Source organism: Vibrio sp. Vb1018 (genome assembly GCF_033338775.1).
Lineage (GTDB): Bacteria > Pseudomonadota > Gammaproteobacteria > Enterobacterales > Vibrionaceae > Vibrio > Vibrio alginolyticus.
This window is the reverse complement of sequence record NZ_JAWOTI010000019.1, coordinates 34370-92040: the sequence shown is the minus strand read 5'-3', so window position 1 is coordinate 92040 and position 57671 is coordinate 34370. Positions and strand designations below refer to the sequence as shown.

Genomic DNA, 57671 nt, shown 5'->3' with positions numbered 1-57671 from the left:
GACGGGTACTCATACGCATACTCCTGTCAACGTATTTGCTTGGGGACCTGCAGAAACTATCCTTCCAGTATCAAAAATCATGCACCACTCGCAACTAGGCGAGTACTTGAAGCAACAAATTAAATAATCAACTTGCACTTACTTCACAACTCGTGATGTTTCAACGCTCTCGCAAGGGAGCGTTTTTTTATGCATGAAAACAGTTGACGTTTTAAATCGTACACCACAATAATTATGGGTCTTTAATTATATGAATAAAGAAAATGTGCGAAATCTTTGCTAAGCAACCCCAAGACAACTATCAGTTCATCACCCGCTCTATCCGTATTGATGGTCACGCGACCAGTGTAAAACTTGAAGCGAGCTTTTGGACAATTCTTGAGGAAATCGCTAGTGCTCAAAACATGACGGTTCCTAAATTCATAAGCACTGTTTATCAAGAAGCACTCGAATACAATGGTGAAGTGAACAACTTTGCCTCCTTACTCAGATGCGCCTGCCTCACGTACGCTCGCCAACCTCAAGAGACCACTCGTCAAGCACTTGCGCAACTTAACAGTTAATAGCAACCAACCGACCAATAACCATCCTAAGCTATGTATCCGTATTATAACCCCTTGAGCATCTTCTAATTTGTCGTACTAGAGTACTACCCAGACTCCTTTTGAAATCGCTAACCTATGCGGACTATCAAGGAGTACCCATGACAAAAATGATTCACACCATGATCCGAGTAAGTGATCTGGACCGCTCTCTACAATTTTACTGTGACGTACTTGAACTAGAAGTCGCTGATCAATACATCTTTGATGGCTTTTCTCTAACCTATCTAGCCAACCAAGAAACAGGCTTTGAATTGGAACTGACGCACAATCACGACCAAAGTGAGCCCTACACTCACGGCTCAGGCTACGGCACCTTGCCGTCAGCGTGGAGGACATTGAACAAGCCCACAAACGCATTAAATCTCTCGGCATTGAAACTGGTGACATCAAAGCCTTTGACCATCAACAAAAGCATTTAGCAACGTTCTTTTTTGTAACCGACCCTGATGGTTACAAAATTGAGTTCCTGCAACGCCAAGGGCGTTACCTATAACAAAAAGAGTAAACATTATGATGCACTTGACGGCTACCTTTCATGCACAACCGGGAAAAGAACAAGAGTTGAAAGAGGTACTTACCCAAGCGCTTGAACCTACTCGCAATGAAGAAGGTTGCGTTCGTTATCAATTGTTCCAAGATAAAGACAATGCATGCCACTTCGTTTTTCAGGAGCAATTTAAAGACCAACAAGCATTTGAGCTTCATGGTAAAACAGAACACTTTGCTCTTTTGATTAGCCAGATCGACAACTTGTTAGAATGCGAGCCGAAACTGGTGTTCTTCGACGAACTGTAACAATAACGCTAACCGAAGATCAAAAAAGGCACTCTACCTAGAGTGCCTTTCACTTGTTAGGACCTGTGATTAAGCGTCTTGCTTCTCCACCATATGCAAATGCACATCTTGTTGTGGGAAAGGAATCGAAATACCTTCTCGGTCGAAGCGTAGTTTCACTTCTTTTGTCACATCCCAGTATACATCCCAGTAATCATCCGTTTTTACCCAAGGACGCACAATAAAATCTACAGAAGACGTATTTAATGTATGAACTTTGATCATTGGCTCTGGAGTGCGAAGTACCGAAGGGTGAGAGGTAATGATATCAGACAATACTGACTCCGCTTTTAAGAGGTCATCCGCATAGCCAATGCCAAACACCATATCCACGCGGCGAATGCGTTCATGCGTGACGTTCTTAATAACATCTCCCCAGATTTTGCTGTTAGGAACAATAATAATTTGGTTATCAAACGTACGGATTGTGGTGTTCACCAAACTCATATGGCTTACCTTGCCATCCACACCGCCAGCATACACAAAATCACCAACATCAAATGGGCGATAAATAAGCAGCATCATACCCGCCGCGAAGTTGGATAACGTGTCTTGCAACGCGAAACCAATAATCACACCAGCAATACCGAAACCGGTTAGGATTGGCGCTAGGTTCAAACCAAGCTGAGATAAGCCCACCATGATACCGATCACCCACACGAATTTGCCGGACATCGAGATAAAGAAGTCCTGCATCAAGTGGGAAAGTTTTAAGTTTTTCGATGCAACTGCTTTACGGACGACTTTGCGCGTTAACTTAGCCAGTCCGCGAGCGATCAATAAAATCAGCGCAAAAACAAACAACTGGAAGATATGCTGCGGTGCATTCTCGGCAAACCAATCCAGTGCCGAGTTGGACCAGTGACTCAATATTGACCACACAACTTTGGTATTTAGTAAATCATGGGTGATATTACCCGTCACTTCAAAAATTTGGCGTTTGTATTCAGACGTTTCTAAACCGACTTTATCACCAATTGAAATCAGGTTGCGTAAGCTTTCTGTCGCAATATTTAGCCTTTGTTTAGTAATGAGCTGACTAAGTTGCAACGACGCTTTTTCCGACTCTGGGCTAGACGAAAGTTGGGAGCCAATGATCTCACTTTGCTGACTCAAGTACTCAATAGAAGCAGACAGTAAGCGCATACGTTTATCAATTTTATCTTTTAGTTCCGCTTCTGCACGCTCGTTTTGGGCCCCTAGCTCCTTCAACCAAGCGAGATTTTGCCAGCTCGAATCGAAGCTAACATCAAGATAACGCTGTAGCTCTCGATAATCATTAACAAGAGCAAGCTTCTCTTCATCCTTAGCCTTATTTAAATCCTCGACGACTTTCTTTATTTTTTCCGATAGATAGTTCGTTGCGTCCTCAGAGTATTGTTCTTGTTTTTTAACTAGCAAGATCAGCTTGTCGCGAGAGATAGTTTCACGTTCAATCGCTGACGCTAACTGGCTTCTTAATTCTTCATTCTTTTGGAATAGTTGCAGTTGAAGGGCATCACGCTCGTCGCCACTCGCTTGCGAGAGGCTTTGGGATAAATCCACAATCTCTCGGTTCAAGTTGTCAATCGAGATTTCGGCTGCAGAAGGCTCTTGGATATCGTCAGTAGCAGTCGCATGAACAGCCATTGGGGAGAGCATAATGACGGCAAGTGCGAATAATGTCACCCAAGATGTCAGGCGCAGTTTCTGGGGGAAATGAAACGTCATGTTTACCTCATAGGAAACAATCCTGATCAAAACAATCAGGAATAGAAGTGTAAAGCGTTGAAATCATACTCCTAAGTTTACAACACTAAATAATAAACTGAGCAGCATTTCGTTAGCGAGATGTCAAAGTTGGGAGCCCCAATAGCAAACAAGCCTTTCATTTAATCAATGAAAGGCTTGTTTGTATTCGACTAAGGACGGTTGGGATGATTTAAAATATGGTCTTCCCAATCCACCACATCAATCTCGTAAACGACTTTGTTACGGACACTTTCCCCTGCCGCATGCATTGCGGACTTAGAGCCTGTAATCAGCGGATGCCATTCTGGTAAAGGCTGCTTTTCAGCCAACAGACGGTAAGCGCACGTGTGTGGCAGCCAAGTAAAATCGTCAATGTCTTCTCGGGTCAGCTTGGTGCACTCTTCACCCGAAGTGAAACGGTTTGGGTAATCCTTACACGAACACGTTTTACTGTTCAGCCAGCTACAAGCCACATTGGTATAGTAGATTTCATCGGTATCTTCATCCATAAGCTTATGCAAACAACATTTGCCACAACCATCACAGAGAGATTCCCATTCCTCTTCTGTCATCTGCTCTAACGATTTACTTTGCCAAAATGGAGTGCTCATACTTCAAGTCTCACCAAGGGAATTTAGGGGGCGATTTATACTCTTCTCAACGCAAAAGTTCAAGTTTTGAGAAGATCTTGCATCCTTCCCACATAACGGTGGAGATATTCAACTACTTTCGTTTTACTGTTCTATCCTTAAACAAGTTTCCATTACTCAATTTATCAAGAAGGCATTAAGGAGTTTTCATGGGTATTATTTCTTGGATTATTTTGGGCTTAATCGCCGGCGCACTTGCTAAATGGCTCATGCCAGGAAAAGATGGGGGCGGTTGGATTGCAACAATGTTACTTGGTATTGCAGGGGCATTTGTAGGTGGCTTCCTTGGCGGCATTCTCGGTTTCGGCGAAGCAACTGGCGTCAACATTGGTAGTATCATTACCGCAACACTAGGCGCATTTATTCTGTTGTTTGTTTATAACCGTTTCTTAAAATAATCACGATGATTTAAAAGCAAAAAACCAAAAAGGGAGCGTAATGTTAAGCGCACCCTTTTATTTTTTTCTTTCTTCACTCTTCCAATCCACGTCAAAATGACCATAATTGCCCCCTTAATTTTTAAGAGGTTTACATTATGGATTGTCGATTAGGATGTGGAGCGTGTTGTATTGCGCCAAGTATCTCTTCACCAATACCTGGAATGCCCAAGGGCAAACCTGCAGGTGTTCGTTGTGTGCAACTCAACGACGACAATTTGTGCAAGCTATTTGGTAAGCCTGAACGCCCCAAAGTCTGTCACGATTTTAAACCGTGTCCGATTGTATGCGGCAACACCAATCAAGAAGCACTCGACAACATCACTGAATTAGAACAATTGACGTAATGCGACTCTAGACCACACGTTTAAAGTTAGTACCTCGGTTGTTTCTCTCCGAGGCAGTAATCAAAGCAAACTCAAGATTTAGCACTTCCCCCCCCTCTGCTTTTTATCTCACCCTTGAGAACTCTTGCCACATAGCGTTCCATTTGCGGTTTTTGCGCGATCTCCCTCACAATTTATTGACAATTCTCGACTATGTTCAGCGGGTCATTTAATTAAAGATCAGGAAAGAACATGAATAAGTATTTGGCTGAGGCTTTTGGCACGTTCTGGCTAGTGTTGGGCGGCTGTGGTAGCGCGGTGTTGGCTGCGGGTTTCCCTGAAGTGGGTATTGGTCTGTTGGGCGTTTCTTTGGCATTCGGTTTAACCGTTCTGACGATGGCATTTGCTATCGGTCATATTTCAGGTTGTCACTTGAACCCTGCAGTGACAGTTGGCCTTTGGACTGGCGGTCGTTTTGAGACAAAAGACGTTGCTCCCTACATCATCTCACAGGTGATCGGCGGGCTTATCGCAGGTGGCGTGCTTTACGTTATTGCATCTGGACAAGCAGGATTCGATGTTGTGGGTTCTGGCTTTGCCGCCAATGGTTATGGGGAACACTCTCCAGGCCAATACTCGATGATCGCTGCACTTGTGACTGAAGTTGCCATGACGATGATGTTCCTGATTGTCATTATGGGTGCAACAGACAAACGTGCGCCACAAGGCTTTGCACCTATCGCAATTGGCCTGTGTTTGACTCTCATTCACCTGATCAGCATTCCTGTCACCAATACGTCAGTAAACCCTGCTCGTAGCACGGCAGTCGCAGTATATGTGGGTGACTGGGCGGTTTCTCAGCTATGGCTGTTCTGGGTTGCGCCTATTGTGGGTGGCGTGCTTGGTGCGGTTATCTACAAAAACCTTCTTGGTGAAGAATCGAACGATTAATCGTTCCCAACTCCCAAGATCAAAAAAGCCGCTGAGTTCAGCGGCTTTTTATTAAATTCTGTGTCGACCTAATAGCGAATGTGACAACGTCGTGCCATCAACAAGCTCTAGCTCCCCACCGACAGGCACACCATGCGCGATGCGGCTGGCATCAACTTGGTGCTCTTTACATAGCTCTGCGATGTAGTGGGCAGTGGCTTCACCTTCAACTGTTGGGTTTGTCGCCAAAATCACTTCGGTAATATCACCGCGACGTAAGCGGTAATCAAGGACATCCAATCCAATATCACTTGGACCAATACCATCTAATGGCGACAAATGCCCCATAAGAACAAAATACCGACCAGAATATTGGCCTGTTGCTTCAACGGCTGCGATGTCTGCCGGGCTTTCTACCACACAAATTTGACCATTTTCTTGGCGTTTTGGGTTGGTACAAATGTGACAGACTTCTTCTTCGGTGAAGGTTCGACACTCAGTACAATGACCTATTTCTGTCATTGCCTGACTAAGCGCATCTGCAAGCTGCAAACCGCCTTTTCTATCGCGCTGTAACAAATGAAAGGCCATACGCTGCGCTGACTTGGGGCCAACCCCAGGTAGACAACGTAAGGCCTCCATCAATTGTTCCAGCATATGACTGGTACGCATTAAAAGTCCGCTTAATTAAGTATCAGCAGATTAGAATGGCATTTTCATACCTGGTGGTAGTTGCATACCGCCAGTTACAGAAGCCATTTTCTCTTTTTGAGTTTCTTCAACACGACGGGCTGCATCATTGAACGCCGCAGCGATCAGATCTTCAAGCATTTCTTTGTCGTCTTCCATCAAACTTTCATCGATGTCAACACGACGTACGCTGTGGCTACCAGTGATAGTAACTTTAACTAGACCAGCACCAGACTCGCCAGTTACTTCCATATTCGCGATTTCTTCTTGAAGCTTTTGCATGCGATCTTGCATTTGCTGGGCTTGCTTCATTAGGTTGCCCATACCGCCTTTACCAAACATGTTTATCTCTCTGGTTTAATGAGGTGTTGCATCAATTAATGGGGTTATACCTTTGGGTTTTCAACCCCATTCCATTCGATTATTAGATAGGGCGCACACTATCTTTATCAAGCTCTGCAGCAAAACGACGTTCAATAAATTGAACATTTGGATCGTTTTCTAAACTGTTCAGCGCTTGCTGTAATTTCTCTTGGTAGAGCCTATCTCTCAGTTCAAGTGGTGTTTCTCCACTCTCCCCTATTTCGATGCTCATGTGGCACTCTTCACCTAACACGGTATTAAGTGCTTTGAGCAATTCGGCTTGAGCTCTATCAGTATTCAAATGAGCTTGGCTGCTTCTCAATAGTAACGAAACGGTTGTTCCTTCCTTACTATAATGAGAGTTTAGCGCAAGTTGCTCTACCAGCTTAGGGATCTCCATTAAGCTGATGAGCTTCGCCCATTCATTATGTTCTAATGACTCATCGATGAGCTTTTGTGCCATTTCAGGCGTTTTCTCATGCTCAAGTGCCTGCTTGAGCTGCGTAGGTGTCAGTTTTGTATTTACTTTTGTCTCAACAGGCTTGCTTGGACGCCAGCGATACGCTTCCTCAACTTGTGGCTCCGTCGACTTCGGAGCTGAGTTTGGCGACACCTGCGCGGAATTGCCATGCAATTGCGCTACTCGGTCGATAACCGATTCTGGTTGTGCAGATGCCGCTTTAGGCTTTTTTGAGCCACCATTTTGAGGAGTGTTCTGTTGTAGGCCTTGACGCTGAGAACGTAATTGGTGACGTAAACCGCTTAGACCACCGCGCGCCGGTATTGAAACGCTCTCTTGCACTTGTTGAGGTGGCGTTTCATGCTGCGGTGCAGGGTTTTCGCTCATCGGCGGCGCCATATCATACTGTGGCGGAACCGTCTCATATCCACTCGCGTGATATTCAGGTTGTGAATTGGATGAAGGTTGAGGCGCCACTTGTGGTGAGCTTTGTGCTGGACTCGGCTGCTGAGCTCGAGGAGCTGCTACTGTCCGAGCTGGCGCAGCCTTTGGTTGACTGGTACTTTGAGCCGGAGATGACGCTGGCTCGCAGTTACTAGAAACAACATTTGCCCCACTGTTATTTGATGGACGGAACGCCATCATACGCAGCACAATCATTTCCAAACCGACTCTCCCATTTGGCGAGAGGGTCAAATCTTCACGACCTTTCAATGCAATTTGATAGTAAAGCTGAACGTCTTGCGGGCTTAGAGCTTTACTCAACAGCTCAATTTTCTCTGCATCTGGTTGTGCTCGGTCTAACGACGCGGGCAACGCTTGATACATCGCAATTCGGTGTAACTGTGTTGCGACTTGCTGCAACAAACCATCCCACTCAACACCATTTGCCGCTAATTGTTGGATTTTATCCATAGCTTGTTGAGGTTTCTTGCTGCTGATTGACTCTAGTAAGTGAATCGCTTGGTCGGTATCAATCGTCCCCAACATGTGGCTGACAATATCGGCTTGCACCGCACCGTTACCTAAAGCAATTGCTTGATCAGTCAAGCTGAGAGCATCACGCATACTGCCATCTGCAGCATGTGAGATCATACCCAGTGCTTTTGGTTCTGCCGATACTTGCTCTTGACCCAAAATGTAGTCAAGTTGCTGGTGAATATCATCAACGCTGATTGGTTTCAGATGAAACTGAAGACAACGCGACAATATAGTGACAGGCAGCTTTTGTGGATCAGTTGTTGCGAGTAAGAACTTCACATACTCTGGCGGCTCTTCCAGGGTTTTCAACAACGCATTGAAAGAGTGACGCGATAGCATGTGCACCTCATCGATGAGGTACACTTTAAAACGTCCACGAGCAGGTTTGTATTGAACGTTGTCTAACAGTTCGCGAGTGTCTTCAACTTTAGTACGTGATGCCGCGTCGATTTCAAGAAGATCGACAAAGCGACCTTCATCAATTTCACGACAAGTATCACACTTACCACAAGGTGTCGCGGTAATGCCGGTTTCGCAGTTCAAGCCTTTGGCAAACAGCCTACCGATACTCGTTTTACCCACACCACGAGTCCCGCTGAACAGATAAGCATGGTGTAAACGGTTTTGCGCCAGTGCGTTTTCCAACGCCGTCAGGACATGTTTTTGTCCGACAACTTGGTCAAACTGATTAGGACGCCATTTTCGCGCTAAAGCTAAATAACTCATTGAATGTATTAATGTCCTTCAAAATCGCAGATGCTGTACACGTTTAGACCTAGTGCTTCTAAACGTTTATCGCCACCGATTTCTGGTAGGTTGATAACGAACGCAGCGTGCTCAACTTCACCACCCAGTTGGCGAATCAGCTTAGTCGTCGCTTCAATAGTACCGCCCGTTGCCAATAAATCGTCGACAACCAGTACTTTGTCGCCTTCAACGATGGCATCTGTATGGATTTCTAGTGTATCAACGCCGTATTCAAGCTCATAAGATTGAGCAACAGTAGGGCGTGGTAGCTTGCCTGGTTTACGCACTGGTACAAAACCAACACCTAGCTCAAGCGCTAAAGGCGCGCCAAATAGAAAGCCACGAGCTTCCGTACCCACAACCTTGGTAAAGCCCATATCTTTGTAACGTTCAACAAGTAAGTTGATCGTCGCTTGGTATGCTTTCGCGTCTTCAAGAAGGCTCGTCACATCACGAAATAGAATGCCTGGCTTTGGGTAGTCTTGGATGCTTTTGATGCTAGATTTGATCAGTGAAATTGTTTCTGTAGTCATAATACCGATTTACTTAGATTGGCTCATCGCCCTCTCTAATCGCAGTATCACGAGGGCAACGAACAATAGGTTTTCACCACTATGTGCTTATTTTCGTAAAAGTCACAGGCGCTGAAAATACAAACGCCCACTCGAAGAGCGGGCACACTATTCTCTACAATCTTAGTGATTTTCTTCTCGGTCAGCAACCAACTCAATCACAGGCAGACGCATAAACCAGCTGAGTAAAACGATTAGCATCACTAAAAGACCAATTTTTACCCAAACGAGGGGGACAACAACGATTGAAACCATGAAACTAAGCGCAATAAAAATCGCACCACGCTTTTTTACTTTTGAAGTAACAGCCCGATGCTTATGCCAATTGCCGAGAATGGGTCCAAACGTTTTGTGGTTATGTAACCATTGATGAAATGCGGGGCTTCCACGCATAAAACATGCGCTAGCAAGCAAAATAAAAGGTGTGGTGGGTAAAAGTGGAAGGGCTATGCCGGCTATGCCGAGCACAATACAGAGTCCACCAACAGTATTGAAAAAGTAACGCTTAATACGAATGGTGAACTCCGGTACAAAATAGCTAGATTAAAAGCCTGCGTAACCATTCATTACACGAAGCCAGGTTAGCGTTGCAGGAAGTGTTGGGATCAAAAGAACTGCAATAAAACCTAAAAAGTAAAAAATATTATAAGGCTCTTTAAAATCTTTGTCTGCCATGATGTGTCTTCTCACTAGTTGACTTTGCTTCTCCCAAGGCACAGCGTTAAATTATCGTTGCACAAATGGGTCATTATTGTTTTAAGCGCTGACTATACATTAAACAGCCAAATCTAAACACCAGTAAAAAGTAAGGTTATTAAACTAAACGTATGTTGTTTTGGTGGTTCTAAAAAGATAATAAGCAGCGTAAGGACGCTGCTTATTGGTTTGCAAGTCATAATTATACTAGTCGGGATTTCCGGGTAATACTTAAACTAAAACTTGAAGAACCTAAACACCCGATAGATAACTGTCCTGCAACACTAAGCGGTAAATCGCGGGTGATGAAGTTTTTCATACTTCCTCCCCCTAAACGGTTACCTGCTGCGATGTGTTGATTCGTATTTCCGTCAGACCAATGGCTATCTAAACCCGCAGGCAATATAGAGACCGAGGATGAAGCGAGGTCGGCGACACCAAACACAGCATTGACTGCACCCGCACACTCCGAACACTCAATTCCTTTTTCAATGATCCCTACCATGTCCTTGAGATCAGCACTGAAACTTTTCAAGTTACGGAGATAGTCGTCAAACAATGCCCTAACGAGCAATGTCGTCGCAACTCCATCATTAGCTTGGGAAGCAGAATCAACTAGATAAAACGCAAATTGACCATTCATTAACCAACGATAATCGAAAACCAAGGGCATCACATCCGTCGATTGCAATAAACGGTACGAGCAGCGCCAATCTCCCTGAGCAGCATCCTTTTCTGGCAATAGAGCTTGCAGTAAATCTCTTGCCGCACTCGGATTCTGTTGTAAATATTCCAGATGCCAATACAGCTCTTGTTCATCTGGGATTTCACCACCATCATCAACCCTGAACCACTGACTTGAAAAGTCACGTTGTTCTGAGAAGTGGCTATCGGTATCTTCTAGCGTATTCTCTATCGCCTGAGATAGGTGCTCATAATTACCTATCGGTTTAGGAAGAAAATCTTTAATACCAAATCGCAACGCTTTCGCGACATCGGACATTTCATCCGTGCCTGATACCACGATAAGCGGCATATATGGGTATTCGAGACTAACTTCTTCGACGAACTCGATACCATCTAAGACCGGCATCGATAAATCACATAAGATAAGATCGGGTTGGCATTCCCTGAGTTGTTGAAGCGCTTCTAGGCCGTTTTCTGCTTCTACTACTTTAAAACCCTGACTTTCTAAATAGGCATTGGTTACTTTACGAAATATTGGATCATCGTCCACCAACATTATTAGTTTTTGATTAATCACTTCCTGTGCCGAGACCATTGCCGTTTGACTGTGAGTCTTAAACATACCTTTATCCCTCACAAAGCTCAGTCAAAAAAACAGATTTATTATTAAGTCATTATTTTTGTTGTGTTTACTTCCAGCAAAACGTGTCACAGCAAGACCTGAGGCCGCTTTGCCTTGTTATAAAACTTAGCTCGGAAACTGCATTAATACAAATATTACGGCGTATAACAGTATTTACTCAAACAGGGTTGCTGTGTTCAAATGATGCAACATGTTGACTTAAAGCAAGCTTTGATCACAAAGTTAATTATAAATTAACCGTAATCGGTAATTTAATGTGTCTGGAAATATGAAATTAGATGACTTAAACCTGTTTCGACTGGTTGTCGAAAATGGGAGCTACACCGCAACTTCGCGAAAAACCATGATCCCGGTTGCGACCATCACCCGACGCATTCAAGCGCTAGAAGACTCTGTCAATCTTCGACTATTGAACCGTCATGCTCGCAAACTTTCGCTCACTGAAGCAGGGGAACGTTTTTACCATGAGTGCTCTCCTTTACTACAAAGGCTAACAACCGCAGCAGAGGAAATCACTGACGACTGCCGAGGAGCATCCGGCAAGATTAAGATCTCCGCGCCTTACAACTTAACTAAACGAATGATGATGCCGATGTTCAACAGCTTTATGAAGCAGTACCCGGACATCAACATTGAGCTAACGACAGAGAATAATGCGGACAAGCTTGACCCTACTGAATGGGATGTAATTTTTCGAGTGGGACCGCAACGCGACTCTAGCCTCATCGCGCGTAAGATTGGCGAAGTGAAGGATATTCTCGTTGCAAGCCCTGACTATCTAACCTCAAATCCTGCGCCACACCATGCAGAAGAGCTCTCTAACCATTCATTGCTAAAAGGGTACCCACTTATTAAGTGGACCTTGATTAATAGCAAAGGCGAGTCTGTGGTGAATGTTGATCGTGGTCGTTTTCAAGCAAACGCGCTCAATGTGGTGCGCAGTGCTTGTTCCGAAGGTTTAGGCATCACACTAATGCCAGATGTCATGATCAAAGAGTACATCGAGAGCGGCGATTTGGTACGCGTACTGCCAGATTGGAGTGCAAACCCGCGCGACATTTATATGCTTTACAACCACAAAGACCACCTGCCAGAGAAAGTTCGCCTCTTTATTGACTTTGTGATCGCTTATAACATTCACTAATTAGATAGCGAAAACAAAAAACCAGAGCCAAAGCTCTGGTTTTTTTACGACTTAAGAAAGCGCATCCTATGCGCCTTCGTTATGAAGCTCTAGGTTTGCTAAATCCTGTTGGATTTCAAGTTGTGTTTTCGCATCATCGTTACGAAGACCATCCAAAAAATCTAGGTATTGTTGGTCAATATCACCCGTTACGTATTCGCCGTTAAACACGGATGTATCGAACTGAGTAATATCTTGGTTTCCAAGACCTACAGCCTCTACCAAATCTTCTAGACGTTGATAAATAAGCGCATCGGCACCAATCTGCTTACAAATTGTATCGTTGTCACGGCCATGGGCAATAAGCTCTGTAGCACTTGGCATATCAATGCCGTATACGTTCGGGAAACGAACTTCAGGAGCCGCTGAGACCATGTACACTTTCTTGGCACCAGAATCACGAGCCATCTCAATAATCTGCTCTGACGTTGTACCTCGAACAATAGAGTCATCCACCAGCAACACATTCTTACCTTTGAATTCCGAACGAATAGCATTCAACTTGCGACGTACTGATTTCTTACGTTGTTGCTGGCCAGGCATGATAAACGTACGTCCAACATAACGGTTTTTCACGAAACCCTGGCGATAAGGGATATCGATCGCTTGAGCGATTTGCAGTGCAATGTCGCAAGACGTTTCAGGGATAGGAATGACAACATCGATATCAAGGTTTGCGTAATCTTCACGAATACGTTCGCCCAGCTTTTTACCCATTTCAACGCGAGCGCTGTATACCGAAATTTTATCGATGAACGAATCTGGACGAGCAAAGTACACGAACTCGAAAATACAAGGGTTCAGCTTAGGATTGTCTGCACACTGCTTCGTGTAAAGCTCACCGTCAAACGTTGCGTAAATCGCTTCACCAGGTGCAACATCACGGACGAAATCAAAACCGACCGCATCCAATGCCACCGATTCAGACGCAACCATGTACTCTGCTCTGCCGTTAACTTCACGCTTACCTAAACACAGCGGGCGAATACCGTGTGGGTCACGAAATGCAATCATACCATGACCAATGATCATGGCGGTCACAGCATAAGCACCGCGAATTGTGCGATGAACATTGGTGACTGCGCGGAATACGTCTTCGGTCGTGACATTTCCTTTTACTGAGTCAATTTCGTGCGCCAGTACATTTAGTAATACTTCAGAGTCTGAAGTGGTATTGATATGACGGCGATCTTTTTCAAACAGCTTCTGACGAACTTCGTTAGCGTTGGTCAAGTTACCGTTGTGGGCAAGTGTAATACCGAAAGGAGAGTTTACGTAGAAAGGTTGAGCTTCTGAAGCACTTGAACTGCCTGCTGTAGGGTAACGAACATGACCAATTCCGACCTCGCCTTGCAGGCGTTGCATGTGTCTTGCTTCAAACACATCCTTGACTAAACCGTTCGCCTTACGTAGACGAAAACGATTGCTTTCTATGGTACAAATACCAGCGGCATCTTGGCCACGATGCTGTAACACCGTTAACGCGTCATAAATAGACTGGTTTACAGGCGTTGTGCCCACGATTCCAACAATACCACACATGTCCTAATCCTCGATTTGCGACAGTAGCTGGCACTACTAGATAGTGCCAGACAGAAAACTTGATGTTGCTTGTAAATGCTCGAAGAATGGGGCGATGATACGGCTGAACTCAGGGATCAACTGTGAATCTTTCCACCAATCCGAGCTTGGGAATGCAGTAAACGCATCCATAAAAAACAGCACCGCAGAAACAATTAAGACTCCGCGTAGACCACCAAATACAATCCCGAGAATTCGGTCCGTACCTGATAGCCCTGTTTTTTGTACCAGTTGACCAATGACGTAATTCACCACTGCACCAACTACCAAGGTTGCGACAAATAACGCCGCAATCGCCGCTCCGTTACGAAACATATCATCTTCGATGTTGGTGAAGTACACCGCCAATTTGGCATAGTAATTACTGGAGATAAAAAACGCTCCGAACCAAATCACCAAAGACAAAGCTTCTTTAGCAAAACCGCGAACTAAACTGATCAGAGCTGAAAATCCGATCACACCTAAAATGATAAAATCTATCCAATTCATCTTTTCTTCATCTTAAGTTGGCGCGCATTTTAACAGAAAAAATGCTGACGCAAACGTTTTCTTATGGATTTAATGGCTTAAATTTAAGCAATTGACCTTTTGAACCTGTAATTTTTTGTAATTCTTGAACTTGTCGTTCAAGTTTACTTTTTGACACATCAGGGCCAACAATCACTCTCGTAAACTCGTTTTCTTTCTTTGTGTGAGCTTGATAACCACGCTTTTGCAAATCCGCGACAAGCGCGACAGCATTTTCGTGATTCTTAAGTGCCATCAACTGAATGATCCAAGCTGAATCTTCATATTGATTTTTCTCTTGAACAGGACGAGTGACGACCTCAACTTGCTCTGGTTGTTTGATGACCTCAGGTTTAGATGTTGGCACTGGCTCGGGCTCAGAAACGGCTACTTGAGCATCCTCACGTTCTTGCACTACAGCTTCAACCGGAGAATCCGGTAACGTAATGTCGTCTTCCACTGGCTCTAATATTTCGAAGTTTTCCACATCACTATCAAGTTCTGGTTTGATAGGAATACTGGCAAATTCTTCTTTGTAGTGCAGTTTCTTACCATCTAGCACATCGGGAAGAACAATGACTCCGACTGCGACTAGAATGATGGTGCCGACTAAACGACTTTGGAATTTACTTGCCATCAAAATACCTTTGCTTATTTATTATTTGATTGCCAATGTTCCAATACCTCTCCGACGGTATGGAATGAGCCAACCACCAGAATAACGTCTCCTGCCTTTGCGTGGCTTCTCGCACTCTCGAAGGCGTCAACAGGGTTTTCAAAATGAACTTGCCCATCAGGTAAGTATTGGCACAATTCATCAGCGGTCGCCGCTCTCGGTCCAGTAAGCGACGCTGGATACCATTGTGTTGCAACTGGAGTTAGCGCTTCAATGGTTGCTTTAATGTCCTTGTCATGCAGCATTGCAACCACAATATGGATATTCTTACCCAGATATTGTTGCTTCACTCTTTCTACCAAATACTCAGCAGAGTGCGGGTTATGAGCGACATCAAGGACTATTTCAGGTTCGTGATGCAGTACTTGCATACGCCCCGCCAAACGAGCATTATTCAAGCCATTGACAATATTTATGTCAGTGATTTGCAATTCCGAAGCCCCTAGTGCCATCAGTGCAGTGGCTGCATTTTGTAATGGTAGCGATGGGATTGGTAAATCCTCTAACTCAAATGCCCCACTGCTCCATTTCCAACCATTATCAGTTAGTTGGTAATCGTACTGAATACCTACTTGGAAGAACTCAGAACCAATATCGTCAGCATGAGCCGCCACGGTCGCTGGTGGCGTCGGTTGACCACAAATTGCTGGCTTCCCTGAACGGTAAATGCCCGCTTTTTCAAAACCAATAACATTGATGTCATCACCAAGCCAATCCACATGATCGATCGCTAAGCTCGTAATAACAGAAACATCATGGTCAACAACGTTAGTGGCGTCTAGACGGCCGCCAAGTCCTACTTCAAGTAAGACAACATCAACTTTCTCTACTTGGAAAATACGTAGCGCAGCAAGCGTACCGAATTCAAAGAGGCTAAGGCTAACATCACCACGCTGCTTTTCTACATAATCGAATGCTTCACAGTGCTTGGCATCTACAACGTCAACGCCATTAATGCGTACACGCTCGTTGTAACGAATCAGGTGCGGAGAACTATAAACACCGACTGAATAGCCAGCATCAAGTAAAATGGCTTCCATTAACGCACACGTTGAGCCTTTGCCATTGGTTCCGGCAACGGTGATTACGGTTGGAGCTGGTTTGGTAAGATTGGCTTTGTTTGCTACCGCTTGGACACGGTCTAAGCCTAGATCAATTGCTGAGGAATGAATATTTGCTAAATAATCAAGCCACATCTCTAATGAAGATGTGGCTTGAGGAATTGGGTTTTGGGTCATCTAACTTTAACCATTAAATTCTTTGGTTTTTATGTTAGTTGATACTTTACCCTTTTTCGTCCGCTTCTGGTACAGAATATGGCTCTTCATTTGGAGATTCGTTAACCGAAACCACCAAAGGAGACTTGTGGTTAGTCATCTTAGCGATAAGACCACCCACACGCTGACGCATTTCACGACGGTCAACGATCATATCAATAGCACCGTGATCAAGTAGGAACTCACTACGCTGGAAACCTTCAGGAAGATCTTCACGTACAGTTTGCTCGATTACACGACGACCAGCAAAGCCAATGAGGGCCTTAGGTTCACCGATGTTGATATCACCCAACATAGCCAAACTTGCTGATACACCACCCATTGTAGGGTCAGTTAGAACAGAAATAAACGGCAGACCTTTTTCTGATAAACGCTCAAGCGCAGCACTGGTTTTTGCCATTTGCATAAGAGACATTAAAGCCTCTTGCATACGAGCACCACCACTTGCTGAGAAACAAACAAGCGCACAGTTATTTTCAATGGCTGCATCCACTGCTTTCACAAAGCGAGCACCAACGACTGAACCCATTGAACCACCCATAAAGGAGAATTCAAACGCACACGCCACAAGCGGCAGACCAAGCAATTCACCCTGCATCACAACTAGCGCATCTTTCTCACCGCTATTTTTTTGTGCAGCAGAGATACGCTCTTTGTATCGCTTAGAATCTTTAAATTTCAGTTTATCCTGTGGCTCAAGTTCAGAACCTAATTCAACTCGATTACCTTCATCTAAAAATGTTTCCAAACGACGACGCGCTTTCATACGCATGTGATGGTTACACTTTGGACAAACTTCTAAGTTACGCTCTAGTTCAGCATGGTATAAAACCTGTTCACAAGAGGTACATTTAGTCCACACACCTTCTGGGATAGAAGCTTTGCGTGAACTTACTAGATTGCTTTTCTCTAAAATCTTTTCAAGCCAACTCATGGAAGACCTTTTCTCTCAACTCTTCCGCTTCATTGCGAAAGATATAAATTCGACATAATACCGACGGATTAAACCATATCTTGCAGCTACTGTAGATAAAAAACTGGTTGTACCTATTTTTGATATCGTAAATAGCGTATGTTTTCCGTTCACATTCAATGTAAACACTACCGATATTTTGAAATAAGTTTGTAAAATTAGTTCAAATTATCTGGTAAAAACAGTGGACCGATCGGCACTTCAGGTAACCCAAACTCTTCTGGGTAGTCTACATCTACCAGGTACAGACCTTCCGCTTTCGCTGTCGCACCCGCTAGTTTGCGATCTTTGGCTTCTAATAACCACTTGATCCATTCAGGACTCTCTTCGCCACGTCCAACTTTTATCAAGCTACCCGTGATATTACGAACCATATGATGCACGAACGCATTAGCTTTAATATCAATAACCACATAGTTCCCATGGCGCGTAACGTTCAGATGCATCAAGTTTCGAAATGGGCTGCGAGACTGACAATGCGCCGCGCGAAACGACGTAAAATCATTTTCGCCAAGTAGGAACTGCCCTGCTTCATGCATTTTTTTCTCGTCGAGCTCACCATGATAGTGACTAACCCCCGAGTTTAGGATGCCTGGACGTAAAGCATGATTGAAAATAATGTAACGATAACGGCGAGCTGTCGCTGAGAATCTTGCATGGAAATCATCTGAAACTTCCTTAGCCCAACGAACCGCTATATCGCTTGGCATGTTCGCGTTTGCGCCCATGGTCCAAGCTACCATTTTTCGAGTAACGTTGGTATCAAAGTGCACAACTTGTCCCGTGCCATGCACGCCTGCGTCTGTCCGACCAGCACACTGAACTTCAACTGGGTGATTAGCGACGACGGACAATGCTTTCTCTAGCTCTTCTTGGACACTTTTCACTTCTCTTTGGCGCTGCCAACCAAAGTAGTTTGTACCGTTGTACTCGATACCTAATGCGATTCTCATCTTAACCTTCGAACTCTAAAATGGGGCGGGAAGTATATACTCAAGTCACCTCAAGTTGCCAGTTTCACCAAGGGTGACATAAAGGTAGCATCCTACTAACGGGACACAAAAAGGGTAGCAAACGCTACCCTTTTGTTTCGGTTTATCGGCCATTAATGGCGTCAATCAGGCTTTTTGCTTCGCGGCGAATATCATCCTCACCGTAAACAATCGCCTCTTCTAGTAGTTTAATCGCCCCTTGAGAATCGTTCATCTCGAGATAGATTTTAGCCAAATCCAGTTTCCCAGCCGCTTCAGCATTGTTATCTACGTCAATATCGCCGATCTCGCCGATAACATCTGGAAACTCGTTCAATCCGACATCGAGCTTAAGGTCTTCTTCTTCGAACTCACCACCTTCTCTGTCGACCTGAGCCATCAATTCATCAATCGTCATAAATTGATTTTTCTTCGGGTCGAAGTCATCCAAGTCGCTTTGCTCTGCCCAGTTTTCTTGCGCGATCTCTGGCTGACTTAGTGCATCACTCGAATTCCAAACATCACGCTGGTCCTCAGGCACTTCTTCAGTAGAACTTACGTTATCAGCAGCGGGTTTAAAGCCATCCCAATCATCTCCAACATCAAGCATGGTTTCAAAATCCATACCTGCACTTGCGATGGTGTCACTGTCTAGTTTACCTTCAAATACTTCTGAGTTTGCGTCTTCCGCAAGAAGGTTAGCCATTGATGATTCATCATCCAAATTACTGAGCGGCTCACCCTCTGTCGCTGTTGGCTGCACTTCTGGGTCAGTATCAAAGCCGTTTTGCTGCGCAAATACTTCAAACAAAGCATCATGATCGTTATCGGCTTGAATAGCTGGTCTCGATGTCTCTGCTTCAACCTTAGGGCTCTCTGACGCACCCTCGTTCATTGACGCGAGAACATCTTCCTCATTGAACTCTGGAAGATCTTGGTCGTCAAAACTTAACTCTTCATCCTCACCGGAGATTGGTTCTATATCTGCAGTCTCAGAGCTCGGTAATTCTGGCTCTTCTTCCATCGACGCCAAGGCATCTTCTTCGCTGAACTCTGGCAAATCGAGCTCATCAAAATTGAACTCTTCTTCGGACTCAGTTGGCAAGTCGGCTTCAACTTGTTCTAGTTCAATGGACTCGGACGTTTCTAACTCCGGCTCATCCACCATAGACGCCAATGCGTCTTCTTCACTAAACTCAGGAAGATCCAGCTCATCAAAATTGAATTCATCTTCTGATTCAGCTGGCAAGTCGGCTTCAACCTGTTCTGGCTCAACGGACTCGGACGTTTTTAACTCCGGCTCATCCGCCATAGACGCCAATGCGTCTTCTTCACTAAACTCAGGAAGATCTAGCTCATCAAAATTGAATTCATCTTCTGATTCAGTTGGCAAGTCGGCTTCAACTTGTTCTGGTTCAACGGACTCGGACGTTTCTAACTCCGGCTCATCCGTCATAGACGCCAATGCGTCTTCTTCACTAAACTCAGGAAGATCCAGCTCATCAAAATTGAACTCTTCTTCGGACTCGGTTGGTAAGTCAGCTTCGACTTGCTCTGGTTTAACGGACTCGGACGTTTCTAACTCCGGCTCATCCGCCATAGACGCCAATGCGTCTTCTTCACTAAACTCAGGAAGATCCAGCTCGTCAAAATTGAATTCTTCTTCTGATTCAGTTGGTAAGCCTGCTTCAACTTGTTCTGACTCAACGGACTCGGACGTTTCTAACGCAGGTTCGCCAGCCATAGATGCTAGAGCATCTTCTTCGCTGAATTCTGGAAGATCTAGCTCGTCAAAATTGAATTCATCTTCTGAATCGTTGGTCGACTCAGTTTCCGGCTCCAATTCAGGTTCATCCAGTAGCCAATCTTCTTCTTGTGGAACACCGAATTCATTTTCTATTGTATTTGGTGTCGGCGTGAAGGCTGGAATGTCTTCCTCTTGCTCAACGTGAGGCTGTACCTCAGCATCGGACTCCACGGATGGTTCTTGTGTTGAATCAGTATCGGTAGCCTCTTGTTGTAGTGATGAAGCTTCCTCTATCTCCGTTTGTGTTTTTTCAACTTGCTGCGGTAAATCGTCTTCACTATCAAATAGAGCGTCAAGTTCAGCAGAAAAATCCGCTTTTTCTTGTTCTGTTGGCAGAAGTTCTTCACTGTCTGACTCAAATAGGTCGTCTAGCTCGCTCATTAAAGGATCATTCTCTGGTGAGAGGTCCTCTAAATCACCAAGAAATTCATCGCTGCTAAATGGCTCTGAGGCAGCCTCTGGCTCGGTTAATGGTTGATCTTCTACAGCTTGTTGCGTGTCTGGCTGGCTTTCACTTAATAAAGCGTCGATGTCCAACCCAGACTCAATGTCCTGATCTTCATGAGTTTGTTCTGACCCAACTACGGGAGATGGCTTTTCGTCGGCGTCTGGCTCACCAAAACCAAGTGATTTCAGTAACTCTTCCTCTTCCGATTTATTCTGCTCTGGGCTCTCGTCCTCTCGAATCAGATCATCAAACGGATCTAAATCAGCTTCAGTCTCTTCATCAAGTTCAGAGGTAACATCATCAATGAGTTCGTCCAGTAAGTCTGTGCTATCTGCGTCTAACTCTTCGATCGAGTCATCACCTTCAAAACCAGAGATTGCTTCTAGCTCGTTTAGTGGATCAAACTCGTCTGTGTCATCTTCATCAAAATCAATGAGTTCATCGAGTAGCTCTGTACTGTTTTCATCTAGAACAGGACCTTCATTGGCGTCAGCTTCTCGAACTTCCGATTCACTAGCCGGTTGTTCATACTGGGCCAATAGCTTATCGATATCGTCGTCAGATGCCTCTCCTACACTAAAGTCATCATCCGAAACGAGCTGTTTTAACTCAGGCTCATCAGTATCTAAATCGAAGTCATCGTTGCCAAGTTCAGCAAACAAGTCATCAAGCATATCCTGGTCGACAGTGTCACTTGGTAACTCTTCTGACGGCTCATCGGCTGCAAGTAACTCGGCAAATGCGTCGTCTGAAAGCGAGTCTGATTTCTCATTCGCATCATCCGAAAGATCGAAGCCAGACTCATCGTCATCGAGCACTTCTAGTTCTGGAGCAACCTCATCTAAGGCTCGCTCCATTTCTTCTAAACCAAGCGCCTTTTCTTCGCCGTTGACTTGGATACCATTGTTCGATGACTCAAACTCATCCAGACCAACATCTAGGTCACCGTCATCGCCAATATCTGCAAATGGGTCATCGTCCCCTTCCAGATTGAAATCAAGTTCTTCATCGTCGAGGTTAGCAAAGACGTCTTCTTCTAAATCTGACTTCTCTTCTTGTAAAGACTGTGCGTTGATATCTTCATCTGCAAACAATTCATCATCAAGCGTGAGCTCTTCATCCAGCTCATCCGCCGCCGCTAAACCGATTGGCGCCGCAAGAGGATCAACGTTTTGCTGTTCCTGCGCAGCCGCTTCTTCCTCTTTCGCTTTAGAGCGTCGGCCAAGAAGCATAACAACTAGCAACGCAATCAAAGCACCAGGAATTAATGCCGCAAGACCAACGAGCCAACCATTAGACAAAATTTTGTCCATGGTGCTTGGTTGCATGCGCTGTTGTTCAGCAAGGCGTTGGCGCTCTTCAGCAAGCAGCTTCTCGACTTCTGAGCGAATGCGTTCTTCGTCATTCAACTCGCTTTTCAAAGTTTCGACTTCGCTTTGCACTTCTGACAGCATCAATCGAAGACGATGGTTCTTCTCTTCTAATGACTCTAATTCACTTTGTGAGCCTTGAAGTTTGTCCTTTAGCGCACTGACCTGCTTTTCACCCTGCGGAGAGGTGGTTACTGGTGGCGCAGGGATGACCGGTATTGTTTTCGGAGTTGGTTTTGGCTCCGTTGCTGCCACTGTCTCTGGCTTAGTCGCAGACTTGGGTTCTACTTTAATTTGTGGCTTTGGTTGCTCGGTGACTCGTTGTGCTGGCGTCGCTCTATTTGTCGGCTTCGGCTGTTTTAACTTAGCTTCATGCGCCTTCATAATCGCAACAGCTTGCGCTGTGGTCGCGCTTTGCACTTGCTCTAAAGAAGGTACTCGTAGCCGACTCCCTGGGATCAATTCATGAATGTTTTGGTTCTCAAACGCTTGAGGGTTAATTCGGTAAATGGCAAGAAGCGTTTGTTGAACGGTAACACCGCGTGAAGGTCGTAATTCTGAAGCGATCGACCATAGTGTTTGATTTTCACCAGTCGGACCAAAGAAAAGTGACGGTTGAGTATTCGCAGGAGGAGCAGGTAATGCTCGCTCAATATCTTCAGCATAGCTCGGAGATGATTGCACTTCACCAGACGGTCCAACAAGACGAATTCCTTCGGCTTGAACCACTGATGATGTCTGAGTCGCGCTCATCAACACAAGGGCTGCTAACAAACGCTTATAATTTTGACGCATAGAAGGCTCAGTTTTGTGCTAAATACAATTTGAAATGGTGATCGGTTAAATATATCGGATATCGCATGCAAAACTATAGCGTTGAGAATAAAAAATGTGTGGCTCTCGCCATATTCGTACTAATCTCACACTATTTTGTTTCGTTCGTACAAAAAAGCCTCGCACTGTGCGAGGCTTTGAAATGAACTGTAAGCGACTTAGTAGTAATCGCGGATCAGAACTTCTGCGATTTGCACCGCGTTAGTTGCCGCGCCTTTACGCACGTTATCAGCAACAACCCACAGGTTTACGCCGCTATGATGGCTGATATCGTTACGGATACGGCCAACCATTACATGGTCTTTACCGCCCGCATCGCGAACTTGTGTAGGGAAGTCTTCACCGTGGAACACTTCGATACCGTCTGTTTGCTCAAGCAAGTTAACAACTTCTTGTGCATCGATAGGTGAACGAGTCTCAATGTGAAGTGCTTCTGCGTGACCGTAGAATACAGGAACACGTACACACGTTGGATTGACTGTGATTGATGGATCGTTAAAGATCTTCTGTGTTTCCCACACCATTTTCATTTCTTCTTTGGTGTAGCCGTTTTCCATCATCTGATCGATTTGTGGAATACAGTTAAACGCGATCTGTTGAGAGAATTGCTTCTTGTCTGCAGGCAGACCGTTTAGCAGCTTCGCCGTTTGACCTGCTAGCTCATCAATACCCGCTTTGCCTGCACCAGATACCGATTGGTAGGTTGATACGTTAATACGCTCAATGCCCACCGCATCGTGAATTGGTTTTAGTGCCACCAACATTTGGATGGTTGAACAGTTCGGGTTCGCAATGATGTTACGGTTACGAAACTCTGCAATCGCTTCTGGGTTTACTTCTGGCACAACAAGAGGAATGTCGTACTCGTAACGGAAGTGTGATGTATTGTCGATAACAATCACGCCTTCATCAGCGGCAATTGGAGCCCACTTGGCTGATAGCTCACCACCAGCAGAAAACAGTGCGATATGCGCTTGAGACCAATCGAACTCTTCTACGTTTTGAACGCGTACCGTTTTACCATTGAAGCGGTAAGTCTTGCCTTCGCTGCGCTCACTCGCGAGTAGGAAGATTTCGCCTACTGGGAATTTGCGCTCTTGAAGCACATCCAAAATTGTTTCACCGACCGCACCGGTCGCACCTAAAATGGCAACATTATATTGCTGGCTCATTGACTTACCTCAATCTGAAAACCTAGTTCTGCTAATGGAGCAAGGTTACATGTTTTGTTACCCACTAGCGTGACAGCGCTGTATTCACGGCGATCCCAGTAGTTTTTACGCATCAGGTCAAAAGCGCCTGGCTTACTGATTTCACGGCGGAAAAGAGCGTCATCTCTACGCACATCATAGATTAACTGCGTGATGTTATGCAGTGTTGCTTCGTCCCAAGCTCTGTCCAATACCATAGTAGGAACAGGCGCGGTTGGCAGTAAATCGCTGGCATGCGCACGTAATTCGTTATTTAAGAACTCACAGTAGCTGTTGAAAATCATCGTTGTACCGCGAGCTTTCCCTTCCAAGCCGTAGCCTGCAACGTGAGGGGTTGCGAATGCTAGCAGAGGCAGAAGCTCCATATCAACCTCTGGTTCAAATTCAAATACGTCGAGTGCCGCTGTAAAGCCATCGTTTTTCAAAAGACGTTGCTTCAAAGCAGCGTTGTCAACGATGGGACCTCGAGCCGCGTTAATCAAAATTTGATCGCTGCGGAGACCATTTAATACCTTCTCATCAATCAAATGATGCGTTGGGTATGGGCCATCTTTGGTGATTGGCGTATGTAGTGTAATGATGTCTGAGCTTTCAATCAGTTCTGTCAACGGAGTAAAGCTACGAGGATCACCAGCCTCTTGTTTGAATGGGTCATTGATGAGAACTTTAATACCCATGCCTTTCAAACATTTCTCTAGGTAGCTACCTACTTGGCCTGCACCAATAATACCTACCGTCTTGTCAAATACCGAGAAACCTTGTTGCTGAGCGAGCACCATCATCACGCTGAACGCGTATTCCGCCACACCCACTTTGTTACACCCTGGCGCCGCAGTGAAGAAAATGCCTTTCTCTTTTAAGAGTGCTTGGTCAACATGATCCATGCCTGCCGTGGCCGTACCAACAAACTTCAGCTTGTTTGCTTTGCTGATCAGGTCAGCATTCACTTTGGTGACTGAGCGAATCATTAAGGCATCAACATCCACTAAATCATCGGCGGTCAGTGTACGACCTGGTTTTAGAATTACGTTACCGAGTTGGCTAAATAGCTCTTCAGCATACGGCATATTTTCATCAACAATAATTTTCATAGCGCCAGCGTTCTAACATCCATTTGTATGAGTTCGTTTATTCGCAAGATGCGAAACTAAAGCGATTGTGCCCTTTTCCCGAAAAATCTCAAGATATAACACCAATAAACCTCAAGGAGGTAACTCCTATAGAATCAATTGACGGGAAGCCTAGAGAAAAGCAGAAACAGAGAAAAGAAAAAGCCCGGCTAAATAGCCGGGCAAAGTTCCAGAACAAAAGGATCCTATCCCGCTCTCCATGGGATAGAGTCTGCGTCTGTTCGATCAGTGTGACTGATCAAGCTCTGGAAACTGGATTGTTGGCGTTTACAGTACTCTCGCAAAGCGCCAACAAATTCAGTTAACCTTGGTACTTTTTAATAACCAAAGTTGCGTTTGTGCCGCCAAAGCCAAAGCTGTTTGACATTACGGTCGTTAGCTCTGCATCACGTGCTTCTGTCACGATGTCCAGACCTTGTGCTGCTTCGTCCAAGTTTGAAATATTGATGCTTGGAGCAATGAAGTTTTTGTCTAGCATAAGTGTTGAGTAAATTGCTTCGTGCACGCCCGCTGCGCCGAGTGCGTGGCCAGTCATTGCTTTTGTTGCAGAGATTGCAGGGCTGTTCTCACCAAACAATTGTTGGATAGCACCAAGCTCTTTCACATCACCAACTGGTGTCGATGTACCGTGCGTGTTGATGTAATCCACACCATCAACGTCTTGCATCGCCATCTTCATGCAACGAATTGCACCTTCACCTGATGGCGCTACCATGTCGTAGCCATCTGATGTCGCACCGTAACCTACGATTTCACCGTAGATTTTCGCACCACGTGCCAGTGCGTGCTCTAGTTCTTCAATAACCAGCATGCCGCCGCCGCCCGAGATAACAAAACCGTCACGGTCTGCATCGTATGTACGAGATGCTTTGTCTGGCATGTCATTGTATTTGGTTGACAGTGCGCCCATCGCATCAAACATCATAGTTTGAGACCAATCTAGCTCTTCGCCGCCACCAGCAAAAACAATATCTTGTTTGCCTAATTGAATAAGCTCCATAGCATGGCCGATACAGTGTGCAGATGTTGCACATGCAGAGCTCATTGAGTAGTTCACGCCACGAATCTTAAATGGCGTAGCAAGACAAGCAGAAACAGTAGAAGACATAGTACGAGGAACCATGTAAGGACCAACTCGCTTTACGCCTTTGGCGCGCATCGTGTCTGTCGCTACCGTTTGATTGTATGCAGAAGCACCGCCAGAACCTGCAACGATACCGGTACGATCGTTTGAAACCTGTTCTTCTGTAAGACCAGCGTCTGCGATTGCCTGCTCCATTGATAGGTATGCATAAGCAGCCGCATCACCCATAAAGCGCATCTGCTTACGGTCGATGTGTTCCGCCGGGTTGATTTTTAGGTCACCCCATACTTGCGAACGAAGACCGTGTTCTTTGAACTGCTCAGATGCAGTGATGCCAGATTTGCCCGCTTTAAGAGACGCTAGAACTTCTTCGACGTTGTTACCGATACTTGAAACAATACCCATACCGGTGATTACGACTCGTTTCATTATGACATTCCTATAATTCAAAAATCCGCTAGATGATAACTAAGATAGTCAACAAAAGTGGTCAGCTTTCCCATAAATTCGTACAATCGCCCCATTCTTACCGCGCCAAATCACAAATTTGCACCATTATGACTTCAATAAAAAACGCAGAACTTGGTTGGAACGAAGCTGGTACTCCGGTTTCAGACCAATTTGATGATGTTTACTTCTCTAACGTAAACGGTCTTGAAGAGACACGCTACGTTTTCTTAAAACAAAATCATCTCCCAGAAAGATGGCAGGAATTTGACCAAAGACGTTTTGTCATTGGTGAAACAGGATTTGGCACGGGATTAAACTTCTTAGCAGTATGCCAGTGGTTTAGTGAGTTTCGTCGTCAGCATCCGGACGCAACATTGAAAGAGCTGCATTTTATTAGCTTTGAAAAATACCCATTAAGCAAACCCGATTTAAAGAAGGCACATGAAGCTTGGCCTGAGCTAGCTGAGTACGCGGAAAAGTTACAAAAGCACTACCCTGCCGCTGTGCCGGAGTGTCATCGCATTGTTTTAGAAGACGGCGCAATCACACTCGACCTTTGGTTTGGTGACATTAAAGACTGCATGCCGCAAGTTCCATACAACGAACAAGGTTTGATTGATGCTTGGTTCTTAGATGGATTCGCGCCAAGCAAAAACCCAGAAATGTGGAACCAAGGCCTGTTCAACAACATGGCAAAGCTAGCCAAGCAAGATTGTACAGTTGCCACGTTTACCGCAGCAGGCTTTGTACGTCGTGGTTTGAACGAAGCTGGCTTTACAATGAAAAAGGTGAAAGGTTTCGGCACTAAGCGAGAAATGATCGCCGGCTCTATGGAGCAACGTGAAAAGCAGTCGAACCATCTCCCTTGGTTCAATCGCTCAGCATCTAGCAATCTTGATTCGATTGCCATCATTGGTGGTGGTATAGCTAGCGCGGCGTTAGCGAAAACGTTAGTTCGTCGTGGCCAAAACGTCACCCTTTACTGTAAAGACAAACAACCAGCCAAAGGAGCTTCAGGCAATCGACAAGGAGCCGTTTATCCACTGCTTAATGGCCCGCACACGGGTGTTTCACGAGTGTTTGCTCCTGCATTTTTGTTCGCACGTCAGTTTGTTGAACAAGCAGCACAAGAGATCGATTTTGATCATGACTGGTGTGGTGTGACTCAGTTGATGTGGGATGACAAATCCACAGACAAACTGGAGAAAATACTTGCGGGTAACTTCACACCAGAGCTCATTCACAAGCTGTCCGCCGAGGAGACTGCGAACACTATCGGGTTACCTATTGATATGGCATCTGTGCACTACCCAATGGGAGGGTGGCTGTGCCCTGCCGAGTTAACTCGTGGGTTAATTAAACAATTGGAGCAGACGTCGTTACTCTCAACGAAGTTTGAACACCATGTTGAGGCATTAGATTGGGATGAAAAGCGTCAGCTCTGGCTACTAACGGCGAGTGGTCAAACATTTGAGCACTCAACGGTTGTAATTGCGAACGGCCATGAGTTCCAGACATTGAGTCAAACCGCTTCCCTACCAATGGGACAAGTGAAAGGACAAGTCAGTCATGCGCCAGCAACCGAAACGCTGAGTCAGCTGAAAACGGTGTTGTGTTACGACGGTTACATGACACCTGTTAACCCAAGTAATCAACACTTGTGTATCGGTGCAAGCTACGACCGCAGTCACCTTGACTACGAATTTGATGAAAACGCCCAAAAAGATAATGCGGAAAAGCTAGTGAAATGTGTACCGAATCAAACATGGGCAAAAGAGGTAGATATCACTGGTAATCAATCTCGCCAAGGTATTCGTTGTGTTAGCCGAGATCACTTACCATTTGTCGGAAATGTGGGTGACTTTGAGACGATCAAAACGCAATACGCCAACTTACAAAATCAAAAAGAAGAAGAGGTAGAAACCATTCATCAGTACCCTAACCTATTCTGCTTCTTAGGTTTAGGATCTCGTGGACTGAGCTCTGCACCATTATTAGCTGAAGTGTTGGCCTCCCAGATCTGTGGGGACCCGCTGCCATTACCTGTTGATGTATTGACCGAACTTCACCCAAGTCGAATGTGGGTTCGTAAACTAAGAAAAGGCAAAGCCATTACCGAGCTGTAAGAGTATTCTCTCGTTTTAATTCCCGACACAGACACGTGTCGGGAATCGCTAACTCATTAAGTCGCTCGTACTGAGATTACTTCAGCAGTGCAACTGCCTGTTTCACTTGCTCTGCCACTTCTGGGTTTACAACCTTACCCGATTCCACGTCAAAATTTTCGTAGAAGCTCGGCACAGATAACGATGCCTTTACATCCGCGCCAAAAAATTGAGCAGAACCTGTCGCCGCCGCAAGAACACTTTGTGCACCACCGGGACCAGGGGAAGTTGCTAAATAAACGACAGGTTTGTTTTGAAATACATTACGCTCAATACGCGTCGCCCAATCGAACAAGTTTTTATAGGCCGCTGGGTACGAACCGTTATGCTCTGCGAAGGAAACAACGAGAGCGTCAGCCTCCGCCAAGTCACGTAAAAACGCGACAGCCCCTTCAGCTTGACCTATTTCTTTCTCTTTGTCCTCGCTAAACATTGGCGCTTGATAATCGTTTAAGTCTAGAACATTCACTTGAGCGCCTTCGACTTGATTTGCTGCGTATGTAGCAAGTAGTTTGTTGATTGAGGTAGAGCTGGTAGATGCACCAAATGCGACAATTTTCATGGTTGTAATCCTTTGTTCACGTTTTATGCTGATCAGAATAAAAGTTGAACAGTTTCGCTACAACCACAAAAATTTTATGGAGAGGTTCGAATTTTTCGAAGTAGTAAATGACTAGGATTAAATGAAGGGAGAACGCTGCTTAGGGATTAAGCCTGAGCCTGGAGCTCTTGCCACAAATCACTGACAATTACGCGATCGGCCGGGCTTAACTCGGTACGCGCATTTTCTAAGCTGCTCTCAATGCGTGACTTCAGCTCAGTAATATCGCTAATCCCTTCTTCTTCACAAGACGCCGCGGATAAAGAGATGTGACCACGTAAATAACCACCAGCAAACAATTCATCGTCAGATGCTGTTTCAATTCGAGCATCAATCAGTTCCAGTAGTTTTTCTTCAAATTCAATAATCATGGTGTATCTCTGAGGTTATTAGTGGTTATTTAACGCAAAAGTCCGACGCTTCCAGTGGCTTAGTTTGATAAAATGCGCGCAGGGCATCAGAAAGCATTTTCACTCGCAAAGGCAAGCCAACGTCCAAAATACCTAGCACTTCTTTATGCACTTTTTTCATAAAGCCGAGCCTATCTGGTTCAAAATCGCCGTGTAGATTGTCACAACTCACCGTAAAAGGGAAGCCAGCGCTTTGTGCCAGAATCCATTCATAAGCTTGAGGTCGCACTTCAACTTTCTCAAACTCCGCTTGAACTTCTGCTGTTCGCCCATCAGGTTCATACCAATAACCAAAATCTTCCAGCAAACGACGCTCTGGACCAGCCACACACCAATGCGAGATCTCGTGTAAAGCAGAGGCGTAAAAACCCCGAGCAAAAATAATCCGATGATGAGGGTGTTCATCATCAGCAGGAAGATAAATAGGCTCATCACCACCTAACTCTAATTTCGTATTAAATTGTTCTAAAAAGGTGTCATTAAAAATGGTGATTAAGTCTTGGTATTCGTGGGTCATCGTCGAGTTTGTACTTCAGTTTGACATGCGCTGCATATTGTCGCTGTTTTTAGCTATGAGGTAAAGGCACCCCCACATTTTTGGTTATTAGTTGAATTTATCTGAAGGTCGCTTTCTCCATACAATTTCTCATTCGTCAGCGTACTTATTTACCACTACACTCTCGCCTTATTTTGATGCCTTTCAAACCGCTATTTTTAAGCCGTTTGACTACAAGCATGTTGCTGGTTTTAATCACTTTTTAAGAGAGATAGAACCGTTTGTAAGTGTTGTTACTTCGCCTACGCTGATTCTCGTAGAACGTAGTGACTTTTTACGTTGAGTGTTTCCCTATGTTGCTAAGTGTGTTGTATATCATTGGTATCACGGCTGAAGCCATGACAGGTGCGTTAAGTGCTGGTAGAAGAAAGATGGACTGGTTTGGTGTTATGTTGGTGGCCAGCGCAACGGCCATTGGTGGTGGCACCGTACGTGACATTCTATTAGGCCACTACCCTCTTGGTTGGGTAAAAAACCCAGAGTTCCTTGCAATTACGTGTGTTGCAGGTGTGCTAACAACAGGTTTAGCGAAATGGGTGATTAAGCTGAAAGGTCTGTTCATTCGCCTCGATGCACTAGGTTTAATCGTGTTTAGTATCATCGGAACAAAAATTGCGATGGGCATGGGCTTGCACCCTGGTATTTGTATGGTTTCAGCGTTAGTAACTGGTGTATTCGGTGGGCTACTTCGTGACTTAATCTGTCGCCAAACACCATTGGTACTGCATGAAGAGCTTTACGCTTCTGTCGCTCTTATCGCATCAGGAATGTACTTAGCGCTATTAGAATTTAATGTTCCCGATGTCACTGCCACGATCATTACACTGGTTACTGGTTACATGCTGCGTATGGCTGCAGTGCGCTTTAAGTGGCGTCTGCCTTCTTTCCATTTGGAAACCGAAGGCTCGATTCATTAAGCAAAAACTACTTAAACAAAAAAGGTTGCCTGATAAAATTGTGCCACCCGCGATTCAGTGAGTGGCATAATTTTATATTCAGTCATCCTGAACAGCGACGAAGGAGCATGATTCAGGATCTATTATCCGAGCACTCTGTTGTCAGAGATGTTTCTTTCTCTTTTCATCGTGCTGAAATTAGATTCCTAGTCTCGCTATAGCTCGCTGGAATGACACAAAGCTCTTAAATCTTTGGAGTCTCGGTTTGTACGCCATGGTTTTGACCACGGTGGCGTAGTAAATGATCCATCACCACAATTGCCAGCATCGCTTCTGCGATAGGCACAGCACGAATACCCACACATGGGTCATGACGACCTTTGGTGATCAACTGAGTTGGTTCACCTTCTTTTGTGATGGTCTCACCCGGCACAGTGATACTTGATGTTGGCTTAAGCGCAATGTTAGCGACAATGTCTTGACCAGTCGAGATACCGCCAAGAATGCCACCCGCATGATTACTACCAAAACCTTCAGGAGCAAGCGTATCACGGTGCTGACTGCCTTTTTGGTTTACCACGTCGAAACCGTCTCCGATTTCTACGCCTTTCACCGCGTTTATGCTCATTAGTGCGTGCGCGATGTCTGCATCCAAACGGTCAAATACGGGTTCCCCGAGACCAACAGGCACGTTAGTTGCCACAACCTGGATTTTTGCGCCAATAGAGTCGCCTTCTTTTTTCAGGTCACGGATAAGTTGGTCAAATGCTTCTACTTTGTCAGCATCAGGGCAGAAGAATGCATTGTTCTCGATTTCGCTCCAATCTACCTTGTCGATAGATACATCACCCATTTGTGACAAGTAAGCACGAATCTCAACACCAAACTCATCTTTTAAGTATTTCTTCGCGATTGCACCAGCAGCTACACGCATTGCGGTTTCACGAGCTGAAGAACGGCCGCCACCGCGATAGTCGCGGATGCCATATTTTTGGTGGTAAGTGTAATCAGCATGACCCGGTCTGAACTTATCTTTGATGTCAGAGTAGTCTTTTGAGCGCTGATCGGTGTTTTCAATTAGCAAACCGATCGATGTGCCCGTGGTTTTGCCTTCAAAAACGCCAGAAAGAATTTTAACTTCATCCGGTTCACGACGTTGTGTGGTGTAACGTGATGTGCCTGGACGACGGCGGTCGAGATCGATTTGTAGATCTGCTTCTGTAATTTCCAACCCCGGAGGACATCCGTCTACGATACATCCCAGTGCGATACCGTGACTTTCCCCGAATGTCGTCACTCGGAAATGTTGTCCGATACTGTTTCCTGCCATTACTTCCTCAAGTTTTTATCGCCACGCTCTCTCAAAACAGAGCATAGCTGCTTTCCAATTCTTCGTGGATTCATAGTGGCTTTATTACGTTTTGATGTAAAGAGTTAATATCGGCGAGGTATGCATAAAAAACACCGAGCATAAAGCTCGGTGTTTTGATGTTTAGTGCAAGACTCTATTAGTCTTTGTACAGTTTAAACTCTTCTGCACACTCAACCAGCTGGTCACGCGTTAGCATAAACACGCCATGACCGCCGTTCTCGAACTCAATCCAAGTAAATGGAATCTCTGGGTACTGTTCCATCATATGAATCATTGAGTTTCCGACTTCACAAATAAGAATGCCGTTATCTGTTAGATAATCTGGCGCGTTAGCAAGAATACGACGCACTAGTTTTAGACCATCTGTACCCGCAGCTAGCCCAAGCTCAGGCTCATGCGTGAACTCATCTGGCAGGCTGTTCATGTCTTCTTCATCCACATATGGTGGGTTGGACACGATTAGATTGTATTTCTCTTTTGGAAGATCACGGAACAAATCAGAGCGAATTGGGAACACTTGCTGCTCCATGCCGTGATCTTGTACGTTTTGCTCAGCCACTTGTAGAGCATCTGTAGAGATGTCGATAGCATCCACTTCTGCTTCAGGGAAAGCGTGCGCACAAGCAATCGCGATACAACCAGAACCCGTACATAGGTCCATGATGCGCGTAGGCTCTTCCACCAACCAAGGTTGGAATTCCGCTTGAATCAATTCGCCGATAGGAGAACGTGGCACAAGTACACGCTCATCAACGAAGAACTCAAGACCGCAGAACCATGCTTTGTTTGTTAGGTATGCTGTTGGCGTACGCTCGTTGATGCGTTTTACTACGCGCTCAACAATACGCAGACGCTCGCTTGTCGTTAGGCGAGAGTTCAATACGTGCGGAGGCACATCAATCGGCAAGTATAAGGTTGGCAGGATAAGCTGAACTGCTTCATCCCACGCATTATCAGTACCATGACCGTAAAACAGGTTCGCTGCATTAAAGCGGCTTACCGTCCAACGAATCATATCTTGAAGGGTATGCAGTTCCGATACCGCTTCTTCTACAAAAATCTTATCCAAAATTGCCTCCGAAAAGCGCTACAATACTGCCAATAAAGTTTATTAATGAAATTGTTTACCTAATGAGCAAAAAAGACACCGAGAACGATGACGATTTCGCCTTGTTTCAGGAAGCAGTACAGGGCGTAAAAAAGTTGCGACAGGATACCATAATCCAGCAACCAAAAAAAAATACTAAGCAAAAAGAAATCAAGCGCTCCAACCGTGAAGCGAGTGACTCTGAATTTTACTTTTCAGACGAGTTTGTCCCTCTATTAAACGATGAAGGTCCAACTCGTTATGCACGTGACGACGTCTCCACTTATGAAGTCAAACGTCTACGTCGTGGCGTGTATGTACCGGACGTGTTCCTCGATATGCACGGCATGACACAGCAAGAAGCAAAACGCGAGCTTGGTGCGATGATAGCCTATTGCATCAAAAACGAGATTCATTGTGCGTGTGTGCAACATGGTATTGGGAAACACATCCTGAAACAGAAAGCCCCACTTTGGTTAGCACAGCATCCTGACGTTATGGCTTTTCACCAAGCGCCACTAGAATTTGGTGGTGATGGTGCGTTGTTAGTGTTGCTTTCAATTCCTGAAAAGTAACAAGCTTGCTGTATACACGACGAAACGAAAAGGCAGGGATCTCCTGCCTTTCTTATTCTGTCTCTAATTTGCAAACGCTTATTTTGGTTTAGACACTTATGGCGTAATATGCCAAAGCACTTCACCATTTTGTGTTTGTAAATCATATTCAATGCACACTAGCCCTGATGTAGGAAACATCGGTGGTGTCATGTCTTTTACAAACTCTGAAGTCAGATAACCGACCAAAGGCAAATGCGATACGAACAAAAGCGAGTCCAATTGTTCGACTTCGATTAATGCACTTGCGAAATCGAAGACATGCTCGGACTGGCCATAAGGTGTAATATCTTCACAAGTTTCAATGCTTTTTGCAGAGAAATACGCACTGATCTCTTGCCAAGTTTGTTGAGCTCTAATGTACGGACTCACCAACACTTTATCGAATTGCGCAAAACCCTGTTCTTTACAGGCTCTCGCAACCGCTTCTGATTCGACTCTGCCTCTTGGGGTCAATTGTCGTGCTGCGTCTGAATCTGCAAAATGCTCGGCTTCACCGTGACGCATGATGAATATTTTCATGTTATTTCCTAGGGATAGCTAACGCTACCAAAAGGTTGACTGCTATCTTTATTAGATAGACGGGGCTAACTTTAACAATGACGAAACAAAAATACTGATATAATTATCTGTTCATTATACCAATTCGCTTGTTAAAGATAGCGACTTTCTTAACAATCTATTAAAAGAATGTACTCAGTTCATCACACTATTTAACTGTGCAATGAGTTCAGAGCATTCACTCAAACAGTTCTTCCCCATACGCAAACGCGATGGGCCTGTGCAGAAGTCTACGAATAACAAAAATACGGCAAGCAGTATTTGTCGAAACGCAAACTTTGCGCCCCCCGCGAGGGGAGCCTAAATTACTGTAATGCGAAATCTGGAGACGCATCGTGCATCTAAGTCCTAACGATTCAAATCAATACCGCTACATTACCTTGAGCAATGAACTGCGTGTACTGCTGATTCATTCCGATACAGCTCAACAGTCGGCAGCTGCTCTGGCAGTGAACGTTGGACACTTCGACGACCCAAACGATCGCCAAGGTCTGGCACACTATTTAGAACACATGCTTTTTTTGGGTACGGAAAAATACCCTAAAGTGGGCGAGTTTCAAAGCTATATTAGCCAACACGGTGGAACAAACAACGCTTGGACTGGTACAGAGCACACTTGTTTCTTTTTCAATATTGCTCCAAATGCCTTTGAAAGTGCCTTAGCTCGATTTAGCCAATTCTTTACCGCACCTTTGTTTAACGAAGAAGCATTAGACAAAGAGCGACAGGCTGTCGACTCCGAATACAAGCTCAAACTTAATGATGATTCTCGTCGCCTGTATCAAGTTAACAAAGAAGTCATCAATCCAGAGCACCCGTTTTCAAAATTCTCTGTCGGAAACTTAGATACTCTTGGCGACCGAGATGGTAAATCCATCCGCGACGAAATTGTAGAGTTTCACCACTCTCAGTATTCCGCCGATTTGATGACACTGACTCTATTTGGGCCACAGTCGCTCGATGAACAGCAAGCTTGGGTAGAAACCATGTTTGCCGACATCCCAAATCACCGCCTTCGTGGAAAATCGATTGATGTACCGATAGGCACTGAGGAAAGCACGGGCATTTTGGTTCAAGTCGAGCCGCTCAAAGAGTTCCGTAAACTGATTCTCACATTCCCCATGCCGGGAATGGATGCGCATTATAGCGTGAAGCCACTCTCCTACTTTGCTCACCTGTTGGGTTATGAAGGAGAAGGCAGTTTGATGCTTCAACTCAAAGAAAAAGGCTGGATTACTTCTCTCTCAGCGGGCGGCGGCGCGAGTGGCAGTAACTACCGAGACTTTACCGTAAGCTGCACCCTGACGCCAAACGGCTTAGATCATGTTGATGATATCGTTCAAGCAGTTTTTCAATACCTCTCGATGATCAAACAAGACGGGTTAGATGAATGGCGCTATCTCGAAAAACAAGCGGTATTAGAATCGGCTTTTCGCTTCCAAGAGCCATCGCGCCCAATGGATCTCGTCAGCCATCTGGTGATCAACATGCAGCACTATCAACCGGAAGACACGGTTTATGGTGACTACAAAATGGCGGGCTACGATGAGGAGTTACAGCGTTCATTGCTGCGATACTTAACCATCGATAATGTACGCGTCACTTTGATTGCTAAAGGCCTGGAATACAACCGTACTGCCGAATGGTACTTTACCCCCTACTCCGTCACGCCTTTTAGTGAAGACCAACGTCGTTTCTATCAACAAATCGATCCAAGCTGGCAATTCGTCTTACCGAAAAAGAACCCTTATATTTGCTACGACCTCGACCCCATGCCACTCGAAAATGGTGACTCGCTGCCAGAGTTGATTGAGGATCTCGAAGGGTTTCGGCTGTGGCATTTGCAAGATGACGAATTTCGTGTGCCTAAAGGTGTCGTTTATGTCGCTATCGACAGCTCTCATGCCGTTGCATCACCAAAGAACATCGTCAAAACGCGCTTATGTGTAGAGATGTTCCTCGATTCGCTAGCAAAAGAAACCTATCAAGCAGAAATCGCAGGGATGGGTTACAACATGTATGCTCACCAAGGTGGCGTGACCTTAACCCTCTCAGGGTTCAGTCAAAAGCTGCCTCAGTTGCTAGAAATGATTCTGCACCGTTTTGCTTCTCGAGATTTCAGCCCTGCTCGCTTTGAAACCATCAAACAACAATTGTTACGAAACTGGAGAAATGCTTCACAAGATCGCCCTATTTCGCAGCTGTTTAACGCACTTACTGGGTTACTTCAACCCAATAACCCGCCTTTCGCAACCTTAGTCGAAGCGCTAGAAGAAATCGAAGTCGATGAACTCTCGGTATTCGTAGAATCCATTCTTGCAGAACTGCACGTTGAAATGTTTGTTTACGGAGACTGGCAACGCCAGCAAGCCCATGACATGGCTACGACCTTGAAGGATGCTCTAAGAGTTAACGAGCAACGTTATGAAGAGGCACTTCGTCCGCTCATTATGCTAGGTAAAAATGGCAGTTTTCAACGTGAGGTGCATTGTAATCAGCAAGATTCAGCAGTCGTTATTTACCACCAATGCGAGGATATTGAGCCTCGCAGTATCGCGCTATACTCATTGGCCAATCACCTTATGTCGGCAACGTTTTTCCACGAAATCCGTACCAAGCAGCAATTAGGTTACATGGTAGGCACTGGCAATATGCCGCTAAATCGTCACCCTGGTATTGTACTGTATGTGCAGTCACCTAATGCAGCACCTGCCGAGCTGGTTACCTCAATCGATGAGTTTTTAAATGCCTTTTATATGGTGCTGTTAGAGTTAAACGATTACCAATGGCACAGCAGTAAGCGCGGCTTGTGGAACCAAATAGCAACGCCGGACACCACACTTCGAGGACGGGCTCAACGTCTTTGGGTTGCGATAGGAAATAAGGACACTGAGTTTAACCAACGTGACAAGGTACTGGCGGAGTTGAAGAAGCTGACGCGCGCAGACATGATTCGCTTCGTTGTGAACGAATTGAAACCTCGTACTGCAAATCGTTTGATCATGCACTCTCAAGGTCAAGCGCATTCGGAGGCTCCGCGCATCCATCTAGGACAAGAAATAGGATCGATTGAAGAGTTCCAACTTCGGCCAAAAGATTGCGGCTTGGGGTGATCTAGTTGCGCAGAAATAAAATTGTCGATTACTAGAATGAACCTACAAACCCATGAGGTTGTCGGTCTCATAGATTGAATCGGCACCATAATTGGCAGAAAATTGAAATTGCGCCATTGCGGCTTATGCTCTAATTACCAAACTAAAAATAACTTAATGAGGTAATCATGAAAAAAGCACTTTTACTTGTGGCTCTTATACTGCCATTGGCATCTGCTCACGCTGAAATCTCAGTCAAAGGCGATGGTTTCGAACTAAGTGACGACTGTGTGCGCCTTAGTGGAGACAATGTATCTATCAACTCAGATGATTGCTCTTCAAAGCAGTGGAATGATAAAGACAAGAAGAAGTAACCATTTCTTCTTTATGAAAAAGGCTTGCCACTGGCAAGCCTTTTTCTCTACCGAAGCAACGTTTAATAGAACGCTGTCCCTTCACCAGCTCGAGTAAGCAAACCATCACATGGCGCGTAACGATCGCCATACTTCGATGCAAACTCATTCATTTTCTCTACGAGCTCTTTAATGCCAAATTGGTCCATGTAACGGAACGGACCACCCAAGAACGGTGGGAAACCAATACCAAATATCGCGCCAATATCACCGTCACGTGGCGAGCGAATGATGCCATCATCCAAACAACGTACCGCTTCATTCAACATTGGCAGCACACAGCGCAACGCAATATCGTTATCGCTTAGCTTAGATTCAGGGTCGAGCTTAAGCAGTTTGTAAACCGATTTGTCGACATCTTTCTTCTTGCCCTTGTAAGTGTAAAACCCCTTACCACTCTTGCGTCCTTTACGTCCATCATTTAACAAGATATCAAACACATCCGGCCCTTTGAATCGGTCACCTAACTCGTTAACCAGAATCGGCATAATTTTCGCGCCAATGTCGACACCAACTTCATCCAACAAGGTAATCGGGCCAACAGGGAAACCAAAATCAAGCAACGCCGTATCAATCTTTTCGATCGGTTCGTTAGCCAGCAGAATATGCGCCGCTTCGTTCATGTATGGCGCAAGAATGCGGTTCACGTAAAAGCCCGCTTTGTCTTTCACTACGATCGGGGTTTTACCTTGCTTTTTAGCAAGTGCAACGACTGTTGAAATGGTTTCATCTGACGTCGTTTCATGCGGAATCACTTCCACCAACGGCATTTTTTCTACCGGGCTGAAGTAATGCAAACCCACTACGTTTTCTGGACGCTCCGCTTTTTCTGCAATTTTGTGGATAGGCAACGAAGAAGTATTGGTCGCAAAGATAGTTTCTGTCTTAGCGTTTGCTTCAATGTCCGCCACCATTTTTTGCTTAAGATCTAAGTCTTCAAAAACGGCTTCAATTACGACATCAATATGATTAAAACTGGTAAAATCGACACCACCAGACAGTTGCAGCATTTTCGCTTGCAGATCGGCCTTGGATAGAATGCGACGTTTGCGCTGTTTCTCAAATAACTTGTAGTTGTAGTTGAGCGCATTTAAAACGCCATCGTTGCTAACGTCTTTGATGCGAACAGGTACTTTTGCTTTTGCAACAGACACATGGCTGATTCCGGCGCCCATCAGACCACCACCAAGCACACCAACTTTATGAACTGGTGCTGGTTTCGCATCCGTGCCATTTTCTTTCTTCATTTCTGTTGTGGCAAAGAAGATCGAACGGAGCGCTTTTGACTCTGAGCTCATCACAAGCTCACCAAAGCGCTTCGCTTCAAGTTCTTGGCCTTTAGCGAAGCCTTTCTCTAAGCCATGTTGAATAACTTCTAGAATTGCAACCGTTGCTGGATAGTTACCGCGAGTTTTTTGATTCGTTTTCTTCGCAGCTTGCTCAAATACAAACTTGCGCCCTAGCCCGCTACCAGACATCACCTTTTCTTTCGTCGATAGCTTTTTCGTACCCTTGTTTTTACCTTTGTCGATAAACTGTTTTGATACGTCGAGCAAAATGGTGTCAGGCACACAGGCGTCCACAACGCCCAGTTTTTTAGCTTTCTTCGCACGAAGTTGTTTACCCGTCAGGATCAAGTCCAACGATGGTAACAGGCCAATCAAACGTGGCAGACGCTGAGTACCACCAGAACCTGGCAATAAACCAAGTTGTACTTCTGGCAGACCTAAACGCGTTTTGTCAGAATCCGTACAAACACGATAATCACATGCAAGAGCCAGTTCTAAACCACCGCCCAAACATGGGCCATGAATGGCCACAACGACAGGATACGGTAAGTCCGATAGCTGCTGGAACAACTCCTGACCCTGCCTTGCTAAGGCTTCCGCTTCACTTGCTGTGGTGCATGCTTCTAGCATTCTAACATCTGCGCCCGCAACAAAATTGTCCGGTTTTAGGGAGTGGATGATCATCCCTTTAATACCACTGGAGTCTTTTAGCTGAGCAAAAATTTCTTTCATTTCGTCAGCAAAAGCCGCCTGCAGCGTATTCATTTTTTCATTAGGAACATCGATGGCTAACCAAGCAATATTTTGCTCATCAACCTTTAGACTAAATGCTTTTTGCTCGCTCATTACTCAACCTCCAGAATCATTGCCGCACCAAGACCACCAGCAGCACATGCGGTATTCAATGCAATACCACCGCCACGGCGTTTTAGCTCTCGTAGGGTTTGCGTCATCATACGCGCACCAGTCGCAGCAAATGGGTGACCATAAGCAATTGATCCGCCAAGCACGTTGAACTTATCCATGTCAATTTCACCAATCGCTTTTGAGCGACCAAGGTTTTCTTGAGCAAACTTATCGGAAGCAAACATCTTCACATTCGCCAATGCTTGAGCAGCAAAGGCCTCGTGCATGTCGATCAACGTCAAATCTGACAGTTCCAAGCCTGTATTTTCAAGCACTTTCGCTGTGGCATAAGTCGGACCCATCAGCATGTCCTTTTCCACGCCGATAGCAGAGAATGCATAACCTCGGATGTAACCAAGGATCTCCATTCCGAGCTCTTTCGCTTTACCTTCTCGCATCAACATCACTGCCGCACCACCATCAGTCAATGGCGTACTGTTCGCTGCCGTAACACTGCCATACTGACGATCAAACGCAGGTCGCAATTTCGCGTATCCCTCAACCGTTGAGTCATGACGAATATTGTTATCTTCCGAAATCCACTTTTTGTATGGTTCAGGGAAAGCCGTCATCACTTCATCTTGGATTTTTCCTTCTTTCCAAGCTTGAGAAGCCAGCGTATGAGAACGATGTGCAAGCGCATCCTGTTCTGCGCGAGAAATACCATGTGTTTTAGCCATTTGCTCTGCAGTTTGTCCCATGGATAAACCCGTAGAGTACTCTGCTACTGCTGGTGGCACTGGCATCAGGTCTTTAAAGCTCAAGTTTTTGAGGATACTAAGCTTCTGACCCATTGTTTTTGTCTTACTAAGAGCAAGCAGATTAGCGGCCAGTTTCTTTGATACGCCAATAGGCAGGACGGAAGAAGAGTCTGCACCGCCAGCAATACCAATATCGATGGTTCCCGCCATGATGCTTTCTGCGACATTAACCGCCGCTTGAAAACTCGTCGCACACGCTCGAGTCACACTGTATGCATCAGTATGGATGTTCATACCAGTGCCTAACACGATTTCTCGTGCGATGTTTGGCGCTTCAGGCATTTGTACTACTTGTCCAAATACCACTTGTTCGATTAGCTTCGGATCAATATCTGTTCGAGCAAGCATTTCGCTTACTACCATTTTCCCTAAATCGACCGCTGGCACTTGGCTAAATTCCGTGCTTTGACGAGCAAAGGGAGTTCGAAGCCCCGCGACAATAGCGACACGCTCACCATTGCGTGTTTTTACTTCCTGCTTGCCCATTGTTTCTCCTTAAATACAAGAGGTCTGACCTGATGCATTGTAATGAATTTGTTAAATTTATCAAACGTGCGTTTAAATAAACGTGAAGCAAGTAGTTCAATTACTCTACTTCTTTGATTCTTATGCGATTACTAATGGTTAACTATAGAGAGTTAAAACGGTAAGAGGTATACGGAAAGTAAAATCGAAGCAAAAAAAAACCACACATAACTGTGTGGTCGGAATATCTATAAAACAATTAACTTACGCCAATTGAAAAGTAATCAGTTTCCTGATTAGGAGAAAGTAAAGTCAGCCTTCAAAAGGAAGTGTCATCTTGCTCAACATGTTAGTCGCAATGACTAACGAGATGACAAGGTGTACTATAACCCCTTCACTGCTTGATATTTTGAAATAGATCAATTTTATAGTGATTTTACGAGTTTTAAGCTCACCTAAAGCGATTATTGATTCAAAACAATTCAAGAATCCACCATCAGAAGTCCCTTTTAATGCTCCATCGAGTGAACTTATCCAAGCCATTGATTACTAATGATGATATTGTTAACAATATATATCAATTCGTGTTCGATGATATCTGACATTTGCGTATACACTTTTAGGTAACCACATGGCTTATTGTGTCAAAGGGGTTGCATGACAAATCCTGCAACCAAAACCGCTAAGCGATGAAGCAAGTAAAGTCATGCTCAGAACAAATAAGAAACTCACAGAGCGAGGATGGAGGCTCCTGTGGCCATATTAAAAATGTTTGGAAAGAAAAATTCCAACAGTCCGGTCAACTCTGATATGGACAAGCAAAGAAAATACGAAGCGCTCGTCCGAGGGTATCATCGTGACTTGTACCGCTACGCATATTGGTTGTGCAAAGATAAAGCGGTCGCGGAAGATCTAGTTCAGGAAACCTGTCTTAGAGCTTGGAAGTCACTCGATAGCCTCCAAGACGAAAAAGCTGCCAAGTCTTGGCTCATCACAATATTGAGACGAGAAAATGCGCGCCGCTTCGAACGTAAACAATTTGATTTAGTTGATATCGATGATTACGGCAATGATGCTAAAGTCAGCGATGACTCACATCATCAGCAAGAATGGCTGCAGGCACAGATCATGAAGCTCGATGTTGAATATCGTGAGCCTTTATTTCTCCAAGTTGTCGGTGGTTTCAGTGGAGAAGAAATTGGCGACATTCTTGATTTAAATAAAAACACAGTGATGACTCGACTATTTCGCGCTCGTAATCAACTTAAAGAGATGTTGGATTCTCAAGATACTAAGAGAGGACAAAAGAATGGATGATTTAGAATTTCGTCGTCGTATTTTGTCGGATCCAAAACAAAAGGATGAAGAGATTCTGCAAGCTTTAGCTGGTAGCGACGCCAACAATAAGTTTGTTGATGACGTTTTGGATCTCGATGTAAAAATTAAACAAGCCATGAATGTGGATGTACCCGAAGATCTCGCAGATAAGATTTTATTTAGCCAGACGTCGAGTGCACTTGATGAAGAGAAGGTCGTCAGACCAAACTTTGTCCGCAAAGCAATGGCACTTGCCGCTTCTATTGCGTTCACCGCAGGATTATTAGTTGGCCAAGTAAACTGGGGAAATGTTTTGGTGTCTCCAGCACAAGCCAGTTTAGCGGATACCGCAATGAAACACGTTATTCATGAAGAACCGTTTGTTCGTCATCTTGATGAGGATGTACCGAGCTCGCAAATTAATGCGAAAATGTCGCCATTTCATTACCAGTTTAGTGAAAACTTTCCATATCACGTTTACTACCTAAACCACTGCGGTTTTGGCGAATCCAATGCGGTGCATATGGTGTTCCAAGGTCCAAAAGGTAAAGTAACGTTATTTATTACTGGTATTCCAAGCGAACAAAGTACCGACTTTAGTAAGGATGGCATGACCGGAATCGTTCAGCCCGTCGGGAGTTCAAGCCTGATTTTAGTCGGGGAAGAAGGTGAAAATATTGATGCGATCGCTACGACTCTTGCATCAATGATTAAGCCGATGTAACAACTTCGACGATTTCCAGCCTTCAAAAGGTTAAATGCCGCTAAATGATCTTATTTAGCGGCATTTTTGTATAAATAGAGCACAAAACATTCACCACTGCTATAGCATTTAGAGCTTAAACTCTAAATTATGCATTTTAAGTGCAATTTCCCGTCTTTTAGACATCATTTCTGCAATTTTTATTCAATTTTATCCAATGGTCGGATTTGTCCAAGCAATTATTGATACTACTATCTGCGCCACTGAGCAAAAGCTCAATTTATCGTCCAAAGAGACGAATCTAATAAGGAAAAACAAATGACTCAGAACACGCGTCTGTTTAAAAAGACTCTCCTAGCAGTAACGGTAGCTTTTGCCTCAGGTCAATCGATGGCAGCGGGTTTCCAAATCAACGCTCAATCAGCAACTGGCATCGGCCGTGCATTTGCTGGTGATGCAGTAATCGCAGATAATGCAGCGGTAATGGCTCGTAACCCAGCAGCAATGGCTCTGTTTGATAAAATGGAACTGTCGCTAGGTTTCGAAAGCATTACTTCAATGATTGAAGTGAAAGATGCGAAATATAACGTTAATACTCCTTTGGGCTCCAGTACTGTAAATGTTGCTGACACTGATGATGTGGGTGATACGTCAATAGCTCCAAACATTCACCTAATCGTTCCAGTAAATGACAAGTTTGCATGGGGCGTAAACGCATACTCTAATTTCGGCACTAAAACTGAATTTTCAGATAACTACACCGCAACCGAGTACGGTGGTCTTACGGATGTAAAAAGCTTCAACTTTGGATTGGCGGGTTCTTACCGTTTAAACGAACAATGGAGCTTTGGTGCTGGTTTAGATTTAATCTACGGCCAAGGCACAATGAAGCGTACAACTAGCTCTTCAGTCCCAGGGGTTGGCGGTCAAAAAATTCTGGACGTAGATAAAGCTGATGGTTGGGCTGTTGGTTTTAACGTTGGTACTGTGTACGAACTAGATGAAAACAACCGTTTTGGTCTAGCATATCGTTACAGCCCTGAATTTACGGCGAAAGACGATAAAGGTCAGGAAATCACGCTACCTCTACCAGATATGGCCGAATTTTCTGGTTTCCACAAAATCCAAGACACTAAGTTTGCTGTACACTACAGCATCCAATACATCGGTTGGAAAGATTTCGACCAAATTGATTTTGAGAACCTAAATCAGGGTTTACTTAAAGGTGGTTACTCGAAAGACTATCAATGGCAAGATGGCTGGCACTACGCAATTGGTGGTACTTACTACCTAAACAACAACTGGACACTTCGTGCTGGTTACATGTACGACACAAGCGCTCAAGATAAAGTAACGTCTATCTCGGTACCAGACTCAGATCGCCAGTGGTTCTCCACAGGTTTCTCTTACCATATTGATAATAGCTCAAACATCGATTTTGGCTTCACGTACTTGTTAGGTGAAGATGTAAAAGTTAATGAGAATACTCAATTAGCTCCTGGCCTTTCTACCGGTGTAACAGCAACAACTCATGCTGATGCAATTCTATTCGGCTTACAATACAGCCGTAGCTTCTAAACGCTTCGCTGTTAGTTAGTAGAAAAATACTTTATATAAAAGGCTGGATTTCCAGCCTTTTTTCATATCTGCGATTTATTGCCCACTCAATTTGAGTGAACACGTGTATCTAAATCTCACAATTAGGACGCACAGCTGTTCGCTGAATTCCGTTTACAAGCCTTTCACAGTTAGATTATTAAACCACATAAACAATATTTTAAAGGATAATATTCCAAATTACCACTTACGCTGGACTTTCATTTCTAAAGTAAAAACTCTACCTTTAAACTTTCGTCCCACGTTATAAACAAATCAGCGAACATTCGAATGAAAACCAACAAGACTCTTCTATCAACAGCAGTGGCATTAAGCCTACTTGGCACAACGGGCATGGCTAACGCAGCAGGTTTCCAACTTGCTGAATATTCTGCAACAGGCCTAGGTCGAGCATATGCTGGTGAAGCTGCAATGGCTGACAACGCAAGTGCACAATGGCGTAACCCAGCAATGCTAACTTATTTGGAAGGCACTCAAGTGTCCGTTGGTGCAATCTATGTGAACCCAAATATTGATATTGAAGGTGATGTAAACTTCCACGGTAGCACTTCTTCTGCATCTTCAGATGACTTCGCACATGATGCAATCATTCCAAACTTCTACCTATCACACCAATATAATGAGAAATTCGCGATTGGTTTGGCATTTGGCACCAACTACGGCATGGAAACCGATTTAGGTAAAGGCTTTGGTGCCTCGCACTTCGGTAACGAAGCAAGCGTAACGACAATGGAAGCGAACTTAAACGCAGCTTACAAAGTCAATGAATCAATCAGCGTTGGTGGTGGTATCCGTTACATCATCGGCGAAGGCAGCTTTGGCGCAGCAGCTCCTAAGAATAACGTTGTAGGGTTAAACCCTGAAACTAATCAACCAATCAGTGTTCCTCAAGGTACCGCTCTAAAATACATGGAAGGTGACGATACCGCTTGGGGCTGGCAAGTTGGTACAGCATGGCAGATCAATGAAAATAACCGTATCGGCTTCGCGTACAAATCTGAAGTTGAACTAAAGCTTGAAGGCCATGCTGAAGGTCTTGGTTTTGGCTTCGGTACTTCTGAACGCGACAACGGCTACATGTATCTAAACCTGCCTGCAACGGCTGAGTTAGCAAGCTTCCACCAAGTAACAGACCAACTTGCGTTACACGCAAGCGTTAACTGGACGGATTGGAGCTCTTTCGAGAAATTGGAAGCACGTCTAGATACTGCAGGCACGCATATGGTTAAAGTAGAAAACTGGGAAGATAATTATCGCTTTGCTGTTGGTGCTACTTACCAGCTTGATCCTAAGCTAGCGCTACGCACTGGTATTGCATACGATACTTCAGCGGTAAGCGACAAAAACCGTACGATCACTATTCCAGAAACTGACCGCACTTGGCTAAGTATTGGCGCAACGTACGATTGGACGAAAGACTTCAGCCTAGACGCTGGCTTCACCTATATTTTTGCGAAAGACGCACCAATCGTTGAGTCTCGTGGTTACAAGTCAGACGACACTGCAGAACAAGTCGGCGGCCAATTCGTAGGCGAAACTACGGGTAATGTTTGGCTAATCGGTGTTCAAGCAAACTACCGTTTCTAACCAAGCTGCAAAATACAAAAAAGGCTTAGCATCAGCTAAGCCTTTTTTCATTTCTCTATTGTGAAGAACAACGCTTAAAAGTCTTCTAGATATTCGTCTAAATACTCTTCTTCTTCGATGTTAACTTCTTCTACCGTTTCAACTTCTGCTTTAAAGTTTTGACGCTGGATATAAACATCACGAGTAAGAATATATGGATCCGGCGATGAGTCTAGCTGCGCTTCTTGCGGCACTAATAAAGCACGCTTCTCCATGCCTTCAAACGCCCACTTACCCAAACTCGCCCAGAAGTTGAGATAAGAGAGGGGTAAATACGTACTATCTACGGTATCTGTCACTTCACGTAAGGTATACGGACCATAACCCGGAACCATGAAGTAAGGACCATTTCCAACACCATAGTGGCCTACTGCATCACTGAACGCTTTCTCGTCGTACTTCGTAATACCCGCGGCACTTGCAATATCGAATAAACCGAAAATACCGAACGTCGAATTAATCCAAAAACGGTTAAAGTGGTCCACGGCTTTCGTACCATTACCCATGATTAAGTTATTAACCATGCTTGCTGGCTCATCTAAGTTCGATAAGAAGTTAGCGATACCAGAACGAATAGGAACTGGCGTGTATTCTACATACGCAAGTGATACAGGACGAACCAAATACGGATCTAAATATTCGTAGTTGAGTTCCCACATGGTTCGGTTAAAGCCTTCCAACGGGTCATACACATCAGAAGTCGTTTGATTTGTTTCTTGTCCTGTTACTGCTTCATCAGGCGCACTTGAACAGCCAACCAGTCCAACGGCTAACAGCAACAAGAAGGTAGATTTACCCTTGTTATACATTTTATTTTCCATAACGACTATTAATGTACCTAAGTCACCCCGATTAACCATTGTACGTATGTTGAGCAGGATACATAGTAAAGATGACTCAGATATGGGAATAAATAAAGGCCAGCAATCGCTGGCCTTCGGTATTCTACTCGATCGTTTAGAGTCATACCACTAAAGGCAACTGACTCTACCTCGTTGTCATGTTTCAGAGACAGATGTTAACAATTAATACTGCTGATCAATGGTCACTTCTACTGGTGCGCCAAATTCAACGACGTCACTTTCTCCGTGCCAATCTTGATCACGCGTTGCTACGTTACCGTCAGAATCTACACGCACACGGACGATTAGCTTATCGAGTGAAGATAACTTTTGCCCTTGCATCATGGCATTGCCATCATCTAATACGACTGTGCGAGGGAAAGTACCTAGCGGATAACGAGCAGCAGCCACAGGCATTGGAGAGCCATCTGAACGATGTACTGACACAATCAGAACTGCGTTTGGATCCAACTGAGCATTTGGTGCCACATTAATTGTCACAGCTACACTCTTATCCGGTGAAACCGCTTCGCCCATTTGCTTACGAGCACTATCAATACTGCGTGACAACATCTCGTAGCGGCTATCTTCTGGACCAATCATTTGCTGCATGATTCCCCAGTACTTGATGGCTGCCGGGAAGTCTTGACGCTCAAACGCATCGAACGCTAACAAAGAAAACACACGCAGATCGACATAGTCTTGCTGCATCAGCTTGCCGAGTAATGAGCGAGCCGTCGCTTGATCCATTTCCTCTTGAGACAGCATCAGAGCTTGTGCATAACCCAACATCACATCTGGGTCTTTTGGCTCTAGGCGGTACGATTTTTCCATCGCATCGATAGCTGTGGTGACATCACGATTTGCTAACGCAATACGACCTAGCAGTAACCAACCTGTCGAGTCTTCCGGCTGGTAATGTAAGCGAGTTCGAAGGGCTAGGGTCAAATCCGCCATTTCATCGTCACTCAGCGGCTCAGAAGAAGCCGACATCAGCTTTTTCGATAACTCAGGTAGATTTGCAGACACTTCTTGCCATTGAACAATATCGTCTGACGCGCCAAATTTATAATACAAACCATAGCTCAGCACCACCGTCAGAATTACCGATGGAACTAAAACCGCGATTGGAGAAACCTTGGTTTCTTTTTGCGCTTTATCACCAGGGATATCGTCAAGCAGTGATTGCTTTAGATCAGAAATCAGTTCGTCTTCACTTTCAACCAGACCTTCGTCAGTTTCTTCTGCAAGCTCAGATAGTCGGTCTTTATAAAATGCCTTGTTGAGCTCATCGCGTAACACATCATCATTGTTCGCTTTTTGTTTAAGCAGCGGCAAAGCCACCAACGCACAAGCAATAAGCGTGAGAGCAACGGTGGAAATCCAAAATAGTGTCATTACTTCTTATCTCCGTTGTTCTCTTCTTCAAACAATGCTTTTAAACGAGCTTCTTTTTGCTCATCCCATTGCTCGTCACTGCTCGCTTTTGCCTTAACTTTAGATTTACGGCTACGCAGTACAATCAAACCAAAACCACCCAGTACTACAGCGAGTGGCCCTAGCCACAAAATCGCAGTCGCGACCGTAAATGGTGGGTTGTAAGTCACGAAGTTACCGTAACGGGCGATCATGTAATCAACGATCTCATCTTTGGACTTACCTTCTTTGGTCATTTCGTACACCTTATGGCGTAAGTCCTGAGCAAGTTCAGCGTTAGAATCCGAGATCGTGTTGTTCTGACATTTAGGGCAACGGAGCGTATGGCTTAACTCTTTGAACTGCTGTTCTTGTTCCAAATTATCAAACTCGTACACTTCAATGGCCGCATGAGCAGCAAGAGATAATGTCATCGCAGCAAAAACGGCAAGAATTAGCTTTCTCATTGCTTCGCCTCCTCAACCAATTGGTTGTAAAGCGGCTCCAGTGTTTCTGACCAATTACGTGGGTTTACATCCCCTACATGGCGATAGCGAATCACACCATTTGCATCAATAATGAATGTTTCTGGAGCACCATAAACGCCAAGGTCAAGGCCAAGCATACCACTGCCATCAAATAGGCTGATCAAGTACGGGTTGCCGAGATCATTCAGCCAACCTATTGCTTTATTACGATCATCTTTGTAATTCATACCGATGATCTTAACGCCCTTACCCGCCAATTCGTTTAGGTATTTATGCTCTGCATAACACGTTGGGCACCACGTTGCCCAAACGTTCAAGAGCAACGGTTCACCTTTAAAAATTGATTGGTCGTACTGTTTTCCAGGCTCAGCCAGGTCTTCTAAATGAAATTCAGGAACTGGCTTGCCAACCAAAACCGACTCCAATTTAGTTGGATCATCGCCCTCTTGGTTACGCATTAATTGGGTTGCGAAAATACCCGCTAGAATCATGAAAGCGACAAGCGGAATAAATAAGATTTTCTTATTCATGTTATGCCTCCTGCTCTTTTGACTTCGCATTTTTCTTCGGCGATTTACGGAAGCGGTAGCGTTTATCAGAAATCGCTAGTGCGCCGCCTAATGCCATAACCAAAGAGCCAGCCCAAATCCAACGAACGAACGGTTTATAGTAAATACGAACAGCCCAAGATCGGTTGTCGTCTAAACGTTCACCCATTGCAATGTATAAGTCGCGGCTAATACCACGGTCAATGGCTGCTTCAGTCATCATAGACTTAGCCGTACGGTAGAAGCGCTTCTCTGCGTGAAGCGTATTCACGTATTTGCCATCGTGTGTGATCTCAAAGTCTGCGATGTAGCCATCGTAGTTTGGACCATCTTTATCACGCAAGCCTGAGAAGTAGAAATCATAGCCTTGAATTTGGAAGTGTTCGCCAGGTGCTAAACGTACATCACGCTCGATGCTGTAGTTCTGTACCATCGCAATACCGATAACAGATACCGCCAGACCAACATGACCCAACATCATTGCCCAGTGGCTACGTTGCAGCTTGCGAACACCTTCACTAAAGCTATGACGGTGCGTTGCGCGCTCGTACAGTTCAAAGCCATGCATCGCAATAATCCAAATCGCCATCACCCAACCAATGTAAGCCATGGTTGAGAAGAAATCGGCAAACAGGTACACGCATAGCGCGGCCAAGGCGAAAGCAAGCACACCTGAAACGAGCATTGGTTTCACAAGTTTAGATAAATTGTCTCGCTTCCAACGAATAAGAGGACCAATACCAAGCAGGAAAGCGAATGGCATCATTAACCACGCAAACAGCATGTCAAAGAATGGCGCACCGATAGAAACCGACCCCAAACCAAGCTGCTTGTGTACGAGCGGCAACAGTGTCCCCACTAACACCACAACAAGAGCGGCGATAAGTAATACGTTGTTGGCTAAGAGCGCATTTTCACGTGAGACTAAGTCGAAGTTACCTCGTACACGCACTGCTGCCCCTTTTACGGCAAACAGCAATAAAGAGCCGCCGATAACGAAAACGAGGAAGCCTAGAATAAACATACCGCGCGACGGGTCAGACGCGAACGCGTGCACCGATACTAAAATACCGGAACGGACTAAGAAGGTGCCCAACAAACTCAACGAAAATGCAGAGATTGCCAATAGTACCGTCCACGCTTTAAATGTGCCGCGTTTTTCTGTGACGGCAAGAGAGTGCATTAATGCGGTACCCGCTAACCAAGGCATGAATGATGCGTTTTCTACTGGGTCCCAGAACCACCAGCCACCCCAGCCAAGTTCGTAGTAAGCCCACCAAGAACCTAGTGCGATACCAAGTGTTAAAAATACCCATGCTGCGGTTGTCCAAGGACGAGACCAACGAGCCCAAGCCGTATCAAGGCGTCCGGTCATTAGGGATGCGATCGCAAAAGAGAACGCAACCGAGAAACCAACATAGCCCATGTAAAGCATTGGCGGGTGAACAATCAAACCAGGATCTTGAAGCAGAGGGTTCAAGTCACGTCCGTCAACCGGGAAGAACGGTAACGTACGTAGGAATGGGTTTGACGTTAGGATGATAAACAGTAGGAAACCCACTGAGATCATGCCCATAACAGCAAGTACACGTGCAACCGACTCTTGCGGCATACCACGACTAAACGTCGCTACAGCGACAGTCCAAGCAGCTTGGATTAAAACCCATAGCAACAGTGAACCTTCGTGCGCACCCCATACTGCGGTTAAACGGTAGTACCAAGGAAGCTGACTATTCGAGTTGCTCGCTACATACTGTAACGTGAAGTCGTTGGTATAAAATCCCCAACATAAAATGGCGAAAGAGAACAACAGCATCAGGAACATAGACCAAGATAGCGGTCGCGCTGTGTTCATGAGCATGGCGTTATTATTCGATGCTCCCCACAATGGCAATACGCTCAACAGCACAGCCATTGCAAGCGAAAGAATGAGAGCAAAGTGACCGATTTCAGCAATCATTGGCCGCTTCCTTGTTTCTGTTCGGTGCTGTATTGAAGCGGTTCATGCGTTTTCTTCATCGCTTCTGCAATTTCTGGTGGCATGTATTCTTCATCGTGCTTCGCTAGGACCTCAAATGCCTCAACTGTCGTGGCATCTTTCAGTACACCTTGAGCAACAATACCCTGCCCTTCACGGAACAAGTCAGGAAGAATACCGTCATAGGTAATCGTCACTTTCGGACCGACATCGTGCAGGTCAAAACTCACTTTCAAAGAATTAGGATCTCGACGAACTGAGCCCACAACCACCATTCCACCGATACGCAGACGCTGGCCTACTTCTGGCTTGGTGCCATCTGGCTTACCATTAACCAATTCCGTTGGAGTGTAGAAAAGGTCCATATTTTGGTTAAGCGCATAAAGTATCAAACCAATGGTGGCACTAATACCGATAAAGATCGCTAGTACAATACCTAGCCTCTTTTTACGTCTCGGGTTCATAAGGTGTTCTCCATGTTCTTCGCTGCGTCGATACGAGCTTGACGGTCAATTTTTGCTTTCACTTCTTTCAATAATGCATCACCGCGGCGAAGGCTAGTGATCAGAAGAATCAGCATGGATAAGAAAGTAATACCAAACGCACTCCATACGTATGATGCGTAGCCACCCATGGCAAAAAAGTCGCTCAGAGATTCAAAATGCATAATCAGTTACCTCACTGAGTTTGTTCTGTTGCGAGTTTGCGCACCCAAGGGCGGTGACTTTCTTTACTGATGATTTCGTTACGAAAACGGACCATCGTCACGGCACCAAAGAAGAACGCAAAGCCAAAGATGTTCAGCAATAACGGCCAAAGCATGTCGGATGAAATAGAAGGTTGTTCAAATTTCGTGATCGTCGCACCTTGATGAAGCGTGTTCCACCATTCCACGGAAAAGTGAATGATAGGTAGGTTTACTACGCCTACGATCGCTAAAATACCAGCAGCTTTTGCGGCGGTTTTTTGATCGTCAAACGCATGGTAAAGCGCAATCACACCAAGGTAGAGAAATAGAAGAATCAATTCAGATGTAAGACGGGCATCCCATACCCACCAAGTGCCCCACATAGGCTTGCCCCAAACAGCACCTGTAAGTAGAGCAATAAAAGTAAATACTGCACCAATCGGAGCCATCGCAAGTGCCGCCATATCAGATAGGCGAACTTGCCATACTAGGCCAATAAATGCAGCGATCGCCATCGACATATAAACGCCCATAGACCAAATAGCTGATGGGACATGAATGTAGATGATTCGGAAACTGTCACCTTGTTGGTAATCTGAAGGCGCAAATACAAGCCCCCAAACCGTACCAACCGATAAGCATACGAGGGCCAATACAGAAAACCAAGGCAGAAACTTACCACTCAAACGATAAGCTGCTTCTGGCTTGGCATAAGGATGTAGCCATTTCCACATGTTTTGTTCTCACTCTTACTTCAGGGACACTGTCTAAAGGGTTGAGACCGTAGCAGTGCTTTAATAATAATTCTTTGATCAAGCGCCGCTTCATTGGCACTTTATTGAGTTAGTTGACACTAACTCGTAATGCGGCACTGATGGCAAAAGGCGTTAATGTCATCGCCCCCATTAGCATCGCACCTAAAATCGCTAGTTGACCGTTATACGCCATACCGAGTGCGGCAGCATCAATTGCCGATGTTGCGAAAATCAAAATTGGGATGTAGAGCGGAAGAATAAGCAAACTCAAAAGAACGCCACCCTTTTGCAACCCAACAGTCAACGCCACACCAATGGCGCCAATAAAACTTAGTGTTGGTGTACCGATCATCAAGGTTAATACAACCGATAGCCAAGTATTGAAGTCGAGCGAAAGTAAAACCGCCAATAATGGGCTAATTAAAATCAGAGGTAACCCTGTTAACAACCAATGTGCTATGACCTTTGAAACCACTACAAGTTGCAATGGAATCGGCATTAGCATCATTTGTTCTAGTGCACCGTCTTGAAAATCATCACGAAATAGACGCTCTAATGATAATAAGGCGGACAGCAATGCGGCAACCCAAACGATGCCCGCTGCAATACGTGCTAACAAATTAGGCTCTGGTCCAATACTCAGAGGAAAGAGAGTAATGACAATAATAAAGAACCACAGCGGGTTCAGAATGTCTGCCTGACGGCGAAATGCGATTAGGAGCTCACGACGAATGATGGTGGTCATCGAGGAAATCATATCAGTCACCCAGCTTTATTTTTCTAAGTTTCGGGCTGTCCGCAAACATATCTTGATGCGTCGTCAACACAACAATACCGCCATTATCAGCATGACTTGCGAACAAAGATTCAAGCACCTTGACACCTTGCTTATCAATGGCAGTCAACGGCTCATCTAAGATCCATAAAATTTGCTTACTGAGCCATAACCTTGCCAATGCGACTCGTCGTTGCTGACCTGCGGAAAGTTGTGCTACAGGCACATCTTCTCGACCAGCTAATCCTACTTGAGTCAAAGCGATAAAGATTTCTTCGTCTGAAGAGCGATTATTTTGAATAGATTGATAAAAACGTAAGTTTTCTAATGCGGTAAGCTCTCGTTTCACTCCTGTTTGATGTCCTAAGAAAAGCAGATCTTGATGGAAAACATCACGAGATTTTTCAACCTCTTCGCCTTTCCATTTAATGACACCTTCTTCTCTATCACCTAACCCTGTCACAATCCGTAGCAATGTAGTTTTACCAGTACCATTACGCCCTTCGATCTGGACCAATTCACCAGGCTTAATTTCAAACTGCAGGTTTTCAAACAGAACCCTTTCATCACGGATTGCTGTCAGGTTAGACACTTCTAACATAGAGCTTCAACTAAAAAATGAACGAGCCGCTATATTAGCACAGCTTAGTTATGACAAAACAGGATAAGAGGGCTAGGTTACATGTAAGTTCATGTATTTTTGTTAATTAATCATCACACTTTAATAAAATTAACTATAAGTAGTTATAAGCGCTCATTTTGAATTTGAGAGGCCAGAACTAAGAGCAAGATCGACTGAAGGTTGTCTAGGGTTGTATTTAAGAAGAGCATTAGAGGCTAAAAACAAAAAAAGAGGCGTAATAACGCCTCTTTTTCTCGCTTGATAACCTTTAGCGTCGACGACGTCCACGCGTTGGATATTCTGAGTCATCTGATGGCTGACCACTTAATGGTGGAATCTTCTCTTTCCCCGCCAGTTTCTTCTGCAGTGAAAGCATCAACTCAGCTTCGGCTTTTGGTAGTTCGCACTCTTCAATCAGCTCGTTGATATCAGCGCCAAGCTGTACCATTTTAGAAGCGCGACTGTACAAGCGACCATCAGTATCAGCGTGTTCGAGTTCGCGAATTCTCTCGTTTAAGTGCTGAATAATGTCTTGTTGCTCGGTCACTTTTTGTCCAAGACCAACAACAACCGAGCGCACTTCGAGTAACTGCTTACTCAACTTTTGCACTTCTTTATCTGCGTGTCGAGATTGAGCTCGTTGTTGATCTAACTGCTTTTGTAACCCCGAGCGAATCCGCAGTTGCAAAACAACCAATACCAACACGATAAAAGCAACGCCACCCGCAAGGAATGGGGCAGATAAAAGAGTCTCTTCAGCCATCATCATTCAGCCATTAAAGGTGAGCCATCTCGTCCCACTCGTCATCTGTTAGCAGCTTGTTCAAATCCACAAGGATAAGAAGCTTGCCGTCACGGTTGCTCACACCCTGGATGAACTTCGCACTCTCGTCGGTACCAACTGAAGGCGTCGTATCAATTTCAGAAGAACGCAGATAAACAACTTCTGCCACGCTATCTACTAAGATACCAATCACTTGACGCTCAGACTCGATCACAATAATACGAGTGTTGTCAGTGACTTCGCCTTCCATCAGGCCAAAACGTGAACGTGTATCGATAACAGTAACTACATTACCGCGTAGGTTGATGATACCAAGTACATAATCTGGTGCACCTGGAACAGGGGCAATTTCAGTATAACGAAGTACTTCACGAACTTGCATTACGTTGATGCCGTACGTTTCTTCTTCTAGCTGGAACGTCACCCACTGAAGAACTTCGTCATTCGATGCATCTTTCTTCACTTCTACTTCAAAAGCTTGAGACATAGTTAATCCTCGTTAATGTCGTTCCCGACTTAAATCTAATTCAGTGATTTGACATCTAAACCGGCGTTTAGCATGTCAATGAGCGCCTGGACATGAATTAAGGCACACATTTTTTCTTTTACCATGCCCGCTAGCCAAGGGCGTTTACCCGCCTGCTCACGCCAGCGAACCTTGTCGATATTAAGCGTTTCAGTCCCCATTAATTGGTTACTGGCCAACCCCCACATGCTCTCACCAAGCATGACGACATATTGGTAGTTATCTTTATAGCTATCATCACGAAGCTTATCTGCCATCACCCATTTCGCGGTATCGACGACATCAAACTGCTGCTCGCGATTTGTTTGTAGCCCCAAATACCAGGCGGGTTTTCCTATCAAATGGTTAAGCTCGCTAATGCGATGAATACCACCTAACTCATCAAGAGGTACAGCAAACGTGACACCATTCACATCAAAGTAAAGAACTTGGAAGTCCTCACTTCGCTTCGTGCTTTCCCAGACCGTTGGTATATCGGAATCTGCTTGTGTTTCGAGTTCAGTATCGACGTTCGATTCTATATTGATACTTTGTTCGATCACTGCGTGAGGTTCATCCACCTCTGGTTGCGCTTCCTCAAAAACTGGCTCATCAATCACCCAGTCCTGTATTTCCTCAACACCCTGAAGCTCAGGCACCTCACTAAAGGTTTGTACCTCAGGCTCAGCCGCTTTTATCTCTGCTGCAATATCAATCGTATTTTGTTCAAGAATACTATCAATATCCAACTCAGCCACTGGGTTGCTTGCTTCAAGCTGACTTAATAGCCTTTGAACATCTTCCAGGTTTGGAGCTTCCAACTCTGGCGGATATGTTTCTTGAAACTGGTACGTTTCTGGCTCCGAGTATTGTAGCTGTAATTCTGGCTCTGGCTCTGGCTCTGGCTCTGGCTCTGGCTCTGGCTCTGGCTCTGGCTCTGGCTCTGGCTCTGGCTCTGGCTCTGG

The 57671-nt window shown here is 44.9% G+C and carries 55 protein-coding genes and 2 pseudogenes (1 of these 57 cut by a window edge); 17 read left to right on the top strand and 40 right to left on the bottom strand.

All coding sequences use genetic code 11. The features are described from left to right. The 4 genes and pseudogenes from R7Z10_RS18310 to R7Z10_RS18295 all read left to right on the top strand — a co-directional run. On the top strand, window positions 1-127 hold the end of the coding sequence (locus tag R7Z10_RS18310) for an alkaline phosphatase (protein WP_047104402.1). 1451 nt of this gene lie to the left of the window's left edge; 127 of the gene's 1578 nt are visible here — the last part of the coding sequence; its start codon lies beyond the left edge, outside the window; the stop codon is at window positions 125-127. 136 nt (window positions 128-263) lie between these two features. Then, window positions 264-563 carry a ribbon-helix-helix domain-containing protein gene (locus tag R7Z10_RS18305; protein ID WP_005384938.1) on the top strand — a complete coding sequence of 100 codons (300 nt, stop codon included), beginning with the start codon at window positions 264-266 and terminating at the stop codon, window positions 561-563. 140 nt (window positions 564-703) lie between these two features. Then, a pseudogene (locus R7Z10_RS18300) lies at window positions 704-1098 on the top strand (VOC family protein). A gap of 17 nt (window positions 1099-1115) precedes the next feature. After that, a complete protein-coding gene (locus R7Z10_RS18295) occupies window positions 1116-1400 on the top strand; it encodes a putative quinol monooxygenase (protein WP_213880855.1) in 285 nt (94 codons plus the stop codon). 69 nt (window positions 1401-1469) lie between these two features. Here R7Z10_RS18295 and R7Z10_RS18290 read toward each other — a convergent pair whose 3' ends face one another. Together R7Z10_RS18290 and R7Z10_RS18285 are read right to left on the bottom strand one after the other, a co-directional pair. Then, window positions 1470-3149 (bottom strand): mechanosensitive ion channel family protein, encoded by a 1680-nt coding sequence (locus R7Z10_RS18290; protein ID WP_182039078.1) that lies wholly within the window; start codon window positions 3147-3149, stop codon window positions 1470-1472. A 191-nt stretch (window positions 3150-3340) separates the two neighbouring features. Continuing rightward, a complete protein-coding gene (locus R7Z10_RS18285) occupies window positions 3341-3781 on the bottom strand; it encodes a YcgN family cysteine cluster protein (protein WP_005384948.1) in 441 nt (146 codons plus the stop codon). Between the two features lie 188 nt (window positions 3782-3969). On the opposite strand from R7Z10_RS18285, the gene R7Z10_RS18280 reads away from it, so the two are divergent. From R7Z10_RS18280 to aqpZ, 3 genes are all read left to right on the top strand, one after another. After that, window positions 3970-4218, top strand: a complete 249-nt coding sequence (locus R7Z10_RS18280; RefSeq protein ID WP_318105520.1) for a GlsB/YeaQ/YmgE family stress response membrane protein — start codon at window positions 3970-3972, stop codon at window positions 4216-4218. A gap of 137 nt (window positions 4219-4355) precedes the next feature. Beyond that, a complete protein-coding gene (locus R7Z10_RS18275; RefSeq protein ID WP_017820793.1) occupies window positions 4356-4604 on the top strand; it encodes a YkgJ family cysteine cluster protein in 249 nt (82 codons plus the stop codon). Between the two features lie 231 nt (window positions 4605-4835). Then, the gene (gene aqpZ / locus R7Z10_RS18270; protein ID WP_318105518.1) at window positions 4836-5534 is read left to right on the top strand and encodes an aquaporin Z; all 699 of its coding nucleotides are present in this window, start codon (window positions 4836-4838) and stop codon (window positions 5532-5534) included. 51 nt (window positions 5535-5585) lie between these two features. On the opposite strand, the gene recR is transcribed toward aqpZ, so the two are convergent. The 7 genes from recR to R7Z10_RS18235 form a co-directional block, all read right to left on the bottom strand. Further along, window positions 5586-6185, bottom strand: coding sequence for a recombination mediator RecR (gene recR / locus R7Z10_RS18265; protein WP_005380619.1), 600 nt, complete (start codon window positions 6183-6185; stop codon window positions 5586-5588). A gap of 30 nt (window positions 6186-6215) precedes the next feature. After that, a complete protein-coding gene (locus R7Z10_RS18260) occupies window positions 6216-6545 on the bottom strand; it encodes a YbaB/EbfC family nucleoid-associated protein (RefSeq protein ID WP_005380618.1) in 330 nt (109 codons plus the stop codon). Between the two features lie 82 nt (window positions 6546-6627). Then, the gene (dnaX, locus tag R7Z10_RS18255; protein WP_318105515.1) at window positions 6628-8733 is read right to left on the bottom strand and encodes a DNA polymerase III subunit gamma/tau; all 2106 of its coding nucleotides are present in this window, start codon (window positions 8731-8733) and stop codon (window positions 6628-6630) included. Window positions 8734-8741: 8 nt separating this feature from the next. Then, window positions 8742-9287 (bottom strand): adenine phosphoribosyltransferase, encoded by a 546-nt coding sequence (gene apt / locus R7Z10_RS18250; protein WP_005380615.1) that lies wholly within the window; start codon window positions 9285-9287, stop codon window positions 8742-8744. 162 nt (window positions 9288-9449) lie between these two features. Further along, window positions 9450-9842, bottom strand: a complete 393-nt coding sequence (locus tag R7Z10_RS18245) for a YbaN family protein (protein ID WP_080996679.1) — start codon at window positions 9840-9842, stop codon at window positions 9450-9452. 27 nt (window positions 9843-9869) lie between these two features. Then, window positions 9870-10001, bottom strand: a complete 132-nt coding sequence (locus tag R7Z10_RS18240) for a hypothetical protein (protein WP_005380608.1) — start codon at window positions 9999-10001, stop codon at window positions 9870-9872. Between the two features lie 223 nt (window positions 10002-10224). Further along, entirely contained in the window at window positions 10225-11331 is a 1107-nt protein-coding gene (locus R7Z10_RS18235; protein WP_005380606.1) for a response regulator, read from the bottom strand. A 289-nt stretch (window positions 11332-11620) separates the two neighbouring features. On the opposite strand from R7Z10_RS18235, the gene R7Z10_RS18230 reads away from it, so the two are divergent. Next, window positions 11621-12496 (top strand): LysR family transcriptional regulator, encoded by an 876-nt coding sequence (locus R7Z10_RS18230; RefSeq protein WP_005384959.1) that lies wholly within the window; start codon window positions 11621-11623, stop codon window positions 12494-12496. 66 nt (window positions 12497-12562) lie between these two features. On the opposite strand, the gene purF is transcribed toward R7Z10_RS18230, so the two are convergent. The 10 genes from purF to fabB form a co-directional block, all read right to left on the bottom strand. Next, window positions 12563-14077 (bottom strand): amidophosphoribosyltransferase, encoded by a 1515-nt coding sequence (gene purF, locus R7Z10_RS18225; protein WP_005380592.1) that lies wholly within the window; start codon window positions 14075-14077, stop codon window positions 12563-12565. Window positions 14078-14113: 36 nt separating this feature from the next. Next, on the bottom strand, window positions 14114-14605 hold the full coding sequence (locus R7Z10_RS18220; RefSeq protein WP_005380590.1) for a CvpA family protein: 492 nt from the start codon (window positions 14603-14605) through the stop codon (window positions 14114-14116). A 61-nt stretch (window positions 14606-14666) separates the two neighbouring features. Next, the gene (locus R7Z10_RS18215) at window positions 14667-15260 is read right to left on the bottom strand and encodes an SPOR domain-containing protein (protein WP_005380588.1); all 594 of its coding nucleotides are present in this window, start codon (window positions 15258-15260) and stop codon (window positions 14667-14669) included. A 14-nt stretch (window positions 15261-15274) separates the two neighbouring features. Beyond that, window positions 15275-16537 carry a bifunctional tetrahydrofolate synthase/dihydrofolate synthase gene (gene folC / locus R7Z10_RS18210; RefSeq protein WP_005380586.1) on the bottom strand — a complete coding sequence of 421 codons (1263 nt, stop codon included), beginning with the start codon at window positions 16535-16537 and terminating at the stop codon, window positions 15275-15277. A 46-nt stretch (window positions 16538-16583) separates the two neighbouring features. Beyond that, window positions 16584-17510, bottom strand: coding sequence for an acetyl-CoA carboxylase, carboxyltransferase subunit beta (accD, locus tag R7Z10_RS18205; protein WP_005380583.1), 927 nt, complete (start codon window positions 17508-17510; stop codon window positions 16584-16586). Between the two features lie 197 nt (window positions 17511-17707). Beyond that, window positions 17708-18502 carry a tRNA pseudouridine(38-40) synthase TruA gene (truA, locus tag R7Z10_RS18200; RefSeq protein WP_005380566.1) on the bottom strand — a complete coding sequence of 265 codons (795 nt, stop codon included), beginning with the start codon at window positions 18500-18502 and terminating at the stop codon, window positions 17708-17710. 142 nt (window positions 18503-18644) lie between these two features. Beyond that, a complete protein-coding gene (locus R7Z10_RS18195; protein WP_318105512.1) occupies window positions 18645-22940 on the bottom strand; it encodes a FimV/HubP family polar landmark protein in 4296 nt (1431 codons plus the stop codon). Window positions 22941-23137: 197 nt separating this feature from the next. Beyond that, window positions 23138-24151, bottom strand: coding sequence for an aspartate-semialdehyde dehydrogenase (locus tag R7Z10_RS18190; protein ID WP_005380562.1), 1014 nt, complete (start codon window positions 24149-24151; stop codon window positions 23138-23140). After that, on the bottom strand, window positions 24148-25281 hold the full coding sequence (locus R7Z10_RS18185; RefSeq protein WP_005380560.1) for a 4-phosphoerythronate dehydrogenase: 1134 nt from the start codon (window positions 25279-25281) through the stop codon (window positions 24148-24150). The genes R7Z10_RS18190 and R7Z10_RS18185 overlap by 4 nt, the downstream gene beginning before the upstream one ends. Window positions 25282-25621: 340 nt before the next feature. Beyond that, window positions 25622-26833, bottom strand: coding sequence for a beta-ketoacyl-ACP synthase I (gene fabB / locus R7Z10_RS18180; protein ID WP_318105509.1), 1212 nt, complete (start codon window positions 26831-26833; stop codon window positions 25622-25624). Between the two features lie 128 nt (window positions 26834-26961). On the opposite strand from fabB, the gene mnmC reads away from it, so the two are divergent. Continuing rightward, window positions 26962-28980: a bifunctional tRNA (5-methylaminomethyl-2-thiouridine)(34)-methyltransferase MnmD/FAD-dependent 5-carboxymethylaminomethyl-2-thiouridine(34) oxidoreductase MnmC gene (gene mnmC / locus R7Z10_RS18175; RefSeq protein WP_318105500.1), complete on the top strand. Its 2019-nt coding sequence runs from the start codon at window positions 26962-26964 to the stop codon at window positions 28978-28980. 76 nt (window positions 28981-29056) lie between these two features. Here the strand turns inward: mnmC and R7Z10_RS18170 are convergent, their stop codons facing one another. From R7Z10_RS18170 to R7Z10_RS18160, 3 genes are all read right to left on the bottom strand, one after another. Continuing rightward, window positions 29057-29581 (bottom strand): NADPH-dependent FMN reductase, encoded by a 525-nt coding sequence (locus R7Z10_RS18170; protein ID WP_005380552.1) that lies wholly within the window; start codon window positions 29579-29581, stop codon window positions 29057-29059. Between the two features lie 146 nt (window positions 29582-29727). Next, window positions 29728-29991 carry a YfcL family protein gene (locus R7Z10_RS18165; RefSeq protein WP_017635933.1) on the bottom strand — a complete coding sequence of 88 codons (264 nt, stop codon included), beginning with the start codon at window positions 29989-29991 and terminating at the stop codon, window positions 29728-29730. Between the two features lie 25 nt (window positions 29992-30016). Next, window positions 30017-30547, bottom strand: a complete 531-nt coding sequence (locus R7Z10_RS18160; RefSeq protein ID WP_005380546.1) for an elongation factor P hydroxylase — start codon at window positions 30545-30547, stop codon at window positions 30017-30019. Window positions 30548-30879: 332 nt separating this feature from the next. On the opposite strand from R7Z10_RS18160, the gene R7Z10_RS18155 reads away from it, so the two are divergent. After that, window positions 30880-31503: a trimeric intracellular cation channel family protein gene (locus R7Z10_RS18155; protein ID WP_005380544.1), complete on the top strand. Its 624-nt coding sequence runs from the start codon at window positions 30880-30882 to the stop codon at window positions 31501-31503. 223 nt (window positions 31504-31726) lie between these two features. On the opposite strand, the gene aroC is transcribed toward R7Z10_RS18155, so the two are convergent. After that, the gene (gene aroC / locus R7Z10_RS18150) at window positions 31727-32812 is read right to left on the bottom strand and encodes a chorismate synthase (RefSeq protein ID WP_064368696.1); all 1086 of its coding nucleotides are present in this window, start codon (window positions 32810-32812) and stop codon (window positions 31727-31729) included. Window positions 32813-32990: 178 nt separating this feature from the next. Further along, window positions 32991-33923 carry a 50S ribosomal protein L3 N(5)-glutamine methyltransferase gene (gene prmB / locus R7Z10_RS18145; protein WP_005380541.1) on the bottom strand — a complete coding sequence of 311 codons (933 nt, stop codon included), beginning with the start codon at window positions 33921-33923 and terminating at the stop codon, window positions 32991-32993. Window positions 33924-33985: 62 nt separating this feature from the next. On the opposite strand from prmB, the gene smrB reads away from it, so the two are divergent. Further along, complete coding sequence (gene smrB, locus R7Z10_RS18140) at window positions 33986-34516, top strand: endonuclease SmrB (protein ID WP_005380539.1); 531 nt, start codon at window positions 33986-33988, stop codon at window positions 34514-34516. Window positions 34517-34612: 96 nt separating this feature from the next. Here smrB and sixA read toward each other — a convergent pair whose 3' ends face one another. Beyond that, a complete protein-coding gene (gene sixA / locus R7Z10_RS18135; RefSeq protein WP_005380537.1) occupies window positions 34613-35077 on the bottom strand; it encodes a phosphohistidine phosphatase SixA in 465 nt (154 codons plus the stop codon). Between the two features lie 374 nt (window positions 35078-35451). On the opposite strand from sixA, the gene R7Z10_RS18130 reads away from it, so the two are divergent. Both R7Z10_RS18130 and R7Z10_RS18125 read left to right on the top strand, forming a co-directional pair. Continuing rightward, a complete protein-coding gene (locus R7Z10_RS18130; RefSeq protein WP_206954212.1) occupies window positions 35452-38229 on the top strand; it encodes an insulinase family protein in 2778 nt (925 codons plus the stop codon). Window positions 38230-38396: 167 nt separating this feature from the next. Beyond that, window positions 38397-38576: pseudogene (locus R7Z10_RS18125) on the top strand (CG2 omega domain protein); the annotation flags it as partial. Window positions 38577-38644: 68 nt separating this feature from the next. On the opposite strand, the gene fadJ reads toward R7Z10_RS18125, so the two are convergent. Beyond that, entirely contained in the window at window positions 38645-40756 is a 2112-nt protein-coding gene (fadJ, locus tag R7Z10_RS18120) for a fatty acid oxidation complex subunit alpha FadJ (RefSeq protein WP_318105495.1), read from the bottom strand. After that, complete coding sequence (gene fadI / locus R7Z10_RS18115) at window positions 40756-42063, bottom strand: acetyl-CoA C-acyltransferase FadI (RefSeq protein WP_005384447.1); 1308 nt, start codon at window positions 42061-42063, stop codon at window positions 40756-40758. The genes fadJ and fadI overlap by 1 nt, the downstream gene beginning before the upstream one ends. Window positions 42064-42783: 720 nt before the next feature. Here fadI and R7Z10_RS18110 point away from each other — a divergent pair. From R7Z10_RS18110 to R7Z10_RS18095, 4 genes are all read left to right on the top strand, one after another. After that, on the top strand, window positions 42784-43359 hold the full coding sequence (locus tag R7Z10_RS18110) for a sigma-70 family RNA polymerase sigma factor (RefSeq protein WP_005380528.1): 576 nt from the start codon (window positions 42784-42786) through the stop codon (window positions 43357-43359). Continuing rightward, a complete protein-coding gene (locus R7Z10_RS18105; RefSeq protein WP_017635939.1) occupies window positions 43352-44083 on the top strand; it encodes a DUF3379 domain-containing protein in 732 nt (243 codons plus the stop codon). Before R7Z10_RS18110 ends, R7Z10_RS18105 begins: the two co-directional genes overlap by 8 nt. 297 nt (window positions 44084-44380) lie before the next feature. Continuing rightward, entirely contained in the window at window positions 44381-45640 is a 1260-nt protein-coding gene (locus R7Z10_RS18100) for an outer membrane protein transport protein (protein ID WP_064354222.1), read from the top strand. Window positions 45641-45949: 309 nt separating this feature from the next. Beyond that, window positions 45950-47266 carry an outer membrane protein transport protein gene (locus R7Z10_RS18095; RefSeq protein ID WP_047104363.1) on the top strand — a complete coding sequence of 439 codons (1317 nt, stop codon included), beginning with the start codon at window positions 45950-45952 and terminating at the stop codon, window positions 47264-47266. Between the two features lie 74 nt (window positions 47267-47340). On the opposite strand, the gene R7Z10_RS18090 is transcribed toward R7Z10_RS18095, so the two are convergent. The 13 genes from R7Z10_RS18090 to R7Z10_RS18030 form a co-directional block, all read right to left on the bottom strand. Then, the gene (locus R7Z10_RS18090; RefSeq protein ID WP_005380523.1) at window positions 47341-48114 is read right to left on the bottom strand and encodes a VacJ family lipoprotein; all 774 of its coding nucleotides are present in this window, start codon (window positions 48112-48114) and stop codon (window positions 47341-47343) included. A 216-nt stretch (window positions 48115-48330) separates the two neighbouring features. Further along, window positions 48331-49545 (bottom strand): c-type cytochrome biogenesis protein CcmI, encoded by a 1215-nt coding sequence (gene ccmI, locus R7Z10_RS18085; RefSeq protein ID WP_318105493.1) that lies wholly within the window; start codon window positions 49543-49545, stop codon window positions 48331-48333. Beyond that, window positions 49545-50030: a cytochrome c-type biogenesis protein gene (locus tag R7Z10_RS18080; protein WP_318105491.1), complete on the bottom strand. Its 486-nt coding sequence runs from the start codon at window positions 50028-50030 to the stop codon at window positions 49545-49547. Before R7Z10_RS18080 ends, ccmI begins: the two co-directional genes overlap by 1 nt. Further along, the gene (locus R7Z10_RS18075; RefSeq protein ID WP_318105488.1) at window positions 50027-50581 is read right to left on the bottom strand and encodes a DsbE family thiol:disulfide interchange protein; all 555 of its coding nucleotides are present in this window, start codon (window positions 50579-50581) and stop codon (window positions 50027-50029) included. Before R7Z10_RS18075 ends, R7Z10_RS18080 begins: the two co-directional genes overlap by 4 nt. A 1-nt stretch (window position 50582) precedes the next feature. After that, the gene (locus R7Z10_RS18070) at window positions 50583-52559 is read right to left on the bottom strand and encodes a heme lyase CcmF/NrfE family subunit (RefSeq protein ID WP_318105485.1); all 1977 of its coding nucleotides are present in this window, start codon (window positions 52557-52559) and stop codon (window positions 50583-50585) included. Further along, window positions 52556-53041 (bottom strand): cytochrome c maturation protein CcmE, encoded by a 486-nt coding sequence (ccmE, locus tag R7Z10_RS18065; RefSeq protein WP_005380516.1) that lies wholly within the window; start codon window positions 53039-53041, stop codon window positions 52556-52558. The genes R7Z10_RS18070 and ccmE overlap by 4 nt, the downstream gene beginning before the upstream one ends. Continuing rightward, the gene (gene ccmD, locus R7Z10_RS18060; protein ID WP_005380515.1) at window positions 53038-53244 is read right to left on the bottom strand and encodes a heme exporter protein CcmD; all 207 of its coding nucleotides are present in this window, start codon (window positions 53242-53244) and stop codon (window positions 53038-53040) included. Before ccmD ends, ccmE begins: the two co-directional genes overlap by 4 nt. 11 nt (window positions 53245-53255) lie before the next feature. After that, a complete protein-coding gene (locus R7Z10_RS18055) occupies window positions 53256-53999 on the bottom strand; it encodes a heme ABC transporter permease (protein WP_318105482.1) in 744 nt (247 codons plus the stop codon). 109 nt (window positions 54000-54108) lie between these two features. Next, complete coding sequence (gene ccmB, locus R7Z10_RS18050) at window positions 54109-54777, bottom strand: heme exporter protein CcmB (RefSeq protein ID WP_005380512.1); 669 nt, start codon at window positions 54775-54777, stop codon at window positions 54109-54111. A gap of 1 nt (window position 54778) precedes the next feature. Then, window positions 54779-55396 carry a cytochrome c biogenesis heme-transporting ATPase CcmA gene (ccmA, locus tag R7Z10_RS18045; protein WP_005380511.1) on the bottom strand — a complete coding sequence of 206 codons (618 nt, stop codon included), beginning with the start codon at window positions 55394-55396 and terminating at the stop codon, window positions 54779-54781. 289 nt (window positions 55397-55685) lie between these two features. Then, window positions 55686-56180, bottom strand: coding sequence for a DUF2802 domain-containing protein (locus tag R7Z10_RS18040; protein WP_025767176.1), 495 nt, complete (start codon window positions 56178-56180; stop codon window positions 55686-55688). Between the two features lie 13 nt (window positions 56181-56193). Further along, on the bottom strand, window positions 56194-56688 hold the full coding sequence (locus R7Z10_RS18035; protein WP_005380507.1) for a chemotaxis protein CheW: 495 nt from the start codon (window positions 56686-56688) through the stop codon (window positions 56194-56196). Between the two features lie 35 nt (window positions 56689-56723). Continuing rightward, window positions 56724-57671, bottom strand: a 948-nt coding sequence (locus tag R7Z10_RS18030; protein WP_206949301.1) for a chemotaxis protein CheW, incomplete at its 5' end; no start/stop codon positions are given.

What these genes read in the sequence shown, in the direction of transcription:
- R7Z10_RS18105 (WP_017635939.1), top strand. Translation starts at nt 43,352, where the DNA reads ATGGATGATTTAGAATTTCGTCGTCGTATTTTGTCGGATCCAAAACAA.
- fadJ (WP_318105495.1), bottom strand. Translation starts at nt 40,756, where the DNA reads ATGAGCGAGCAAAAAGCATTTAGTCTAAAGGTTGATGAGCAAAATATT.
- fadI (WP_005384447.1), bottom strand. Translation starts at nt 42,063, where the DNA reads ATGGGCAAGCAGGAAGTAAAAACACGCAATGGTGAGCGTGTCGCTATT.
- fabB (WP_318105509.1), bottom strand. Translation starts at nt 26,833, where the DNA reads ATGAAACGAGTCGTAATCACCGGTATGGGTATTGTTTCAAGTATCGGT.
- truA (WP_005380566.1), bottom strand. Translation starts at nt 18,502, where the DNA reads ATGAGAATCGCATTAGGTATCGAGTACAACGGTACAAACTACTTTGGT.
- dnaX (WP_318105515.1), bottom strand. Translation starts at nt 8,733, where the DNA reads ATGAGTTATTTAGCTTTAGCGCGAAAATGGCGTCCTAATCAGTTTGAC.
- smrB (WP_005380539.1), top strand. Translation starts at nt 33,986, where the DNA reads ATGAGCAAAAAAGACACCGAGAACGATGACGATTTCGCCTTGTTTCAG.
- R7Z10_RS18160 (WP_005380546.1), bottom strand. Translation starts at nt 30,547, where the DNA reads ATGACCCACGAATACCAAGACTTAATCACCATTTTTAATGACACCTTT.
- R7Z10_RS18235 (WP_005380606.1), bottom strand. Translation starts at nt 11,331, where the DNA reads ATGTTTAAGACTCACAGTCAAACGGCAATGGTCTCGGCACAGGAAGTG.
- recR (WP_005380619.1), bottom strand. Translation starts at nt 6,185, where the DNA reads ATGCGTACCAGTCATATGCTGGAACAATTGATGGAGGCCTTACGTTGT.
- R7Z10_RS18185 (WP_005380560.1), bottom strand. Translation starts at nt 25,281, where the DNA reads ATGAAAATTATTGTTGATGAAAATATGCCGTATGCTGAAGAGCTATTT.
- R7Z10_RS18260 (WP_005380618.1), bottom strand. Translation starts at nt 6,545, where the DNA reads ATGTTTGGTAAAGGCGGTATGGGCAACCTAATGAAGCAAGCCCAGCAA.
- R7Z10_RS18190 (WP_005380562.1), bottom strand. Translation starts at nt 24,151, where the DNA reads ATGAGCCAGCAATATAATGTTGCCATTTTAGGTGCGACCGGTGCGGTC.
- R7Z10_RS18110 (WP_005380528.1), top strand. Translation starts at nt 42,784, where the DNA reads ATGGAGGCTCCTGTGGCCATATTAAAAATGTTTGGAAAGAAAAATTCC.
- R7Z10_RS18075 (WP_318105488.1), bottom strand. Translation starts at nt 50,581, where the DNA reads ATGAATAAGAAAATCTTATTTATTCCGCTTGTCGCTTTCATGATTCTA.
- ccmE (WP_005380516.1), bottom strand. Translation starts at nt 53,041, where the DNA reads ATGAACCCGAGACGTAAAAAGAGGCTAGGTATTGTACTAGCGATCTTT.
- R7Z10_RS18055 (WP_318105482.1), bottom strand. Translation starts at nt 53,999, where the DNA reads ATGTGGAAATGGCTACATCCTTATGCCAAGCCAGAAGCAGCTTATCGT.
- R7Z10_RS18195 (WP_318105512.1), bottom strand. Translation starts at nt 22,940, where the DNA reads ATGCGTCAAAATTATAAGCGTTTGTTAGCAGCCCTTGTGTTGATGAGC.
- R7Z10_RS18095 (WP_047104363.1), top strand. Translation starts at nt 45,950, where the DNA reads ATGAAAACCAACAAGACTCTTCTATCAACAGCAGTGGCATTAAGCCTA.
- R7Z10_RS18080 (WP_318105491.1), bottom strand. Translation starts at nt 50,030, where the DNA reads ATGAGAAAGCTAATTCTTGCCGTTTTTGCTGCGATGACATTATCTCTT.
- R7Z10_RS18070 (WP_318105485.1), bottom strand. Translation starts at nt 52,559, where the DNA reads ATGATTGCTGAAATCGGTCACTTTGCTCTCATTCTTTCGCTTGCAATG.
- R7Z10_RS18240 (WP_005380608.1), bottom strand. Translation starts at nt 10,001, where the DNA reads ATGGCAGACAAAGATTTTAAAGAGCCTTATAATATTTTTTACTTTTTA.
- R7Z10_RS18305 (WP_005384938.1), top strand. Translation starts at nt 264, where the DNA reads ATGTGCGAAATCTTTGCTAAGCAACCCCAAGACAACTATCAGTTCATC.
- aqpZ (WP_318105518.1), top strand. Translation starts at nt 4,836, where the DNA reads ATGAATAAGTATTTGGCTGAGGCTTTTGGCACGTTCTGGCTAGTGTTG.
- ccmA (WP_005380511.1), bottom strand. Translation starts at nt 55,396, where the DNA reads ATGTTAGAAGTGTCTAACCTGACAGCAATCCGTGATGAAAGGGTTCTG.
- R7Z10_RS18285 (WP_005384948.1), bottom strand. Translation starts at nt 3,781, where the DNA reads ATGAGCACTCCATTTTGGCAAAGTAAATCGTTAGAGCAGATGACAGAA.
- mnmC (WP_318105500.1), top strand. Translation starts at nt 26,962, where the DNA reads ATGACTTCAATAAAAAACGCAGAACTTGGTTGGAACGAAGCTGGTACT.
- R7Z10_RS18040 (WP_025767176.1), bottom strand. Translation starts at nt 56,180, where the DNA reads ATGGCTGAAGAGACTCTTTTATCTGCCCCATTCCTTGCGGGTGGCGTT.
- accD (WP_005380583.1), bottom strand. Translation starts at nt 17,510, where the DNA reads ATGAGTTGGCTTGAAAAGATTTTAGAGAAAAGCAATCTAGTAAGTTCA.
- ccmI (WP_318105493.1), bottom strand. Translation starts at nt 49,545, where the DNA reads ATGACACTATTTTGGATTTCCACCGTTGCTCTCACGCTTATTGCTTGT.
- R7Z10_RS18155 (WP_005380544.1), top strand. Translation starts at nt 30,880, where the DNA reads ATGTTGCTAAGTGTGTTGTATATCATTGGTATCACGGCTGAAGCCATG.
- R7Z10_RS18275 (WP_017820793.1), top strand. Translation starts at nt 4,356, where the DNA reads ATGGATTGTCGATTAGGATGTGGAGCGTGTTGTATTGCGCCAAGTATC.
- R7Z10_RS18090 (WP_005380523.1), bottom strand. Translation starts at nt 48,114, where the DNA reads ATGTATAACAAGGGTAAATCTACCTTCTTGTTGCTGTTAGCCGTTGGA.
- purF (WP_005380592.1), bottom strand. Translation starts at nt 14,077, where the DNA reads ATGTGTGGTATTGTTGGAATCGTGGGCACAACGCCTGTAAACCAGTCT.
- R7Z10_RS18165 (WP_017635933.1), bottom strand. Translation starts at nt 29,991, where the DNA reads ATGATTATTGAATTTGAAGAAAAACTACTGGAACTGATTGATGCTCGA.
- R7Z10_RS18220 (WP_005380590.1), bottom strand. Translation starts at nt 14,605, where the DNA reads ATGAATTGGATAGATTTTATCATTTTAGGTGTGATCGGATTTTCAGCT.
- R7Z10_RS18290 (WP_182039078.1), bottom strand. Translation starts at nt 3,149, where the DNA reads ATGACGTTTCATTTCCCCCAGAAACTGCGCCTGACATCTTGGGTGACA.
- folC (WP_005380586.1), bottom strand. Translation starts at nt 16,537, where the DNA reads ATGACCCAAAACCCAATTCCTCAAGCCACATCTTCATTAGAGATGTGG.
- ccmB (WP_005380512.1), bottom strand. Translation starts at nt 54,777, where the DNA reads ATGATTTCCTCGATGACCACCATCATTCGTCGTGAGCTCCTAATCGCA.
- R7Z10_RS18035 (WP_005380507.1), bottom strand. Translation starts at nt 56,688, where the DNA reads ATGTCTCAAGCTTTTGAAGTAGAAGTGAAGAAAGATGCATCGAATGAC.
- ccmD (WP_005380515.1), bottom strand. Translation starts at nt 53,244, where the DNA reads ATGCATTTTGAATCTCTGAGCGACTTTTTTGCCATGGGTGGCTACGCA.
- R7Z10_RS18100 (WP_064354222.1), top strand. Translation starts at nt 44,381, where the DNA reads ATGACTCAGAACACGCGTCTGTTTAAAAAGACTCTCCTAGCAGTAACG.
- R7Z10_RS18215 (WP_005380588.1), bottom strand. Translation starts at nt 15,260, where the DNA reads ATGGCAAGTAAATTCCAAAGTCGTTTAGTCGGCACCATCATTCTAGTC.
- R7Z10_RS18280 (WP_318105520.1), top strand. Translation starts at nt 3,970, where the DNA reads ATGGGTATTATTTCTTGGATTATTTTGGGCTTAATCGCCGGCGCACTT.
- sixA (WP_005380537.1), bottom strand. Translation starts at nt 35,077, where the DNA reads ATGAAAATATTCATCATGCGTCACGGTGAAGCCGAGCATTTTGCAGAT.
- R7Z10_RS18170 (WP_005380552.1), bottom strand. Translation starts at nt 29,581, where the DNA reads ATGAAAATTGTCGCATTTGGTGCATCTACCAGCTCTACCTCAATCAAC.
- R7Z10_RS18230 (WP_005384959.1), top strand. Translation starts at nt 11,621, where the DNA reads ATGAAATTAGATGACTTAAACCTGTTTCGACTGGTTGTCGAAAATGGG.
- apt (WP_005380615.1), bottom strand. Translation starts at nt 9,287, where the DNA reads ATGACTACAGAAACAATTTCACTGATCAAATCTAGCATCAAAAGCATC.
- R7Z10_RS18295 (WP_213880855.1), top strand. Translation starts at nt 1,116, where the DNA reads ATGATGCACTTGACGGCTACCTTTCATGCACAACCGGGAAAAGAACAA.
- aroC (WP_064368696.1), bottom strand. Translation starts at nt 32,812, where the DNA reads ATGGCAGGAAACAGTATCGGACAACATTTCCGAGTGACGACATTCGGG.